Origin of the sequence: Pseudomonas sp. Pseusp3 (genome assembly GCF_047304225.1) — a bacterium.
Classification (GTDB): domain Bacteria; phylum Pseudomonadota; class Gammaproteobacteria; order Pseudomonadales; family Pseudomonadaceae; genus Aquipseudomonas; species Aquipseudomonas fluorescens_CD.
This window is the reverse complement of the sequence record NZ_JBGLYV010000025.1, coordinates 1-57,671: the sequence shown is the minus strand read 5'-3', so window position 1 is coordinate 57,671 and position 57,671 is coordinate 1. Positions and strand designations below refer to the sequence as shown.

The 57,671-nt window shown below is 54.1% G+C and carries 48 protein-coding genes and 7 pseudogenes (1 of these 55 running past the window's edge); 28 read left to right on the top strand and 27 right to left on the bottom strand.

The window, feature by feature from the left end; translation table 11 throughout:
* Both ACCD00_RS11190 and ACCD00_RS11185 read left to right on the top strand, forming a co-directional pair.
* Positions 1-173, top strand: the 3' portion of a protein-coding gene (locus ACCD00_RS11190; RefSeq protein ID WP_413424432.1) for a histone-like nucleoid-structuring protein, MvaT/MvaU family. It extends 193 nt beyond the left edge of the window; only the last 173 of its 366 coding nucleotides appear in the window; its start codon lies beyond the left edge, outside the window; it ends in the stop codon at positions 171-173.
* Positions 174-233: 60 nt separating this feature from the next.
* Positions 234-404: pseudogene (locus ACCD00_RS11185) on the top strand (alpha/beta fold hydrolase); the annotation flags it as partial.
* A 325-nt stretch (positions 405-729) separates the two neighbouring features.
* Here ACCD00_RS11185 and ACCD00_RS11180 read toward each other — a convergent pair.
* From ACCD00_RS11180 to ACCD00_RS11140, 9 genes and pseudogenes are all read right to left on the bottom strand, one after another.
* Entirely contained in the window at positions 730-1,761 is a 1,032-nt protein-coding gene (locus tag ACCD00_RS11180; protein WP_413424430.1) for a patatin-like phospholipase family protein, read from the bottom strand.
* Positions 1,762-1,768: 7 nt separating this feature from the next.
* Positions 1,769-5,218, bottom strand: coding sequence for an adenylate/guanylate cyclase domain-containing protein (locus ACCD00_RS11175; protein ID WP_413424428.1), 3,450 nt, complete (start codon positions 5,216-5,218; stop codon positions 1,769-1,771).
* Positions 5,219-5,599: 381 nt separating this feature from the next.
* Positions 5,600-6,367 carry a methyl-accepting chemotaxis protein gene (locus ACCD00_RS11170; RefSeq protein ID WP_413424458.1) on the bottom strand — a complete coding sequence of 256 codons (768 nt, stop codon included), beginning with the start codon at positions 6,365-6,367 and terminating at the stop codon, positions 5,600-5,602.
* 87 nt (positions 6,368-6,454) lie between these two features.
* A pseudogene (locus ACCD00_RS11165) lies at positions 6,455-7,468 on the bottom strand (cache domain-containing protein); the annotation flags it as partial.
* 387 nt (positions 7,469-7,855) lie between these two features.
* Positions 7,856-9,007 (bottom strand): MFS transporter, encoded by a 1,152-nt coding sequence (locus tag ACCD00_RS11160; protein ID WP_413424426.1) that lies wholly within the window; start codon positions 9,005-9,007, stop codon positions 7,856-7,858.
* 172 nt (positions 9,008-9,179) lie between these two features.
* The gene (gene yddG / locus ACCD00_RS11155) at positions 9,180-10,109 is read right to left on the bottom strand and encodes an aromatic amino acid DMT transporter YddG (protein ID WP_413424424.1); all 930 of its coding nucleotides are present in this window, start codon (positions 10,107-10,109) and stop codon (positions 9,180-9,182) included.
* A gap of 271 nt (positions 10,110-10,380) precedes the next feature.
* Positions 10,381-11,616: an aromatic ring-hydroxylating oxygenase subunit alpha gene (locus ACCD00_RS11150; RefSeq protein ID WP_413424422.1), complete on the bottom strand. Its 1,236-nt coding sequence runs from the start codon at positions 11,614-11,616 to the stop codon at positions 10,381-10,383.
* Positions 11,617-11,856: 240 nt separating this feature from the next.
* Positions 11,857-13,221, bottom strand: coding sequence for an MmgE/PrpD family protein (locus tag ACCD00_RS11145; protein WP_413424420.1), 1,365 nt, complete (start codon positions 13,219-13,221; stop codon positions 11,857-11,859).
* Positions 13,222-13,504: 283 nt separating this feature from the next.
* The gene (locus ACCD00_RS11140) at positions 13,505-14,461 is read right to left on the bottom strand and encodes a LysR substrate-binding domain-containing protein (protein WP_413424418.1); all 957 of its coding nucleotides are present in this window, start codon (positions 14,459-14,461) and stop codon (positions 13,505-13,507) included.
* 365 nt (positions 14,462-14,826) lie between these two features.
* On the opposite strand from ACCD00_RS11140, the gene ACCD00_RS11135 reads away from it, so the two are divergent.
* The 10 genes from ACCD00_RS11135 (at position 14,827) to ACCD00_RS11090 (ending at position 26,380) form a co-directional block, all read left to right on the top strand.
* Positions 14,827-15,861, top strand: coding sequence for a quaternary amine ABC transporter ATP-binding protein (locus ACCD00_RS11135; RefSeq protein ID WP_413424416.1), 1,035 nt, complete (start codon positions 14,827-14,829; stop codon positions 15,859-15,861).
* A gap of 46 nt (positions 15,862-15,907) precedes the next feature.
* Positions 15,908-16,861: a glycine betaine/L-proline ABC transporter permease ProW gene (gene proW, locus ACCD00_RS11130; RefSeq protein WP_413424414.1), complete on the top strand. Its 954-nt coding sequence runs from the start codon at positions 15,908-15,910 to the stop codon at positions 16,859-16,861.
* 41 nt (positions 16,862-16,902) lie between these two features.
* Entirely contained in the window at positions 16,903-17,928 is a 1,026-nt protein-coding gene (gene proX, locus ACCD00_RS11125; RefSeq protein ID WP_413424412.1) for a glycine betaine/L-proline ABC transporter substrate-binding protein ProX, read from the top strand.
* A gap of 93 nt (positions 17,929-18,021) precedes the next feature.
* Positions 18,022-19,092, top strand: a complete 1,071-nt coding sequence (locus tag ACCD00_RS11120) for a GlxA family transcriptional regulator (RefSeq protein ID WP_413424410.1) — start codon at positions 18,022-18,024, stop codon at positions 19,090-19,092.
* A gap of 182 nt (positions 19,093-19,274) precedes the next feature.
* Positions 19,275-20,591, top strand: coding sequence for an NAD(P)/FAD-dependent oxidoreductase (locus ACCD00_RS11115; protein WP_413424408.1), 1,317 nt, complete (start codon positions 19,275-19,277; stop codon positions 20,589-20,591).
* 86 nt (positions 20,592-20,677) lie between these two features.
* Positions 20,678-22,006 (top strand): MFS transporter, encoded by a 1,329-nt coding sequence (locus tag ACCD00_RS11110; protein WP_413424406.1) that lies wholly within the window; start codon positions 20,678-20,680, stop codon positions 22,004-22,006.
* Between the two features lie 36 nt (positions 22,007-22,042).
* Complete coding sequence (locus ACCD00_RS11105; RefSeq protein WP_413424404.1) at positions 22,043-22,945, top strand: dihydrodipicolinate synthase family protein; 903 nt, start codon at positions 22,043-22,045, stop codon at positions 22,943-22,945.
* Position 22,946: 1 nt separating this feature from the next.
* Positions 22,947-24,437, top strand: a complete 1,491-nt coding sequence (locus ACCD00_RS11100) for an aldehyde dehydrogenase (RefSeq protein WP_413424402.1) — start codon at positions 22,947-22,949, stop codon at positions 24,435-24,437.
* Between the two features lie 188 nt (positions 24,438-24,625).
* A complete protein-coding gene (locus ACCD00_RS11095) occupies positions 24,626-25,639 on the top strand; it encodes a GlxA family transcriptional regulator (protein ID WP_413424456.1) in 1,014 nt (337 codons plus the stop codon).
* 102 nt (positions 25,640-25,741) lie between these two features.
* Positions 25,742-26,380, top strand: coding sequence for a GntR family transcriptional regulator (locus ACCD00_RS11090; protein ID WP_413424400.1), 639 nt, complete (start codon positions 25,742-25,744; stop codon positions 26,378-26,380).
* Positions 26,381-26,491: 111 nt separating this feature from the next.
* Here ACCD00_RS11090 and ACCD00_RS11085 read toward each other — a convergent pair whose 3' ends face one another.
* A complete protein-coding gene (locus ACCD00_RS11085) occupies positions 26,492-27,100 on the bottom strand; it encodes a trimeric intracellular cation channel family protein (protein ID WP_413424398.1) in 609 nt (202 codons plus the stop codon).
* 356 nt (positions 27,101-27,456) lie between these two features.
* On the opposite strand from ACCD00_RS11085, the gene ACCD00_RS11080 reads away from it, so the two are divergent.
* A complete protein-coding gene (locus tag ACCD00_RS11080; RefSeq protein WP_413424396.1) occupies positions 27,457-28,383 on the top strand; it encodes a 2-hydroxyacid dehydrogenase in 927 nt (308 codons plus the stop codon).
* Between the two features lie 138 nt (positions 28,384-28,521).
* Here ACCD00_RS11080 and ACCD00_RS11075 read toward each other — a convergent pair whose 3' ends face one another.
* Positions 28,522-28,908, bottom strand: coding sequence for a winged helix-turn-helix transcriptional regulator (locus ACCD00_RS11075; RefSeq protein WP_413424394.1), 387 nt, complete (start codon positions 28,906-28,908; stop codon positions 28,522-28,524).
* A gap of 95 nt (positions 28,909-29,003) precedes the next feature.
* Here ACCD00_RS11075 and ACCD00_RS11070 point away from each other — a divergent pair, with 95 nt between their 5' ends.
* The 3 genes and pseudogenes from ACCD00_RS11070 to ACCD00_RS11060 all read left to right on the top strand — a co-directional run.
* The gene (locus ACCD00_RS11070; protein WP_413424392.1) at positions 29,004-29,411 is read left to right on the top strand and encodes a DoxX family protein; all 408 of its coding nucleotides are present in this window, start codon (positions 29,004-29,006) and stop codon (positions 29,409-29,411) included.
* Positions 29,412-29,423: 12 nt separating this feature from the next.
* Entirely contained in the window at positions 29,424-30,167 is a 744-nt protein-coding gene (locus ACCD00_RS11065; protein WP_413424390.1) for an SDR family NAD(P)-dependent oxidoreductase, read from the top strand.
* Between the two features lie 91 nt (positions 30,168-30,258).
* Positions 30,259-30,435 (top strand): annotated as a pseudogene (locus ACCD00_RS11060) (alpha/beta fold hydrolase); the annotation flags it as partial.
* Between the two features lie 745 nt (positions 30,436-31,180).
* Here the strand turns inward: ACCD00_RS11060 and ACCD00_RS11055 are convergent.
* From ACCD00_RS11055 to ACCD00_RS11045, 3 genes and pseudogenes are all read right to left on the bottom strand, one after another.
* Positions 31,181-32,284 carry a GlxA family transcriptional regulator gene (locus ACCD00_RS11055; RefSeq protein ID WP_204124316.1) on the bottom strand — a complete coding sequence of 368 codons (1,104 nt, stop codon included), beginning with the start codon at positions 32,282-32,284 and terminating at the stop codon, positions 31,181-31,183.
* 95 nt (positions 32,285-32,379) lie between these two features.
* Positions 32,380-32,919 carry an MFS transporter gene (locus ACCD00_RS11050; protein WP_413424388.1) on the bottom strand — a complete coding sequence of 180 codons (540 nt, stop codon included), beginning with the start codon at positions 32,917-32,919 and terminating at the stop codon, positions 32,380-32,382.
* Between the two features lie 55 nt (positions 32,920-32,974).
* Positions 32,975-33,127 (bottom strand): annotated as a pseudogene (locus ACCD00_RS11045) (hypothetical protein); the annotation flags it as partial.
* On the opposite strand from ACCD00_RS11045, the pseudogene ACCD00_RS11040 reads away from it, so the two are divergent.
* The 3 genes and pseudogenes from ACCD00_RS11040 to ACCD00_RS11030 all read left to right on the top strand — a co-directional run.
* Positions 33,091-33,528 (top strand): annotated as a pseudogene (locus tag ACCD00_RS11040) (MFS transporter); the annotation flags it as partial. The pseudogenes ACCD00_RS11045 and ACCD00_RS11040 sit on opposite strands and share 37 nt — an antisense overlap.
* A gap of 1,856 nt (positions 33,529-35,384) precedes the next feature.
* A complete protein-coding gene (locus ACCD00_RS11035; protein ID WP_413424386.1) occupies positions 35,385-35,684 on the top strand; it encodes a hypothetical protein in 300 nt (99 codons plus the stop codon).
* A gap of 209 nt (positions 35,685-35,893) precedes the next feature.
* A pseudogene (locus tag ACCD00_RS11030) lies at positions 35,894-36,037 on the top strand (proline racemase family protein); the annotation flags it as partial.
* A 59-nt stretch (positions 36,038-36,096) separates the two neighbouring features.
* On the opposite strand, the gene ACCD00_RS11025 reads toward ACCD00_RS11030, so the two are convergent.
* Positions 36,097-36,561, bottom strand: coding sequence for an Lrp/AsnC family transcriptional regulator (locus tag ACCD00_RS11025; protein WP_413424384.1), 465 nt, complete (start codon positions 36,559-36,561; stop codon positions 36,097-36,099).
* Positions 36,562-36,821: 260 nt separating this feature from the next.
* Here ACCD00_RS11025 and ACCD00_RS11020 point away from each other — a divergent pair, with 260 nt between their 5' ends.
* The 6 genes from ACCD00_RS11020 to ACCD00_RS10995 all read left to right on the top strand — a co-directional run bounded on the left by ACCD00_RS11020 (position 36,822) and on the right by ACCD00_RS10995 (position 42,549).
* Entirely contained in the window at positions 36,822-37,805 is a 984-nt protein-coding gene (locus tag ACCD00_RS11020; RefSeq protein WP_413424382.1) for a transporter substrate-binding domain-containing protein, read from the top strand.
* Between the two features lie 116 nt (positions 37,806-37,921).
* On the top strand, positions 37,922-38,563 hold the full coding sequence (locus ACCD00_RS11015; RefSeq protein ID WP_007979518.1) for an amino acid ABC transporter permease: 642 nt from the start codon (positions 37,922-37,924) through the stop codon (positions 38,561-38,563).
* Positions 38,564-38,571: 8 nt separating this feature from the next.
* Positions 38,572-39,237 (top strand): amino acid ABC transporter permease, encoded by a 666-nt coding sequence (locus tag ACCD00_RS11010; protein WP_413424380.1) that lies wholly within the window; start codon positions 38,572-38,574, stop codon positions 39,235-39,237.
* Complete coding sequence (locus ACCD00_RS11005) at positions 39,230-40,006, top strand: amino acid ABC transporter ATP-binding protein (protein WP_413424378.1); 777 nt, start codon at positions 39,230-39,232, stop codon at positions 40,004-40,006. Before ACCD00_RS11010 ends, ACCD00_RS11005 begins: the two co-directional genes overlap by 8 nt.
* Before the next feature lie 115 nt (positions 40,007-40,121).
* Complete coding sequence (locus ACCD00_RS11000) at positions 40,122-41,354, top strand: diaminopropionate ammonia-lyase (protein WP_413424376.1); 1,233 nt, start codon at positions 40,122-40,124, stop codon at positions 41,352-41,354.
* A gap of 25 nt (positions 41,355-41,379) precedes the next feature.
* Complete coding sequence (locus ACCD00_RS10995) at positions 41,380-42,549, top strand: M20 aminoacylase family protein (protein WP_413424374.1); 1,170 nt, start codon at positions 41,380-41,382, stop codon at positions 42,547-42,549.
* A 63-nt stretch (positions 42,550-42,612) separates the two neighbouring features.
* Here ACCD00_RS10995 and ACCD00_RS10990 read toward each other — a convergent pair whose 3' ends face one another.
* The gene (locus ACCD00_RS10990; RefSeq protein WP_413424372.1) at positions 42,613-43,395 is read right to left on the bottom strand and encodes an SDR family NAD(P)-dependent oxidoreductase; all 783 of its coding nucleotides are present in this window, start codon (positions 43,393-43,395) and stop codon (positions 42,613-42,615) included.
* Between the two features lie 121 nt (positions 43,396-43,516).
* The gene (locus ACCD00_RS10985) at positions 43,517-44,437 is read right to left on the bottom strand and encodes a LysR family transcriptional regulator (protein ID WP_413424370.1); all 921 of its coding nucleotides are present in this window, start codon (positions 44,435-44,437) and stop codon (positions 43,517-43,519) included.
* A 148-nt stretch (positions 44,438-44,585) separates the two neighbouring features.
* On the opposite strand from ACCD00_RS10985, the gene ACCD00_RS10980 reads away from it, so the two are divergent.
* Complete coding sequence (locus ACCD00_RS10980) at positions 44,586-45,491, top strand: NAD-dependent epimerase/dehydratase family protein (RefSeq protein ID WP_413424368.1); 906 nt, start codon at positions 44,586-44,588, stop codon at positions 45,489-45,491.
* Between the two features lie 219 nt (positions 45,492-45,710).
* Here the strand turns inward: ACCD00_RS10980 and ACCD00_RS10975 are convergent, their stop codons facing one another.
* From ACCD00_RS10975 to ACCD00_RS10940, 8 genes are all read right to left on the bottom strand, one after another.
* Positions 45,711-46,691: a transketolase family protein gene (locus ACCD00_RS10975; protein ID WP_413424366.1), complete on the bottom strand. Its 981-nt coding sequence runs from the start codon at positions 46,689-46,691 to the stop codon at positions 45,711-45,713.
* A 3-nt stretch (positions 46,692-46,694) separates the two neighbouring features.
* The gene (locus ACCD00_RS10970; protein ID WP_413424364.1) at positions 46,695-47,579 is read right to left on the bottom strand and encodes a transketolase; all 885 of its coding nucleotides are present in this window, start codon (positions 47,577-47,579) and stop codon (positions 46,695-46,697) included.
* A gap of 79 nt (positions 47,580-47,658) precedes the next feature.
* A complete protein-coding gene (locus ACCD00_RS10965; protein ID WP_413424362.1) occupies positions 47,659-48,762 on the bottom strand; it encodes an LLM class flavin-dependent oxidoreductase in 1,104 nt (367 codons plus the stop codon).
* 201 nt (positions 48,763-48,963) lie between these two features.
* Entirely contained in the window at positions 48,964-49,761 is a 798-nt protein-coding gene (locus ACCD00_RS10960) for an SDR family NAD(P)-dependent oxidoreductase (RefSeq protein ID WP_413424360.1), read from the bottom strand.
* A gap of 29 nt (positions 49,762-49,790) precedes the next feature.
* Complete coding sequence (locus ACCD00_RS10955; RefSeq protein ID WP_413424358.1) at positions 49,791-51,290, bottom strand: sugar ABC transporter ATP-binding protein; 1,500 nt, start codon at positions 51,288-51,290, stop codon at positions 49,791-49,793.
* A gap of 23 nt (positions 51,291-51,313) precedes the next feature.
* Positions 51,314-52,264 carry a sugar ABC transporter substrate-binding protein gene (locus ACCD00_RS10950; protein ID WP_413424356.1) on the bottom strand — a complete coding sequence of 317 codons (951 nt, stop codon included), beginning with the start codon at positions 52,262-52,264 and terminating at the stop codon, positions 51,314-51,316.
* Positions 52,265-52,321: 57 nt separating this feature from the next.
* Complete coding sequence (locus tag ACCD00_RS10945; protein WP_413424354.1) at positions 52,322-53,308, bottom strand: ABC transporter permease; 987 nt, start codon at positions 53,306-53,308, stop codon at positions 52,322-52,324.
* Positions 53,309-53,367: 59 nt separating this feature from the next.
* Positions 53,368-53,883 (bottom strand): flavin reductase family protein, encoded by a 516-nt coding sequence (locus tag ACCD00_RS10940; RefSeq protein WP_413424352.1) that lies wholly within the window; start codon positions 53,881-53,883, stop codon positions 53,368-53,370.
* A gap of 289 nt (positions 53,884-54,172) precedes the next feature.
* Here ACCD00_RS10940 and ACCD00_RS10935 point away from each other — a divergent pair, with 289 nt between their 5' ends.
* On the top strand, positions 54,173-55,099 hold the full coding sequence (locus tag ACCD00_RS10935) for a LysR family transcriptional regulator (protein WP_413424350.1): 927 nt from the start codon (positions 54,173-54,175) through the stop codon (positions 55,097-55,099).
* An 86-nt stretch (positions 55,100-55,185) separates the two neighbouring features.
* Here the strand turns inward: ACCD00_RS10935 and ACCD00_RS10930 are convergent, their stop codons facing one another.
* On the bottom strand, positions 55,186-55,617 hold the full coding sequence (locus ACCD00_RS10930; protein WP_413424348.1) for a MarR family winged helix-turn-helix transcriptional regulator: 432 nt from the start codon (positions 55,615-55,617) through the stop codon (positions 55,186-55,188).
* Positions 55,618-55,696: 79 nt separating this feature from the next.
* Here ACCD00_RS10930 and ACCD00_RS10925 point away from each other — a divergent pair, with 79 nt between their 5' ends.
* Positions 55,697-56,842, top strand: coding sequence for an FAD-dependent oxidoreductase (locus ACCD00_RS10925; protein ID WP_413424346.1), 1,146 nt, complete (start codon positions 55,697-55,699; stop codon positions 56,840-56,842).
* Positions 56,843-57,332: 490 nt separating this feature from the next.
* Here ACCD00_RS10925 and ACCD00_RS10920 read toward each other — a convergent pair.
* Positions 57,333-57,671 (bottom strand): annotated as a pseudogene (locus ACCD00_RS10920) (Bcr/CflA family drug resistance efflux transporter); the annotation flags it as partial.

The window sequence follows — 57,671 nt, the reverse complement described above, 5'->3', positions numbered from 1 at the left end:
GTGCTCCAGCAGCCGAATCTAAAACCGGCAGCCGAAAGCCACGCCAAGTGAAGGTCTACAAGAACCCGCACACCGGCGAACTCGTCGAAACCAAAGGTGGCAATCACCGGACGCTGAAAGAGTGGAAAGCCGAATACGGCTCTGCCACGGTCGAGTCCTGGCTGACCAAGTGATCTCGGTTTGAGTACAAGAAAGGGCCCTTCAAGGGCCCTTTTTATGCGGAGTACTGCTTCATTGCCCCGCCTGATATCAAGGCGAAGATCGGTTACTACCGTGTCCTTGGGAAGTAGGCAGCCAAGTTGATTCCGGGAGCGAGGTTGATCGAGTTTGCAGGCAAAGGCCATGTACCACAGATGGCAGACCCGTCCAGTTTTAACAGGGTGTTGGTCGAAGAGCTGAACTGAAGTTAAGACAATGACGCGGGGAGGGGGGAAGAAAAGCAAAACCCCGGAGGTTGGCCCTGCCGGGAGGCTATGGTCTCCCTGTTTCCCTGATGGGAAGAGAACATCGCCAAAGTATATCAGTGCTCGCCAGTTTTTCGATCAGCAGAAGGCGGGGGATATTGAGGTGCTCAGCGACACATTGAGAGGTGTCTGCAGCTTCCAGGCTGCAGGTGCCTACGCGCAGTTCAGGATTCGTTCGGAAATGTTTACCATTGCCCGGCAAGAGTCGCCAGCGCTATGCGCCAGTCAAAATTGCCAACCAACTTTCCCAGTGTGATGGCGGCATTCAAAGGAATTCTTTTCGGATGTCGATAGTCGACCGTTCGCCAATATTCCGGTAGTTCTCCGTGAGCCACGCCTCGGCCTCGCCGCGTCCGTTGTCGCGCAGTCCGCAAAGGAAGTCCCAGTCCGCGTTGTACTTGCTGGACACGCTGAGCGCGCACATCGCCTCGTCAGACTTAATGGAGTGGATCAGCATCTCCTTCATCTCGTTGCGATCGAGCTTACCTTGCTGAATGAGGTCGGTGACAAAAGCGATGGTACGCAGCTCACGCATCAGCGACGAGTTGAAGCTGATTTCACTGATACGATTGAGGATGTCGGCAGCGGTAATGGGCACGCCTGGGCGGACGAGCGGGTTAATGTGGACGATCACCACATCGCGTGTATTGCAGTTGTAGATCAACGGGAAAATAGCCGGGTTTCCCATATAGCCGCCATCCCAGTAGTTCTGCCCGTCAATCGTGACTGCCTGGAACAATGTCGGCACACAGGCCGAAGCAAGCACCGCCTCAGCGCAGATGTCATCGCCTGTGAAGATGCGTATCTTCCCTGTCTCGACATTGGTCGCGCACACATAGAGGTGGAACGGGCATTGGCTTCGCAAGGCGGCAAAATCTACCTGCCTCTCCAGCACTTCTCGTAGCGGACTCAAATTGCGGCGATTGAACTGGTAAGGAGAGAAGATACGAAGCGTCATGTCCGCGAACGTATACATGGGTGAATAGTCCAACCCGAAGCTGTGCTTCCCTTTCAGCCATGGCATCCAACGCAACGGGTTATAACGCTCGGCGGACTGCGCCACGGCGTACCAGAAATCGTGCAGCGCCTGGCGTGCGCCGACCTCGCCACCTTGCAGCATGCCGGAGGCAAGTACGACGGCATTCATCGCGCCGGCACTGGTTGCGCTCACCCCTTCAATGGCAAGCCTGCCGTCCTCGAGCAACCGATCAAGCACGCCCCAGGTGAACGCACCGTGCATCCCGCCGCCCTGTAAAGCCAGCGTGACCGACTTGCGCTCGTCACTGCCCCGAGTCATCAATCGCTCACCCCTCGCTTGATGCCCATGCATCGAGCAGCGCCTTGGCTTGTAGCAAATCGACGCTGTCGAAGCCTTCGGTGAAAAAGCTGTAAATGTCGGCCAGCATTTGCCTGGCCGCCTCTTTGTCTCGTGTTTCCCATAGCTGAGCAAGGCTGACTGTGGCGCGTAGCTCGAATGACTTTGCCCCTTGTTGTCGAGCGATTGAGATTGCCTTGTGAAAGCACGCTTCCGCTTCCTGCTGCACGGAAGAATCCTGTCGGTTTTCTCCCGGGCATTGCAGGGTAAGAGCGCCCTTGAGGCGGTACAGCTCTGCTTCGTAAAAGTGCTCGCCTGTTCTGTTCACCATAGTTAGAGCGTCGGTCACGGCATCCAATCCTGCCTGCGGTTGCCCGGCGAGCCTGTGTGCTGCGGCTAGCAGGGCCAGAAAATAAGAACATCCAAGCTCTGCTCCGGCTGCGCGATAAGCGGCAATACCGTTGCTTATCTGAGCGATTCCCTTGTCAGTGTTTCCCTGCTCTGCGCGAGCCCAACCTTGAAGAATATTCCCCCTTGCCAAATACAACGGAAATCCTTGCTCTAGAGAAAGCTTGATGGCGGCATCTGCACACTCTTCGGCGAGTTGTACGTCGTACCGAAACTGTCCCAGTATCGACGTAGCGGACAGAGTGAAGGCCAGGCTGAATGGGTGGGCAATCTTCTTGGCCAGAGCAAGGGCATCCTGGCTGCGCATGCTTGCCTGATTGGGAAAACCCAAGTACCAAAGGCTCCAGGCCGAAAATGACAGGGAGTAGCCCGGATCCATGCCGTACGTAATGGAATGTGTGCGATGGCGATCAGGGTCGTAGAGGACACGCGCCCGTTCCTGATGGTCATGGGCGTTTTTGAGATCACCCTGGAAAAGCAATGTCTGCCCAAGTGCCGCATGGGCTTCCACGAGCAAGTCCGGATCCTGCGCGGTTTGCGCAATACTGAGCAATCGTTCAGCCAGTTCGCATGCGGTTGAGTATTGTGTACGCAACGTGTAGTAACTCCACAGCCCCAGCAGCGTAGAGAAAAGCGAGTCGTCGCCTACTTGCGCGCATAGCGCCAGTGCACGGGTGTAGGTGGCCGCCACCTCGGGCGCACCATAGCCGCGCACGGCCATCAAGGCTGGCCCCAGGGCGAGTAGCAACGTCAGTTCCTGATGTGCACGCGTGGGCGTGTCGGGCAAATGTTCGAGCAATTCCAGTGCCGCGCTGAGATGACGCATCGCATCGAGATGGGCGGAATGCTGGAGGGCCTGTTGCCCGGTACGGTGCAGGTATTCCACGGCCTTCGGGACATTGCCGCTCAGCTTGTAGTGATGCGCCAGTTCGCTGCAGTAATCCGTGATGCGAGTGGGGAACAGTGCCTCGATGGCCTGCGCTGTGCGCTCATGCAGCGCGCTACGCCGCTCCGTGAGTAGCGAGTGGCCCGCGACCTCCTGGGTCAGCGCATGCTTGAACGAATACTCCACCTCCGGAAATGCGGGCCGCTGGTAAATGAACTCCGCAGCCTCCAGTCGGGCGAGCAGATTACACAACTTGTCGTCCGTCTGGGCATCCTGCCCATCACAGATGCACCGGATCAGACTGAACGGAAACTCTTTGCCGATAACGGCGAGGGTCTGCAGCAACTCCTTCTCCGCTACGGGGAGCCGGTCGATACGGGCAGCGAGTACACCCTGCACAGTAGTGGGGATATGCAGCGCAGCTGGAGTTTGCTCGATCCGATACTGACCGGCTTCACCCAACAGCAATTTCTCCTCGATCAGAGTTTGCACCACTTCCTCCATGAAGAACGGGTTTCCCTCCGTCTTATCCAGGATGAGCTGTTTGAGGGGGATGAGGGTAGGATCGTCCCCAAGCTGGGTCGCGAGCATTGCCTGTGCTTCGACCGGGCCCAGCGGTTCGAGCCGCAGTTGGCTGCAATGACCCGCACGTATCCACACAGGCTGATACTCGGGCCGGTAGTTCACGAGGAGCAGGATTGGGGAGCTCGCCAAGTGGTCGGTCAAGTACACGAGGAATGCTTCGGTCTCGCAGTCCAGCCATTGCAAATCCTCGAACAGCAGCTCGATCGGTTGATTGCGGCTCTCACGTGCCAGTAGTTGAGTGATCGCGTCGAAGGTGCGAACGCGCCGGATCTGAGGATCCATTTCCGCGAGTGCTGAACTGCGTTCGCCGATACCCAACAGGTAGAGCAGGTAGGGCACGAGATCCTCGAAGCCTCGCTCGAGCGTAAGGGTCTTGCCCATGACCTTTTCCCGGCATCGCCGCTCGTCATCCTGGACAGTGATCTGAAAATAATTGTTCAGAAGCTCGATGAGTGGGAAATAGGCAAAGGCCTTGCCGTGCGACACCGAGAATGTCTCCAGCACCAGGCAGCCGCACCGCGAGCGTTCCTTGAACTCATGAAACAGCCGTGACTTCCCGACTCCGGCCTCGCCTACCACCGCGACGACCTTACTGTGGCCCGCTTTGGACTGCTCGAGCGCCTGATGCAGGTGGTCGAGCTCGACCTGGCGGCCGACGAACCTGGCCAGCCCGCGATGTGCCGACAGTTGCAGACGCGTGCGCAACGCGCCGAGCCCCTGCACCTCGTACACAACAAGGGGATCGGGAATGCCTTTGACTTGGGCGGCCCCCAGAGCCTTGAATTCGAAATAACCCTCCGCCAGCTTGTAGGTGGGCTCGCTTACCAGGATCGACGAGGGTGCAGCGATGCTCTCCATCCGGGAGGCAATGTGGATCGTGTTCCCGACCGGATCGTAATCGGTGTGCAAATTGTCCGTGCGGATCGAACGCACGACGACCTCTCCGGTATGGATACCGACGCGGATTTGCAGCGGTATGCCTTTCTCCAGGCGAATGCGGTCGCCATGTCGGTGTATCGCCTGCTGCATGCGCAGGGCCGCATACAACGCCCGCTGCGGATGATCCTCATGGGCGATAGGGGCGCCGAACAGCGCGAGTATGCCATCGCCCAGTGTTTTGGCCACGTAGCCTTCGTAGTGGTGGACGGCTTCCATCATCAGCGCGACGACGGGCTCGATCAGGCGGTGGGCCTCTTCCGGATCGAGATCGTGGATCAACGCCGTGGAACCGGCCATGTCGGCAAACAGTGCCGTGACGGTCTTACGCTCACCGGCGGTGTCGCCTCGGGCTTCCATGGCCGCCTGCTCGGCGCGGATGCGCTCGGCAAGGTGGTGGGGCGTGTAATGAATGGGCGCGGGAGAGGGCTCTGAAACAGGCTCGGGGCGTGGTGATGGTGCAGTGGGCGCATCGGTCAGCGGCGCGCCGCATTCACTGCAAAATTTGGCGGAAAGGCTCGCCTCGTGGCCGCAGCGCGGGCAGCTGCGGGACAACTTGACGCCGCACGCTTCACAGAAGCTGGCCTCGGAGGGACTCTCGAATCCGCAGTTTGCGCAGCGCATACGATCTCTTCCCTTTTGCAGTCGTTCAAGAAGACCAGTCAAAAGACGGGAAGCGTGACATCAAACCGGCGAAGGACAAGCTGAAGTCATTGGGCCGGTACGTTTGGGCAGCCTTTTAACCCTCTGTATCAAAGATAGTTTGTATCGTGGTATCGAGAAGTAAAATTCGCTTACTGATGAAGGACAATCTGTGCCGACTCGGGGGGGGCAGTTTGCGTCGGTACGTGGGTCAATTCGGCGTCGGCGTCTACACGCCCTATCCTTGACGCCATGCAAATCGTTCACCCATGAGGTTACCTCATCCCGACGTATTACCTCCAATCGGTAGGTGTTTAGCTGCGATAACCTGCAAGAGGTTATCGCGATTGAAATCAGCAAAACCTAAGTTCTGAAGCGTCCCACCAGGCCGTTTAGCTCGCCGGACAATTGCGCCAAGGTGCCTGAGTCACTGCGAGCGGATTGCGCGAGTTTCTCTACCAGTTGCGCATCGGAGTGGATCTGAATGATATGTCGATTTATATCCTCAGCCACTTGATGTTGTTCTTCTGCCGCAGTTGCAATCTGGGTGGTCTGGTCGCGGATGTCGTCTACGGAACTGCGGATGTACTCGAAACTTTCACGAGCCTGATGAATGCGGTCGACGCTGGTCTTCGACATCGCCAAGCTATTTTGCATCTGCGCAGTTACCTCGTGGGTACGTCTAGCTAAGCCACCCAGCAGATCATCGATTTCGCCGGTCGAGTCAGCGGTGCGCTTCGCCAGAGCACGCACTTCGTCAGCCACTACCGCGAATCCTCGTCCTTGCTCACCTGCACGCGCCGCTTCGATTGCCGCATTGAGTGCAAGCAAATTGGTTTGGTCGGCTATTGATCGAATTGTGTCCAGGATCGTGTTGATATTTTTACTGTCCTGCTCCAGTAATTCCATGGAGTGTGTCGATAGCAGTAGGTTCTCACTGAGCTGGCCAACGCTGCCGGTTGCCTCGTCGATGCGCAGCTGGCCATTGTGCACTTGGCTACGACCTGCGCTTGCCGAAGAGGCGGCTGCGCTGCATGAGCGTGCGACCTCATTGGCTGTGGCGACCATTTCATTGAACGCAGTCGAAACCAATTCCACTGCTTCTCGTTGGCGACCAGCTGCATTATTCATGTCACGGGCAACCTCAGTGGTTTTATCTGATGCTTTTTGCAAGTCACCAGAAGCCGAGCTGATGCTTTGAACCAACTGCCGAATCGCTCCAAGAAACTGATTGAACCAACGAGCCAACGTAGCAGTTTCATCTCGGCCGCGTACCTCCAGATTCCGAGTCAGATCGCCTTCACCTTGGGCAATGCTTTCTAGACCACCCGCGACACTGCGAATCGGTCGCACGATCAACCCAGCGAAGCTCGCGCCGAGCACGGCAAAAATAAGCGCTAACACCGTCGCGATGCTCGCAATGAGCCAGGTCAGATGTGTGACTTGGGCCATCACTTCCGCTCGTGGAATTAAACCGATAAAACGCCACCCAAGTTTTTCTGAAGACCAGACGTTGGCCATGAATGGCACGCCATTAATCTCAACCTGTACTAAACCTTCTTTGGTTTGGGCCAGTGTGGCGTAGCTATCGCCGATATCTCTCATCGATTTAAAGTTATGAGCTGCGTCGCTCGGGTCAACCAGCACATTCCCGTTTTCTTCCACAAGCATGACGTAACCGCTCTGGCCCAACTTGATGCGTTTGATCATATCGGTAAGGCCGTTAAGCGAAACATCGAGGCTTAAGACCCCGATAGGCTGGCCTTGGGCATTGCTCACCGTGCGTGTGGTAGCCATCAGGGTTACGTTGGTGCCAGCCCAGTAATAGGCAGCACTGCGTACCGTTTTGCCTGGTGATGCCATGGCAGTTTTATACCAAGGGCGTACTCGTGGATCGTAATTGGCGAGATCGGGAGTATCAGGCCATGTCGCGTACCCGCCATCTTCCTGGCCTTTGGAAAGGAATGCGGTAGTAGGGTGACTGTTCGCGAAATCGGTAAATAGCTTCAGCACCATTTGGTTACTAACCGGTAGAGGTTGCTTCGTCGCGTCAGCACTGGTGAAGTTTTTCAGATCGGTGATGTTGGTAACCTGCGGTTGATTTGCCAGGTATTCCACGTTCTGAGCGATGCCGTCGAAAAACAGATTCATCGCGTTATCGATCTGACGAATCTCACGGGAACTGTTGTCGATGAAGTCTTCCTGCGCTTGGCCACGCAAGTTCACGATCATTACCGCAGTGGAGATGACAACAGGTAAGCAAGCAATACAAACGAACGCCCAGGTCAATTTTTGTTTTATGTTCATATATGATCCCACAACGGTTGGTTAGCATCGGAAGTCCGGGAGTAGCAAAGGTTTGTTCAAGTTGTATTCGTCTAAGCTGTCCATTGATATGAGCTAAGTTTGGAATGCGCATCAAACTCGGGAAACAACGTTGGAAAGTTGTTTAATCAAGGTTGATCAGGTGATTTCAGTTTGAGCGGAAATGGCCGCTGCACGTCCTTTGTTTGCTTTTTAGTAGTTAGTGCGCGTGCTTTCAGCGCACTTCTGAGCCTTAGAGCACTGCCTTGGAAGGCAGTTTCGATTCGGCAATATGGATCGTGGTTCAGATTGTGGTCATGATCGAATAAAGCGGGCTGCTGCACTTACGAAAAGTAGAAGAAATACCAGGCCGCCCAAGGCAATAGAAAGTGTACTCACATGGGCGACTAATCCGATGGCCGCCGGCCCTATCAGGATGCCCGCGTAGCCCATGGAAATAACTGCCGGGATGGCTACCCTTTGAGGCATACGTTTTTGGCGCCCTACTGCGGTAAAAAGAACCGGGACGATGTTCGAACATCCAATTCCCAGTAAGGCGTAGCCAATCAACGATGCTGGCCATCCATCGAAACCGAGCGACACCATCATGCCGGCGGAAGCGATAATCCCTCCGAAAGCCACTACGCGCACACCGCCAAGCCTGCGGACAATTGCATCGCCTGTAAGGCGCCCCACCGTCATCGTTGCAGCGAAACTGGCATAACCTAAGCCTGCCAAATTGGGCTCCATTTCTCGGCTCGACACCAGGAAGACCGCGCTCCAGTCCAGCATTGCCCCTTCGGTTAAAAATACAATGAAGCACAAAGTCCCTAGCAGGAAGACGATACCTTTAGGCAACGCAAAAATTTGCCCGTCCTGCTCTGTTCCGTATGCCAATAACGTGGGTGTCGCTTTGTAGAGAGCACCTATGACGGTGGCGACTACGCATAGCACGGAAAAAAATGGATCGAGACCGATACTCAGCAGCACGGTTAATGCTCCGGCGCCTAAGATGCCTCCCACGCTGTACATGCCATGGAAGCCAGATTGAAGGGCCTCGCCACTGTTCTTTTCGACGATGATGGATTGGATGTTTATCGCGCAATCAAGCATGCCCATGCTGGCTCCGAAAAGGAGTACCGCGAGCACAAGACCTGGTAACCAAGCGATGCTGCTCAAGAGGGTGAGCACAGCGCATAGCGCGATGGTCGACCAGACAATCACTGGTCGACAGCCATAGCGTGCTGTGAGATGTCCAGCGAATGGCATAACAGCAATAGATCCGAGACCCAATCCGAGAAGCAGTAAACCCAAGCCACCATCATCCAGGCCGGTTCGTTCCTTCGCGAGTGGTACCAAAGGCGCCCAGGCGGACATGACGAGTCCGGTGATGAGGAAGACGATGCGAGTGGAAACCCGCTCACCATAATTGTTGCTAACGGCTAATGATGGGGCGGAAGCACTCATTTCTTGGTCATCCTTATCTGCGTAATGCTAGCCATGCGGAGGGCGGCCGGATCACGCATCATCGGCTGGAGCCCAATGAGTACGACCTCCGGATATTCTGAGTTTCAGCACCCAGGATGCGGTTCTCTAGGAGGTAACTGGATGCTGATCCCAACCTCAAAGAATTAATGCGTCATATCCGAGTTTTCGGCACAAAGCAGGTCTCTGTTTGAGGAGTACGCTGTCGAGTCGCTTGCCAACAGATAAGCGAGCCGACAGTAACCATCACTGCCCCCTGCCAGAACTGGGTAGTCAACTGCGCGCTCAGCCATGCTGCAGCGAATGCTGATGAGAGCACTGGGGAAAAGTAGGAAGCGGTGGCCAGTAAAGTGAGATTTCCACGCAAAATACCGACGTTCCACAGGGCATAACCACCCGCCATTGATGCACTGGCCGCGACGAGCACCAGGCTGTTGCTCAAGGTGAACGCGGGGATGACCTCATGGCTGAAAAAGTATTTCACCCACAGAGCACTGGCCGCGAGAGCGAAGAAAAGCACAATTAGGTTTTGTCCGCCGGCATAGCGTCGCGTGACGTTACAGTACAACGCGAAGATGACCGCGCCGCCCAATGCCAAGCTGTAACTTAATGGGTTGGATTCAGCATTGGCCACAACGCTTGAAAAGGATAATCCCTCGGTGCTCACCACCCACAGAATTCCGAAAACCGCCAAGGCCGTGCCTGGTGCAATAATCCAGCGTGCCTTTTGTCCGTTCATCAGGATGGCAAATAAAATGGTCATGCAAGGCCAGAGGCTATTTACCACGCCGAGTTGAATGGCCTGGTTGCGGTTAGTTGCGAATCCCAAGAAAAGCGTAAGGCAGACCTCATAAGCTACGAATAGCGTGCTTCCTACGATCAGATAGAAGCGCGGTGAAGAGCGCAGTTTCGGTCGCCCGAGTAAAACGATGAGGAAGATTGCACCCAATGAATAAATCATTGCGCCGCCTGCCAGCGGGCCAAAATGTTCGCTAACGCTCCTAATCAAACCAAGAGCTGTACTCCACAGCAAAATTGCCATCAACCCACACACCGTTGCCGCGCGCTCGCCTTTAATTTTCATTGATACCTCTCTCCTAATAGCGGCGATTAAGTTGTGGACGTAATTCCTGCTCCAGTCGATGGAGGCATGGACTGTCAGGATTGAAAAAACGTGCTGGAGGGCTTCCAAAAAACCGGTCGACAGTAATGAAATTAAATCGTACTTGGAGGCTGCGCGTTTGAGTGCTGACGGCGAGTAAAAGCATCGGTATCGAAGTTTTGCGGTAAGGGGAAGTCAAAAAAGCCTTCCAGGCATGAATGCGCTGGAAGGCTAATTTGCGAACGTGTGACTGTCAGCCAACGGACTTCAACGGAATAGGCCCTTTAAGCCGATCCATCATAGTGGCGCAGTACCAATCATCGAACTGGCATACACCTGTTTCGGCTGTTTCAGAGTAAGGGCCTGGCTCATACGAGGGGGAGGTAACTCCTCGTTGAGTTCCCTCGACCAGCGTCCTGTCTTGATCGTTCGTCGCGATCCACACCTTGGTGAGCCGATCCAAGTCGTAATCAACGCCTTCTACCGCATCTTTGTGTACGAGCCATTTGGTGGTCACCATGGTCTCAGTCGCACTGATCGGCAATACTCGGAAGCTCAGGGCGTGGTCACCTAGGAAATGGTTCCAGGTGGAAGGGTAATTGAAGTAGAGCAGTGCCCCAATATCGGCTTCAGATGTCTTATCCAGACGGCTGGTTACCGCTGGTTTGCCGTCCATGGTGTAGCTCACCGCACCCTTTGACAGAGGAATGCGTGTCATTCGGAACTGGCCGTTGATGTCCATGACCAATCGGCTCGGTAAGCCTGCTCTTTCGCACTTATTCCAGTATGCAGAGAGCTCTGGATCATCGTCCCCACTTGTGCCACCTACTGAAAGGTTGTCCACAAATGATTGCAATAGCTCTGGGTGCGACCCATCGCAGTGGTAGCATTCCCGGTTGTTCTCGAATACGAGCTTCCAGTTTCCGCGCTCGATGATAGTTGATTCGAAAGCTACCTTGCAGTCATCGAGATTGTGCGGTGCGATGAAAGGTGCGACTGCCTCACGGAATGGTTCGAAGTCAGGCGCTTTGGTCGCCACGCAAATGTAAATAAAGGTGTGTACGACTTCGCAATGCACGGTTTTAAGGTTGTATTGCGACTTATCGAAATCTTGGCCCATGTTCCCTGCGAACAGAAGGTTGCCATCAAGTTCGTACGTCCACTTGTGATACGGGCAAACCATCTTGGCTACTTTTCCGTGCTCTCCCTCGCATACTTTCGCACCACGGTGGCGACAAGCATTATGGAAGGCACGTACCTGACCATCTTTGCCGCGTACTACCGCGACAGGATAATCGCCCACCTGAAGGGTGAAGTACTGACCAGGCTTTTCGAGTTCGAAGGTATGTCCGGCGAAGATCCAGTCTTTGTGCCAAATTTGTTCAAGATCTTGGCGATATACGTCTTCGCTGCGATAAAGTTCCCCTGGGAGTGAATGCCAAGGTTTACGTTGGGAAATCAGGTCAAAAACGGTTTCTTTGTTATCCATCTTATCCTCCCAGGATATATATCTTGAGCGGTCACCTTTTGCTGTGACTTATATTGTTATTAACAAGGCGCCTCATCTTGGCTTGAGCTTTCTATAGTTAAGCCTTATGCGCCAATGGGTTCTGTCAAAAATTAACGCCAGCCTATATCGATCATCTTGGCCACCACAAACGACATTTCATGTGGGTAATCAATAATTTCAGGTTATCGATTTCTAGGTGCCGGAACCTGAACCCCTCAATTAAGAGTTGTCACGCTCTGTTGCAGAATGATCAGGGCCTAGAAATATTGGCGTCAGAGTGGCAATGGCAGATTTTGACTGATCAAGATGCTTAATCGCCTGCTTCACTGCGAGGCTTCTGTCATGGCCAAGCCCGGCAGAGAAAAGGTCAAATTTTTGATCCAATTCTTCAGCCGTCAGTGGGGTCTCCGGATCTCCCTTAGCGGCGGTAACCGGACTAACTATCACGGCTCCATTTTTCAGCGTAATGGTCAGTCGTGAAAGGATTTCGTTGGGGAATCGTGCTGAGATATCTGGGGCTTCAACGATTTCGATACGTGCGCTCAACGATAAAATGTCAGGTGACGAAATAGATGCGCCGGTGACTTCATTAGGCCCCAGCTTCCCTCTGACGATGAGTGCAGCCAGCGGAAATGCCAGTGCGTATTGGGCTTCGTCTGCATTTTGTGGTGTATGGCCCTGCAAGCACATCGACTCGTAGAACGTTTCAACACGGATTGCTTCAATTGAGTCAGCGTTGAGCTCGGGGTTCTCACGCTGTATATCAAGCATGGCGGTCAGAGCAGGTTGCGCCCATCTGCAAACCGGCCATGGTTTGAAATATTGGCTATCTATTTCCCACCTTTTGCCGATATCGGCCCAGTGTGCGGCGACGGAGATATCTTCCACTGTCTCGGCAGGTGCACCGGTCATTCCTTCCTTTGCCATCAAAAGAGAATTCAAGCCAACGAATGCACCTGCTCCGTGCGCGTCACGAAGCATCGTAGGCGTTTGCACCACACGCATCATTGGGCAACGTGCGCTGAAATATTCCGCAATTCCCAGAGCGTGCCGAAAGGTTTGTTCATCGAAGCCCAGCATCCTGGAGCCGGCGCAGACGACCCCAATGGCGGAAAAACCGCCGGAGGCGTGGTAGGTAGGGGAAGTCACCATAAGTGCAGTACCAGCTCGAAGAGCTGTCTCATACCCAATGCACAGAGCGGTCAAAAACTCATGGCCGCTTATCTCCCTGCCGTGATGCTGCAGCGCATCCGCTAGCGCAAGCAGAGCAGGAACGACGGTCGCTCCGGCATGCCCCTTGGACAGAAAGTGCCCTTCGTGTGCATCCAGGCTATCTGCGGAAAAGCCACCGGCCCAAGCTGCACCGAGAATGTTTACTCGCTGGCCATCGAAGATGAGCCGACTGGTGTATGTTCCGGCAGGGTAGTGAGTTCGGGCATACCGTCGAAGCGCCCGGCTTGTATCATTCGACACAGCTCCTGCCATGACTCCCACTATATCAAGCAGGCTATTTTTTAGAATTTCCCGAGTTTTGATAGGGGCCTGCAGGAAATCAAAGGTGCGGCAGAATTCGAAAAGCGACATTCCCAAAAACCCTTCCTATGAATTGATCCGGTCTGGCTTGGCCAGCGCAGCTCAACAATGAGCCAGGAGAGGCTTGTCGCTCTAGCAACATTTTCGTAGGGCAATGGATAACAAAACTAGCGGTCAGCATTGCTAGGTTGGCCTGATTCGAGAAGATTGCGTCCAACCCATAGGCGATTTACCAGCCCCCTTTAGAGTGTGGGCGCACACCAAGCGGTACCGGAAGTATAGGAGGAGGGGCGCGCTTTAAAGGCCCGGGTGGTGGTGAAAGAGGAGGCCGATATCAGCGCGGAAACTTCGATAAGATCCACTCGCGAAAACGACGGAGGGCGTCTTCGTTCTCGGTGTTCTCTTTGCAGCTCAGATAATGCGAGCTATTGCGTAGCTGAACCTTTTGCTTGATCGGTCGCACCAGCAAGCCTTGTTCGACCAGCCTCGTGACCAGGTGATTCCAGCCTAGGGCGATTCCTTGATGTGTCAGCACCATGCTGATGAGCAAATTATAATCATTGGCATTGAAGATCTGAGGACTGCTCGCCGGACGATCGTCGATGTCAACGGACTGAAAAGCAAGCCATACGCCCCAATCGACATGTTCAGCGACCTGTGATCGTCCGTAAGGACTCAGATTCAATAACGTCGAGTCCCTCACACCTTCGATTGTCGTAATCTCTGGGTGCTGCTTCAGAAACTGTGGGGAGCACACTGGGTAAATGACGTCGTGACACAGCGGATAGCTTTTATAGTCCTCCCTGATGCGTGACATCTTCGTGATGAAGATGTCGGGCTGAACACCTGGTTCCATGGTCAGAAAGTTCTGTGTCGTGACCAGATTCAGCTCGATTCCCGGATTCTGCTCAATGAACTCAGGTAGATGACTCGACAACCACAGAGCCGAAAACGCAGGGGAGCAGCAGATAGTCAGCATTTTCTTTTGAGCCTGACAATTGCGAATTCGCTCGGCAGCTTGGGCAATATTCACGAACGACAATTGGGCAGCGTCGAAGAATACAGCCCCAGCGGATGTCAGCTCCACGGCACGCCCTGCACGCGTGAAAAGCTGAGCACCGAGGTAATCTTCTAGCTCCCGGATTTGCCGGCTAATAGCTGCTTGTGAAACGCACAGAGCCTCAGCCCCCAAGGTGAAGCTTTCGTACTTGGCTGCAGCTACAAACGCCTTCACAGCCCTCAAGGACGGCATTTTTAGCAGGACGCTGTCAGGGTCGACATGCTTGGACATTCGTACGTTCTCCTAACGATACAGCTCCCCAGCGAAGCGGTGCGAGGTTAACGGAAGAGAGAAGGGAGGGCTACGCTTTCGTCGCTGCCGAGATACGGGTAGTCGCTCATGCACAGCGGTGTCAGTGCCCTGAGGGGGCTTCCTCAATCTATAACCCATCGTTATCCAATTGTCCCAATAAATGTAGTTGGATTTAGAGGGGAGATGCTAATAAATTTGAAACATCCCCTTTTCCTAGGGCCCCAAAAATAATAAAGGAAGCCCGTCGTGACGACACATAATAATTACCGCTGCCGTTTAAAACTATTTCCGATCCTTTGCATGTCGCTTAAAGCGAATAGTGCTCAGTACGAAGGAGGCAAGGTATGAATGGCGCCGACGAGATAATTTCCGTTAAGAGCGTTTACAAGGTATTTGGCTCACAACCTGACCTCGCTATGAAGATGCTCGCCGATGGTGCATCAAAGGCTGAAGTTTTCCAGAAAACAGGCCAGGCAATTGGAGTGTTTGATGCGAACTTCGCTGTCCGCAGAGGCGAGATATTTGTCATCATGGGATTGTCAGGTTCTGGCAAGTCTACGATGGTGAGGTTGTTTAATCGTTTGATTGAGCCAACTTCTGGATCCATATTTCTTAATGGCAGAGAAATTACTGGGTTGGGTGACAAGGATCTTCTGCAAGTTCGAAGGAAAGACATGGGAATGGTCTTTCAATCGTTCGCCCTCATGCCCCATATGAGCGTAATTGACAACGTCAGTTTTGGCTTGGAAATCAGTGGCGTAGGTGAGAAGGAGCGGTATTGCCGTGCAATGGGCGCCTTAGAGCAAGTCGGGCTTTCAGGGCAGGAGTACAGCTATCCACACCAATTGTCCGGCGGCATGCAGCAGCGCGTAGGCTTGGCCAGGGCGTTGGCTAACGATCCCGCAATTTTGCTCATGGATGAAGCGTTCTCCGCTCTAGACCCGATGATTCGCAGCGAAATGCAGGGCGAATTGATCAAGCTTCAGGCCGAGCAGGACAGGACAATCATCTTTATCTCCCACGATATTGAAGAGGCTGTTCGGATCGGGCACCGAATCGCGATCATGGAAGGAGGACGTGTTGTGCAAATAGGCACACCTCGTGAGCTTCTCTGTAATCCGGTTAACAAATACGTCCGTGATTTTTTCAATGGATTTGATTCCAGTCGAATCCTTCGGGCGGGAGATATTGCCCAGCAAGACTCAAGCATCTCTTATGAACCAGGGCGTCAAACTCCCATAAAAGCAGAAGCTTCTCTAAGAGAAATTCTTCATTTGGTCGCTGCCTCGGCAACTCCTATTCCGGTCGTGGACGAGATTGGGCTGTACAAAGGCTCCATTTCGCAAGGCCATCTTCTGAGCTGCCTGCATAACAGTTAATTTAAATAATCAGAATGATAAAAAGTTCTGATGGCGAGGAAGAATCATGTCGGACTTTAATTTTTTAGACCCCTTCCAAAGTTTAAATATTCCGTTGGGGTCATGGGTTGAAACAGCCCTGAAGTATTTGGTGCACAACTTCAGAGAGGTGTTTAGAACAATCCGGTGGCCGGTGGATCAGGTGTTGGATGGCGTACAGTGGGGATTGCTCTCTGTGCCACCTACCGTATTCATCATCATCGCTGGATTGATTAGCTGGCAGATCGGCGGCAAGCGAATTGCTATTTTCAGCGTGGCAACTTTGACAGGGCTTGGATTAATAGGTGTGTGGAACGATGCCATGGTAACTCTGGCATTGGTACTTACATCGCTCCTGTTCTGCGCCGTTATTGGTATACCCCTTGGAATCCTGTGCGCTCGCAGTGATCGAACGGAAATGATCGTCCGTCCAGTGCTGGATGCCATGCAAACGCTACCCGCCTTTGTTTATTTGGTGCCAGTGGTGATGTTGTTCGGCATCGGCAACGTTCCTGGTGTGATTGTCACGATCATCTTCTCTGTTGCCCCGTTGGTGCGGTTGACCAATTTGGGGATACGGCAGGTACCTGCGGACAAGGTTGAGGCTGCTCGGGCCTTTGGGTGCACGGCCACTCAGATGCTCATGAAGGTTCAATTGCCCCTTGCGGCTCCTACGATGATGGCTGGATTGAACCAGACACTGATGCTTTCCCTATCGATGGTGGTTGTAGCGTCGATGATCTCGGTAGGCGGTCTGGGATTGATGGTGTTAAGCGGTATCGGCCGTTTGGATATGGGACTCGCGAGTGTCGGTGGGGCCGGCTTGGTACTCCTGGCAGTGTTCCTTGATCGCTTGACCCAAGCCATGGGCGAACGCAGTAGTGATCTAGCATCTGGCCAGCATTGGTATGAGACCGGGCCTGTGGGTCTTGTTATGAAGTTGAAGAAAAAAAAGAACGTTACACGTCCAGTGACTAATTAAGCTTGCCTGCTCACCTATTAAAAATCTAAGCGTGGTGAAACATGAACCTTGCAAATCTTAAAAAAACCGTGGTCGCGAGTGTGGTTGCTTCATTGTTTGGTGTTGTCCTTTCTTCGGCGGCTTATGCGGCTGATGCAAACAAACCAGGAGCCGGTACCTCTATAACTCCTATTTTTCCAACGATTGCGGAAGAACGCTTTCGGGGTGAGGTCGCAGTAGCCGGTCTGAAGGAACTTGGTTACGACGTTAAGCAGCCAAAGGAAACGGATTATCCAGCGATGTTCCTCGCATTGTCATACGGTGATGCGGATTTCACGGTTCATGAATGGGAGCAACTGCATGCTGCCTTCTATGATAAGGCCGGTGGCGATGATTCGATGGTGAAGGTCGGCCAGGTCATGAAGGGCGTTTTGCAAGGCTACATGATCGATAAGAAAACAGCAGACGCTTACAACATCAAAGATCTTTCTGATTTGAAGAAGCCTGAGATTGCAAAACTTTTCGACAGTAATGGCGATGGCAAGGCGGATTTGACCGGGTGCAACCCCGGTTGGGGCTGTGAAATTATGGTCGAGCATCACATGAAGGCTTACGGTTTGGGGCCGACAGTGGTCGACAACCGCGGCTCTTACTTTGCCTTGATGGCGGATACGATCACCAGGTATCAACAAGGAAAACCTGTACTTTATTTCACTTGGGTTCCTCAGTGGATCGCAAGCGTACTTGTTGAAGGGAAAGACGTAGTTTGGTTGCCAGTCCCGTTTACCTCGTTGCCTGATGGCAAGGAAAGTAAAGACACTTTCTATCAAGGGAAAAATCTTGGTTTCCCAGTGGATACTGTCAACGCGGTCATGAATAAAGAGTTTGCAGAGAAAAACCCTGTTGCTCGCAAATTCTTGTCCGAAATCAGCATCGGTACTGCTGATGAAAGCGCTCAGAACCTGCGTATGCAAAATGGCGAAAAATCACTTGCTGATATCAAACGCCATGCAGCTGAGTGGATCAAAGCTCACCAAACGGAATATGATGGCTGGTTGGCGGATGCAAGAGCTGCAGCTAAGAAGTAATAGCTGAAACAAAGAATGCGGCTGGAGTTTTGGCCAGCCGCTCTCTAGCAAGAATGTGGTTGTTTCACGCAAAAAGTTACCAGGTGGCAAATGATGGATACATTCCAAAGCACGTTGAAGTTCCAAAATATTGGGTTTCGACAAACTACAGATTCAATTGGTCACGAAAAAGTAGTGCGGGTAGCATTTATCGTGCTGGATCACTTTTCGCTGACCACGCTTTCAACCGCGATGGATGCTCTGGCGACTGGTAATTTAATAAGCTGCAATACGATATATAAGGTTTCTACTTATTCACTTCAGGGTGGGTTGGTCGAAAGTGACATCGGGGTGCCGCTCTCGTCGGAGAAGTTGGTGGTTGAAAAAATCAACCACCATGCGGTGATTGTTGTCGGTGGCCAAAGAGTAAGGTTGTCCTCTAATCCATTGCTTCGGCGAGCATTGAAAAAAGCGGCTTCAGGCAAAGGAATTGTTGGTGGTGTCTGGAATGCTGCGTTTTATTTGGCAGATGCAGGTCTGCTTGATGACCAGAATTCTGCTTGTCACACTGATAGTTGCGCCTTGATGAATGAGTATTTCCCACGGGTAAAAATATCTGATGCGGATTTCATATGTGAACGTCGTCGCGCAACCTGCTCCGGGGCTTCATCCGCCCTAGATATGACCCTGTCAATCATGCAGGAACTGGGCTGTAGTAGTGACGCTGATCTGGCTAATGAAATAAAACGCGTGCATCAGTCAAAGCAAGTTCAGCTTAGCGAAGCAGACCCGTGCACGAGCATTTTACCAAGAAGCATTCCTAGGCCGCTTGATATGGCGCTAACTCTTATGGAAAGCCATATTGAAGAGCCCATGGAGATTGAGGAAATTGCGAGTCATGTTGGTGTTTCGCGTCGACAGCTTGAAAGAAGGTTTGCTCGCTACCTGAATGCCGCACCAAATAGATATTATCTTGAACTGAGATTGACCCGCGCCAGGCAACTGATTGTCCAAAGTAATCGATCATTGACAGATGTAGCGCTTGCAACAGGTTTCGTAAGCTATCCGCATTTCTACAAACGCTTCAAAGATTTGTTTGGCCTGCCTCCAATGACGTTTCGGGATAATTACTATTCCAATGACTATGGAAGCACAGAGCGTTACGCCATTGCAGCTAATTTTTAACTGACATCTATAGCGCTCGAAGTAGCCGCTATTGTTGTCGATATTAAACGTCATGATGCCGATTTGGGTGTTATGTGAGCGGCACAGTATTGTCGTCGTTTAGGTTTTTTACTTGGCGCCATTCCACGCGTTTTCTTCGTGTTGGGTACGGCAGGCAATCCAACAATAAACGGTTCAACACTATGAAAGTTACCTCGTTACCCGCTGATGATAAGAGCTGTGGTTGGTTCCATTTGAGCCAACCTCGTCAGCCGAAACCTGCGCACCAGGGGCATCGCTCAGCTCGGTGGGTAATTATCGGTGCCGGGTTTACTGGACTGGCAGCCGCGCGCCAACTTGCACTGAATTTTCCAAATGACGAAGTGGTGCTTGTCGAGGCGCAAGAGGTGGGCCTTGGGCCGTCGGGTCGAAACGCTGGTTTTGCAATTGATCTGCCCCATGACATTGGAGCTGATGACTATATTGGCGATATCGCGCTCGCCCGAACTGCCCTAAAGCTCAATTTGGCTGGTCAGTCGATTTTGCGAGACCTAGTAGACGAATACAGTATTGATTGCCAGATGAAGGCATGTGGTAAGTATCAAGCAGCTGTGGAAGACCGTGGTATTGCAGTGCTCGAAGCATACAGACGAGGACTCGATAAGCTTGATCAACCCTATGAAATGATTGATGAAAAAGAGTTGCCAAATCATCTCGGAACTCATTTTTATCGCAAGGCGCTGTACACCCCAGGAGCAATTTTGCTCCAACCATCAGCGTTGGTGAAGGGGCTGGCAGACAGTTTGCCTTCCAACGTTACGCTGTATGAGCGCACTCCAATTCTGGAGGTGGAATACGGCGCCAAAACAATATTGATACATGCAAACGGAAGTATCACCGCCGATAAGCTGATTTTGGCCAATAACTCTTTCGGGATGCGTTTTGGCTTTCTACAAGGGCGTATGTTGCCAATTTACACCTATGGCAGCATCACTCGACAGCTGACGGAAGAGGAGCAGGCTCGTCTAGGTGGAAAACCTTTTTGGGGCGCAATTCCAGCAGATCCATTCGGAACTACGGTTCGGCGTACTCCTGATAATCGGATACTGATTCGAAATAGTTTCAGTTTTAACCCGGATGGGCGTAGTAACGAAAAGTATAACGAACGATTTGTACGCCGCCATAAAGCCTCGTTCGATAAACGCTTTCCTATGCTGCCGAATGTAAATTTCGAGTACACGTGGGGCGGGGCATTAGCTATGTCAAGAAACCATAATGGCTTCTTTGGCGAGTTGGCACCCAATGTTTATGGTGCTTTGGGTTGTAATGGACTTGGTGTTACCCGTGGGACGGTAACCGGGAAACTACTGGCAGATTGGCTGGCAGGCGATCGTGGTGGTCTTATCGATTTTCTTCTACAAGCGCCAGGGCCGAACAGCAATCCGCCTGAACCTTTTCTTTCGTTGGGCGTAAATATGAACCTTAAATGGGGACAATATCGCGCCGGCAGAGAAAGCTAAATCAGAAAGCTCTGAATCGATGATTCAGATGGATACTACTTGTTAATGCAATATGCAGTCCGATGTTTCAAGTATAAGGATAAGAAATGAAGAACGTTGGTGTTTCAATTGAGGACGTACCACTTAATGGCTTTCATCGTCTGCTGACGATTCGTTCAGCGGGTGGATCTTTTGTAGACGGATATGTCCTCAGTATCATCGGCGTCGCGCTGATACATATGTCAAAGTCCTTGGCCCTCGATGATTTTTGGGAAGGCATGATTGCCGCTTCTGCATTGATCGGAATATTTTTCGGCGGTTTCTTGGGTGGGTGGCTCACTGATGTTATGGGCCGGAAGCGGCTTTTGTTCGTAGGGCCAACTATATTCATCGTAGCGTCGTTAGCTCAATATTGGGTCGAGTCGGCCATCGTGCTCTTCTTCTTGAGATTGTTGCTTGGCGTGGCGGTGGGCATTGAATACCCTGTTGCGACCTCGCTACTCGTAGAGTTTCTACCAAAAAAGTATCGCGGCCCGAGATTGGCGATGCTAACAATTCTTTGGTTTGCCGGCGCAGCGATGGCCTATATCGTCGGCGAAATTATGTTTAAGTTTTGGGGCTCGGATGCTTGGCGTCTAGTATTGGCCAGTGCGTCAATCATTGGGGCCATGTTGTTTCTAGTACGTATTGGCACACCAGAATCGCCACGTTGGTTGTTGAACAAAGGCCGTGCTGCAGAAGCTGAAGCAATTATCAAAAAGGTTTACGGCGACGATTTTTCCTTGGCTAACCTCCCGGAGCAACCCACCGGTGACAAAATTACGATCTTCAACCTTGTCCATTCCGGATACGGTAAACGAATGCTATTTGTTGTGATTTTTTGGACTTGCTCTGTAGTTCCATTGTTTGCCGTTTACGCTTTCGCACCCAAGGTGTTGGCAGCTTTGAATCTTCAAGGAGACTGGGCATCTTTAGGCTCTGTCGCGATTACTTTGTTTTTTGTGGTTGGGTGCATCATCTCAACCAGGATAATAAATGTGGTAGGTCGCCGTAATCTCCTGATTTATAGCTTCCTTTGTTCTGGGCTTGCCTTGCTTGGATTGGCTATCGGTCATGCAGGGCCAAGCACTCTGGTTTTGTTCTTTTTCATTGTTTATGCCCTATTCATTGGAGGAGCTCAAGTTCTCACCTTGGTTTATCCCAACGAGCTGTTTCCAACGGAAATTCGAGCATTTGCTGTCGGTGTAGGGACTTCACTTTCCCGAATCGGTGCAGCAGCGGGGACTTATCTGGTTCCGATTTCATTAAGCAAGCTGGGTATTGCCGAGACTATGTATGTGGCTGCGGCAGTTACCTTGGTCGGCCTGGTGTTGTCCTGGATTCTTGCTCCTGAAACTCGATCGTTGAACCTGCAACAAGCTGCATCGCTGAATTAACAGTTTTGAAATTCGGAAACCACTGGAGGAAACATTATGAACTTTGACGGCATTTATACCCCTGCCATTACTCCGTTATCTTCGGATGGCCAAATTGACTTTTCGGCCTTTGGTGAGGTTATTGAGTATCTGGTCGAATCCAAGGTTCACGGTATTATTATCGGCGGATCGACTGGTGAGTATTATGCTCACACTGCAGCCGAGCGTGTGGAGATTGCTCAGCGTGCAAAAGATGTCCTCAAAGGTCGCCTGCCTCTGGTTGTGGGCACCGGTGGTATTCGAACCGAGGACTCCGTTTACTTTGCTGAGAAGGCGAAGGAGCTTGAGGCTGATGCCCTCCTGGTTGGTTCTCCACCATATGCTTTGCCCACTCAAAAAGAGATCGCTACCCATGTCTTGGCTGTAGATAAAGCTGCTGGTCTGCCGATCATGCTTTACAACTACCCAGCCCGGATGGGAGTTGCCATGGGCGACGAGTTCTTCGAAGCTGTTGCGCACTGCAAAAATATCGTCGCTATCAAGGAAAGCTCAGGTGAGATGAATCGTCTGCATCGCCTGGCTCATTCACATCCGTCCATCCAGATCTCGTGTGGCTGGGATGATCAAGCTTTGGAATTCTTTGCTTGGGGTGCTCGCAGCTGGGTTTGCGCCGGTTCGAATTTCATTCCTCGCGAACACGTCGCTCTCTACGAAGCTTGTGTCATTGAAAAAGACTTCGCCAAAGGCCGCCGCATCATGTCGGCCATGCTTCCTCTGATGGACTTCCTTGAAGGCGGGAAATTTGTTCAATCCATCAAGCATGGCAGTGAACTGAGTGGATTGCGTGCCGGTGGCGTACGGGCTCCTTTGCAGCCTTTGGAGGAGTCCGAGAAGCAAGAGCTGAAAGAAGTTATTCGAACCCTCAAACACAACGTCGCCCAAATCGTTGGGGAGGCTTGAGATGGCAGACCTTCTTAGTAAAGAGGCATATCGCGAACTTGCAGGTAAGCTTGAGTTTCGCAATCAAGCCTTTATCAACGGAAAGTTTCGTGATGCTCAATCGGGCAAAACGTTCACCACGATTAATCCGGCCACTGGTGACGTTCTAGCTGAGATTGCCGCTTGTGATTCTCGGGATGTAGACGATGCCGTTGCGGCGGCCAAAGAGGCGTTTGAAGACGCACGTTGGCATTCGCTCTCTCCTTCGGCACGCAAATCTGTGTTGCTGCGTTTTGCTCAACTGCTCGAAGACAACTCGCACGAATTGGCGCTGCTCGAAAGCCTGGATAGCGGCAAGCCTATTCGTGAATGTCAGAACATCGATATTCCCGAGACGATTCATACGCTGCGTTGGCATGCCGAGCTGATCGACAAAATCTACGATGCGACCGCGCCAGTAGGTTCGGGAGCGGTCACGATGGTGGTGCGTGAGCCTATTGGAGTCGTCGGTCTCGTTTTGCCGTGGAACTTCCCGCTTCTGATGCTTGCCTGGAAAATTGGCCCGTCCCTGGCCGCAGGTTGTTCGATCGTTGTTAAGCCAGCGAAGGAAACTACGTTGAGCACGTTGCGCGTTGCTGAATTGGCTTATCTGGCAGGTATTCCTGCGGGCGTATTCAGCGTAGTGCCTGGTAGTGGCAAAGATGCGGGTGAGCCCTTAGGCCGCCACACGGATGTCGCAATGGTCAGCTTCACAGGCTCTACTGACACTGGTCGGCTGTTTCTCAAATACTCCAGTGAGTCAAACCTGAAGCGCATCGTTCTGGAGTGCGGAGGCAAAAATCCTGCAGTTGTGATGGACGATGTCGAAGACATTGATCTCGTCGCGCAGCACGTGGTGAATGGCGCTTTCTGGAACATGGGCGAAAACTGCTCTGCCTCCTCTCGTTTGATCGTTCATACCGACATCAAAGACGATCTTTTGAAACGTATTCAGGTGCATCTGCGTGATTGGCAAATGGGTGATCCGCTTGACCCTGAAAATCGTCTCGGGTCGATGGTCAGCACAGCTCACTTTGAAAAAGTGCGCTCCTTCATCGAGCATGCCAAAGACGAAAAGCTTGATGTGTTGGTGGGAGGGAATACTGCACAAAATATCTTTGTCGAGCCTACCATCGTTGATGGAGTAGGCCGTGATAGCCGGTTGTTCCAAGAAGAAATTTTCGGCCCCGTCCTGAGCGTAACGACGTTCAAAACAGTAGACGAAGCGATCGAGCTGGCTAACGACACTGCTTATGGATTAGCGGCGTCCGCGTACACTGGAAACCTGCGCAATGCATTGAAGCTCTCGCGTGGTATTCGCGCCGGTATCGTCACCGTGAACTGCTTCGGTGAAGGCGATGCTTCTACTCCTTTCGGCGGTTACAAGGAGTCTGGCTTCGGTGGTCGGGACAAGTCCATTTGGGCCCATGACCAGTACACCGAGTTGAAAACCATCTGGATCGATGCGTCCTGATTCAGATTACTCGACCGATTTGAAGATCGCCTCAACCGCTTTGGTTGGGGCGATCTTCGTGTTTGGTTGATCTGAGTGGCCGTTCAGGCCCATGACCAGGTTCGTACAGGTTGTGGTGCTAGCGGTGGCGGCCGATTTTTTTGCGGCTCGATTTTATCGTTTTAGCTTCTAAGAAAAGGTGGCTTGAAGTGATAGAGCAGCGAAGTTTTTGTGGAACAATCAAAGGGAAAAATCTCCGCTATCTCAAAGACGAGAAGCCTACGACGGTTTCCCGTTCAGGGGTGGGCTTTATCCTGCTTGATCACTTTTCTCTCCCATCGTTTACCAATGCATTGGACGCGCTCGTAACCGCGAATTTGTTGCGGCCTGAGCTTTACAGTACCTGCACGTTTACGCTTGATGGCCAGGAAGTTAAGAGCGACTTGGGCATCATCATCCGTCCGGATCAAGATCTTTCATCCTATCCACTGAGCGAACTGAAGTTGTTGATTGTTTGTGGCGGTCTACGGACACCACTACGCGCTGATGCTCAGTTACGCGTCCTGCTCAAGAAAGCCGCCGAGAAGGGAGTAGCATTAGCTGGCCTATGGAATGGAGCTTGGTTCTTGGGACAGGCTGGTTTGCTGGATGCTTACCGATGCGCCATTCACCCGGAACATCGGCCAGCACTGGCAGAGACTGCCCAGCACAGTCAGGTAACGAGCGAGAGCTTTATGGTTGATCGCGATCGCTATACAGCTGCAAGCCCGAGTGGTGCGTTCCATATGGTCTTGGATTGGATTGGTCAGTCGCATGGCGCAAGCCTTGTGGATGGCATTTCGGACATCCTGGCATTTGATGCCTCACGATACCGACGCCTGAATCCAACACTCCACATCAAGATGGCGGCGCCTTTGAGAGAGATCGTCAAACTGATGGAAGCGAATCTCGAAGAACCATTGGATCTGGAGCAGATGTCAGGTTGGGTCAAACTGTCCAGGCGTCAGATCGAACGGTTGTTCAGAGCTCAGTTGGGTACCACACCGTTACGCTATTACCTGGAGCTTCGGGTAACTGAAGCACGCCGATTGCTGCAGCATTCGAGGCTCACCATAGTTCAGGTCGCGGTGGCCTGTGGATTCGTCTCCCCGAGCCATTTCAGCAAATGCTATACGGCTTATTTTGGGTATGCCCCTTCCCGAGAAACACGAATGGAATTTTGAAGGTCGGAGTTCTTGTCATGTTCGTGCGATGACTGCGCTCAGACTGTGACGTGACTGATACGCTGGTAGGCGTTATATGTTCCGAGCTTTCAAGCAGACAGCTTGGACAAACTGATGGGCTCCGGAGGTGAGGTGAAGGACAACAAGGTCAGGCTCTACGAGGAGCTAAAACAACAGATTCTAACGATGGATCTACAGCCTGATCAGATGCTGGATGAAGTTGCGGTCAGCACCCAATACGGGCTGTCTCGCACTCCGGTAAGGGACACGCTTCGCCGCTTGGCAGGGGAAGGGTACGTAGAAAATCGAGCGAATCATGGCGCCAGGGTCAGTCCAATGGGCCATGAAATACGTCGAAGCTTCCTTCTGGTTGCTCCTATGATTTTCACCGCGATTGGAAGACTTGCAGTGCAGGGGTTCAAGTCGTTCCAACTCATCGAACTAAAAGCTGCGCATGAGCGATATAGAGCAGCGAGTGAAGCGCAGCAAGTTCAACAGATGGTTCTGGAGAATCATCGGTTTCATGAAATTCTGGGCGAGATGGCGGCTAGCCCCTATCTAGAAGCCAGCTTCAGTCGATTGCTGCTGGATCAAGCCCGAATGGATTTGCTCGCTGTACGTCTTCGCGATTCGGATGCACAGATGGCTCGCTGTTTGGAATGGCAGTCTGCGTTGGTTGACGCCATTGGTGACCACGACGAAGAACGAGTCGCGGAACTAATTCGTGGTTTTAGGAGCTGAATATTTCCTAAAGTAACGAATCCATGTGCCGGCATTCCTGGCCAGTTGCGATTGGCAAATCGATGTCGGATTCGAGTAACTCATCGGTGAGAGTCGGGACATCGTTGTGACTCATCCTTGTTTGGTTGAGAAAATTGCTGGCATTTGAAGGTGCTTGTAAATGGCGAAAAACCTCAGGCCGAAGGTGAAGATAAAGGCAATCCAACCGGCGATCCAGACCGACGGGAATAGGTCGCGCAACAGCACATAGAGGGTGCATCCCAGCAATAGTGGCGTGGCATATATGTCACGGGACATCAGCAGTGAAACTCTCCCGGCCAGGACATCGCGCGCTATGCCACCGCCAATGCTGGTCAGCACGCCCATCATTACTGCCAACGGCGCGGCGAGGTGTAACGCCAGTACCTTCTCGGTAGCAGCCAGTGCGAACAGGGCAGCCGCCAGGCCGTCGAGGTAGAGCAACAGGCGATAACGTCGTTGCAGTCGTTGGGTCAGGAAAAACGCCAGCAGCGCAGCAAACAATGCGGCCCAGATGTAATTGAAGTCGGCAATCCAGAAGATCGGCAGATCCAGCAGCAGGTCGCGCAGGGTGCCGCCGCCAATAGCGGTGATGATGCCCAGCACCATCGCACCGAAAAAATCGACATCGGCTTTTTTGATAGCAAGCACACCGGTGATGGAAAACACCGCAATGCCAAGCATTTCCTGAAAATAAAGCATGTTGTATTCCTTTCTCAGGTTGCCAGTCAGCTGCACGATGTCTGCGGGCACATATCGGTGTACCGCGATCTGCGGGGGCATTGTTATGGCAAAGCTGAGGTGGTTCTGCTTGTGCCTGTTGGTGCAACCATAACTGAACTCTTAAGGAGCGTCTTTCTTAAATGATCGGCCTTTTTTTCGCCTCAAATGCATAGCGGCCTTGATAGATTGTCGTGTCGTAGCGAGCCAAAAGAAGGGCGTAATCTGTCGGTTCAACTGAGTAGGGCAAGCTTTAACATCGACGTCCGTCATACCCTATCTGACATTGCACTTTCCGAAGGCTGCTGGGGTTTTCTGTTGCGAACAAGGAGCTTTTTATGTGCATCCTATACTTGGCAGACCCAGCCGCTGCGGGAGAGTGGCGAGATTACCTATCAACGCTCGCCCCTGAGCTAGAGTTCCGCCAGTGGCCTGATATCGGCAACCCGGCAGAGGTGCTCTACATCCTGGCTTGGGAGCCTCTAGCTGACCTTGCAGAGCAGTTTCGTAATCTTCGAGTCCTTTACGCTGCCGGGGCTGGAGTAGATCAGTTCGATTTGGCTCAACTACCTGATCAGGTGTCGCTCGTTCGGCTGGTGGATCTCTCAATGGCAGACATCATGGCCGAGTACGTTCTGCTCAGTGTTCTTGCCTTACATCGAGACATCCTCACCTACCAAGAGGATCAACGGAGTGGTCGTTGGCAACCACGGCCGATAGTGCATGCTTCACAGCGGCGAGTTGGTGTAATGGGGGTTGGTAATCTAGGGCGAGCCGCACTGGATCGACTTCAACCATTGGGGTTTAAGCTCAGTGGTTGGAATCGTTCATTGAAGAATGTTCCTGGTGGGCGCTGTTACGTCGGTCTGGAGCAACTGGAACACTTCTTGGGGCAATGCGACATCCTGGTGAACATGCTGCCATTGACCCCCGAAACAAATGGAATCCTCAATGCGGCGAGATTTCGTTGTCTGCCTCATGGCGCTGGATTCATCAACGTAGGGCGTGGCGCCCACGTAATTGAGCAGGATCTGCTTGATGCGTTGAATGCAGGTCAAGTGGGAGGTGCCGTGCTGGATGTGTTGGTACAAGAGCCTCCATCGCCACAAAGCCCGTTCTGGAAACACCCACGAATCCTCTTGACCCCTCATGTCGCTAGTGATGTGCAGATTGAAGGCGGTGTGGCGGTGATAGTTGAGAACCTCCGGAGAGAGCGTGAAGGGCTGCCAATTTTGAACGTGGTTGATCGGTCTAAGGGCTACTAACTCTCGGCTGGCAGGTACGAGGTCAATTTTGGCAGAGCGCTATCTGTCGCCACAAAGCTGCCATTCGTTAAGAGACCACAGGAAAGCAAAACACTTACTTGTTTGGGAGCGTTTTGACGGTTAATTGGGTGACACCATTCAATGCTTAACCGCTTTAGGTTTGCGGCCGCGCGCGTTCGGTTTCACTGGCACGCTTTTCCCGTACTCGCTCCACCATAACGCGAGTGCCTCCATCGTCGGCCCGAGCGCACGGGCCTTTGCCGTCATCTCATATTCCACGCGCGGGGGCACTTCCGCGAACACTGTTCGCGATACCAGGCCATCGTTTTCGAGCTCACGAAGTTGTGCCGTCAGCATGTGTTGGGTGATGCCGTTAATCGCTTTGCGTAGTTCTCCGAAACGATAAACTCGCTGGTTCAACAGCCACATGATTTCCAGCTTCCACTTGCCTGAGAGGAGCGCAAATGCACGGCGCATTTCCTCGTGCATGTTGATTTGATCGTCACCATTAGTCTGGTTTTCCATACTAAGCACCACTTTTTCATCCTACTTGTAGCTTTTCATATTAGGCGACATCTTTGACCTAAGTCGACGCATTAACGCTTGCTTAGGAAAACTCCATGATCGAAATCTATATTTATTGGATCAGTACAACATTGCTGTCGTTGTTGTATCTGGCCTCGGCAACGATGTACCTGGTTAAAAGAGACTGGGTTCGTCAAGCATTCGCCGACCTCGGCTATCCCGCCTATCTCGTGCCGATCCTCATTGCAGTGAAGATCCTGGCGGTGGCCGCCATTCTGTTGCGCATCAACGTGCCGCTTAGCGACCTCGCTTACGCCGGCATGCTTTATCACCTGCTGCTCTCGGCATTAGCACACATCAATGTCCGCAAGCCTCGTGGTGCCCTGCCGGCGGCTATTTGCCTGGTGTTGCTGGTCGCTTCTTTCCTCACCCAAAACGCTGCTCGTGACGTGTCGTCACCCTACGGGCAAGTAATAACGGCACATCAAGTAACCCCTAGATAACTGGAGATGAAAATGTCCCGACTCAATGGGAAAGTAGCCATCGTCACTGGAGCCGGCCGTGGTATCGGCCGCGCTACTGCCAAGCTTTTTGCAAGAGACGGTGCGAAAGTGGCGGTCGTTTCACGGACGGCTGAAAATGTTGCTGGTGTCGTCGCTGAGATCCAGGCAGCGGGCGGCATCGCCCTCGGCATAGTCTGTGATGTCGCCGATCCGGATCAGATCAAAGCTGCCGTGGAAAAGGTCGTGGTTGAATTTGGCCGGATCGACATTCTTGTGAACAATGCCTTCGACCCCTCAGCCGTCTTTTCATCGGTTCTCGATCTGTCGGCTGAGCAATTGCAACGCAATCTAGAGATGGGGCCGATTGCCTATCTACGGACGATGCAAGCCTGCTACCCCCACCTCAAGGCCAGCGGGGAGGGTAGGGTCATCAACTTTGCATCGTTGGCCGGTGTCATCGGCCTGCAGGGTTATGCCCCATACAACATGGCGAAGGAGGCGGTACGTGCCTTGACCCGCTCGGCGGCAAGGGAGTGGGGCGCTGACAAGATCACGGTAAACAATGTCATGCCGGTCGCTGACACTTGGGGGGCAGCAGCCGATGTGCCTGCACCCACTAACGCACTTGGCCGTTATGGATCACCCGAAGAGGACATTGCGCCGGTCGTGCTGTTCCTCGCCAGCAAGGATGCACAATTTCTGACGGGGTACAGCCTGACACCAGACGGTGGCCAAATCATCGACAGCGCACGCTGACCGTCACGTCCTAGCCGGGAGCGCAAAGTCTGTCCTGTTCGCGACAGGTACCCGAACGGTTACGGCCCTTTTTTATGCGGAGTACTGCTTCATTGCCCCGCCTGATATCAAGGCGAAGATCGGTTACTACCGTGTCCTTGGGAAGTAGGCAGCCAAGTTGATTCCGGGAGCGAGGTTGATCGAGTTTGCAGGCAAAGGCCATGTACCACAGATGGCAGACCCGGCCAGTTTTAACAAGGTGTTGATCGAAGAGCTGATCCGCAGTTAAGACAATGACGCGGGGAGGGGGGAAGAAAAGCAAAACCCCGGAGGTTGGCCCTGCCGGGGGTTCTATGGTCTCCCTGTTTCCCTGATGGGGAGAGAACATCATGAAATGGTATCAAAGCGGTGCTTCTAGATCATGTCGATACGCGACACGTTACCGGGCTGTAGGACTGCGTCACGACATTAAAGGTTGAGGATCGTGGTCGGTCGGGAGGGTGGCGGAGGAGGGAGGTAAAGTTAGCCAAGTCAGCCATATCCCGGCGCCGATTGGGGCCGTGTCGATTACTGCCTTTATTGCTCTCCGGGATTTCGTTCAATGCAACTGAGGTTTAGGCCCGCCGAGGGCTTGGCGTTGATGCTCGTGACCAGCCGCGAACAACGCCTCCGCTTCGAGGCGTAGCTTCTCCACTTCCTTCACAGACTGCGTTTCTTGTGCCTTGTGGTAGTGGCGTAACGCCTTCGTCGCAGCTCCATCAATGGCTCGCCTGCCTTGATCTTGTCGAGCAAGCTCCGGTTTTCCCGCCTTCTCTTTCCTTGCTCATCGAATCTCCCGGCTCCAATTCCATTGCCAGCGCAGCATGGAATTCGACTACGAGTCCTGTCTTAAGTCTGCCCTCACGGCACAGTTTTGAAGCCAGCTAGCTGTTGCATTAGGTGCGACCGACTGTAGTGGTTTTATAGATGCATCACCCTTCAACGCTCCGCATTTTGGGAAGAAAATAAGTTTTCGGCTCAGCATGATGCAAAACCTAAAGACGGACGCTGGCAAAGGTTGATTCGTCGCGGGCGTCGTTGAGCGTCGACAACGCCCTGGACAACGGTGACAGCACCAGGGTTTGCGGCAACGGAATCATCGCGACGTGTTTCGCGGTGTTGGAGCTAACGCGCTCGTCGCGTGGCGGAGTACCGAAGTATTCGCGGTAGCACTTGGAAAAGTGTGGTGTAGATACGAAGCCACAGATAGACGCCACTTCGATGATCGACATCGGCGTTTGCTTAAGCAGTTGCCGTGCACGAACCAGGCGTAGTTTCAAGTAGTACCGCGATGGCGAGCAGTGCAGGTACTTCTGGAACAGGCGCTCGAGTTGACGGCGCGACACCGAAACGTAGACGGCCAGCTCATCCAGATCAATCGGTTCTTCCAGGTTGGCTTCCATCAGTGCGACGATTTCCTGCAGCTTCGGCTGGTTGGTGCCGAGCATGTGCTTGAGTGGCACGCGCTGATGATCTTGTTCGTTGCGGATGCGCTCGTAGACGAACATTTCCGAGATCGCCGCCGACAGTTCACGACCGTGATCGCGACTGATCAGGTGCAGCATCATATCCAGCGGCGCGGTGCCGCCGGAGCTGGTGAAGCGGTTGCGATCGAGGGTGAACAGCCGGGTGCTCATGTTCACTCGCGGGAAGGCTTCCTGCATGGCGGCCAGACATTCCCAGTGCACGCTGCAATCGAATCCATCAAGCAAGCCGGCGCTGGCCAATGCCCAACTGCCGGTGCACACCGCGCCGAGGCGCTTGGACTGACGCGCCTGGCTCTGCAGCCAAGTAATGTGCTCACGGGTAACGGTGCGTTGAATAGCGATGCCACCGCAAACGATCACAGTGTCCAGGGTCGGGGCCTTGTGCATGGCGGCGTCGGGGGTGATTTGCAGGCCGTCACTGGCCCACACCTGACCGCCATCTACGGTCAGGGTAGACCAGCGATACAGCTCACGACCCGATAGCTGGTTGGCCATACGCAGCGGTTCGACCGCCGAGGCCAGGGAAATCAATGTGAAATTATCCAGCAGCAGAAAGCCTATGGATTGTGGCGTGCGGTTCTGGGGCTGGGCCCCGGAGTTGAGCGTCGTCATCGCGGTATCTCCTCACACAAAGCGAGTGGCGGCCCTAGGCGCGGGCTCTTTTTATTACCCATCCAGCAAATGGCGGGCTACTGGTATTGACCCAATTAGGCAGTGCTAGTGGCTACTTGGTGATTCTCTGGCTTTAGTCGAGCGGGATCTCCCAGCCACACCATCAAGCATGTCCCAACCAAAAGTATTGCCGCCACCGCGAAGAAAGGCATCGAGTAGCTATGGGTGGCATCTTTGATCAGGCCAATCATGAAGGGGCCCGTAAATCCGCCGAGATTGCCGATTGATACAATCATTGCAAGCCCACCAGCAGCGGCACGACCAGTGAGGAAGGTTGATGGGATTGCCCAGAACGTCGCTTGGAAGGAAAGGATGCTTGCGACAGTTAAACAGAGGCAGGCAATCTTCAAAACTGGATGCTCAATTAATGCCGCAGCGACAAGCCCCGCAGCAGCCATCGACAAAGCGCCCACAACATAAGGTAAGCGTAGTCGGCTTTGATTGGCCAAGCGAGCCCATAGAGTCATGGCAATCGCACCTAGCAGATAGGGGAGGGCCACGACCAGTCCTACCATGCCGCTGGCGATACCGAGGCTTTTGATGATTTGCGGGAGCCAAATGCCGATACCGACCATCCTCGCCACCGAACGCCAGGTTGGTATTGCTGATGCCGGCACAGGAGACGATGCGCTGCAGAGGCTCTGCGACTTTTGATAGTTTCCAGATTGAGCCGAAACCGGTATGGGCAATGTAGAGATTGCTATCTGCATCGATGGCAAGACCATCTGGGCCACCGAGGCCGCCGTGTATGGGGTGCCGCCGGTGCTGGTGCTTTCGTGGCAACCCTGATTTTAGCCTTCAGTGGATCGCTGTCTCGTTTGCGATATTTCACCGATGGTGGAGCGCTTGTCTGCGGCTTCGCGCTGCTGGGAGTGTTCCTCGCCGGAAGCTTGCCGATGGCATTATTTGGATTGGTGCTGCTTGGCTTCGGCATCACGATGAGCAACGTGAGCACAAATATGCAGTTGCAAAGCGGCGCACCAAGCTCGCTACGTGGTCGCCTAGTCGCATTCTATATCGCCATGCGATTCGGATTTGAGGCTATAGGCGGGATGCTGGCGGGGTTGGTCGCGGCACGATTTGGAGCGCCGGCGACTCTTGGTATCGCAGGAGGTATGTTGCTTCTGTACCTAATCGTAAGTATCGGTGGGCGCTATCTGGAACATCGATCACTCAATAGGTAGCCATCGTCAATAACCTTGGTTCAGCGTGATTGCGCCAAGCGTTTTTGCCAATCGCCGCGCAATTCGCCTTTCTTGTTTCCCTTGCCAGGACTGCTCATCTTTCAGGTTGAAGTCAGAGTAGTAAGAGTTGGCGACATAAATGGCGCTACCACCGTCGCCATAGTCATAGGCATAAAAGGCTCTGAATTTCCGTCAATTCCCAAAGGTGAAAATTCGGTTGAAGGAGGAGGGCAGACACCCATCATCATGAGACCGCCGTCGGCGATAGGTGACGTTTGAGATGGTCGACAGCGCGAGGCGCTACAGGGGTAGTTTTGTCTCGTTAAAAATGCGAGAAAGTGTCGCTGGCGATGCTGCTAACGGGCTCATGTTTTCACCTTTGCTTAGGCTGAGCGACAGGAGTCGGTACTCGATACTAATAGCGAAACCAGCCAGACGAGGCGCTTCGGCCTCATGCCGAGCAGCTAGCAATGGTTTTGGCGTGTGCTTAGCATTTCCGTTCTCTGTCAGCGCAAATGCGGAGTGTCCGCAGCCTGCTCGAACGAGGTGGCACCAGTCCTGCGATTGATAAGCTCGAAGAGCTTTGCGGCACTCCAGGCATCCATCCGGTCAGCCTATTCGCGGCTTGCTATATGCGGAAAGAAAACACCGGCGATAAATCTGACCCTTGGTCATAGAACACTTGGGATTAACTCAACTAAATAGCCGTTTAGTTGAGTTAGCTAATGACTCCACGTAGAGGTCATCACGTTCCCATTGGCGGTAGACCATCTTCAAGAGCTCATATCTCTCGCCAGACACGCGGCGTCAGGCCGCTCTGACGTGGTCCAATCTAATCTAGCAGGGTGTTGAAAAATTGGAAGTTGCGGCTGACAGAGCGGTGCAAGTGATAGTAAAGGTAAGCATTCCAACCGGCAAACTCCATAGCTCGAACAGCATTACGCAGCTTTGAAATCCCAGGCGTGCTAGGCAAATCAAGGTTAACACGTAGATTCATTATTACGCTGTAAACTTGTTTTTTGACTTGTTAACTACGGTGGTTAACAAGTAAAAATTGTGGTTAACAACGGTACCGGACGAGCATTTCACTGAGCTTTTCATCGACCCAGGTTTTGGTGAGCGCAACGTGTGCATCGCCAAACCGTCAGCGTCTGCATGCGAATCAATGGATGTTTGTGTTTTCCACGTGTGGCATACCTTGAAATCTAGGCACCAACTCCACGCTGAACGCTGCAGATTTCGCATAGCGACGTGTTTGCAGCTGGATCTGTGACGTAAGTAATGCCGTAAACGAACAAACGCACCCCAAAAAGACGCCTTAAATCAAACGGAAAGGCGAACTCGCATACGGTGCGCGCACACGCGAATCTAGGGCAATTTCACGCGATTTCTCCGAGAACTGCGGGCTCCGACGACAGGCATACACCTGTGCAGGCGCGAAAAGCTAAAATGTCAGATGGAACTCATGGGTGTAGCCCTAGGTTAAGTCCAATGCTTGGAGTCGAGGCGCTTAACATTGGGTTGCAACGCAGTTGGTTGGACGCATATTTAAGCGAGTAGACGTCGATGCTGACTTGATCTCCAGCACAAGTGTTTTTGCGTAACTGCCTGATTTTTTGACTTTTCTCATATTTAACTGTTTTTTCGCATATTTCAGAAATCTCGACATCACCAGAGCCCCTCAGGCCCGTATATGGCGGTTCGCATAATGTATATTATGTTAAACGGCGGGCTATGTTAGAAATGTTCATGAGCGTCGTAAGACCTTGATTCGACAAACCTGCTTCTGACGTCCACTCTGTCAACGGGCCATGTCCTTCGTGTTCATGGCGAGTCATAGATTGAGGTGGCTGCCGATGAAGCTGATTCAGTGCCGGTTCTCTTCAGGTCAAATTGGCACGGCTGCAACGGCACCTTTTCTGCAGATCGACCCGCGTAGCCGTGACCAATATCTGCAGTTGCTGAAGCAGTACCTGTCCTGGTGTGTCAGCCGGTACATCCCGCGCGCCCGTCAGAACTCAGCCACCCTGGCTAACATTGAGGTGGTATGTGCAGATGTCGCCGATGTCATTGAGCGGCGTTTTGAGAGCCATATCATCAATGTTCGACCGGACCGCACTCGTTACCGCAGCCTGACAGAATCATTCGCACATTAATTCGCCCCAGCGCTGTGGAAAATCCGTTCCCGGAACGACTGCAGTTGCGTAATTGGCTAATGATTGAATTGCTGCTGGAGACTGGCATCCCCCGCGGAGAGCTTATCAAGCTCTACACCACGGATATCAATCAGGGTTCACAGCATGCCTATGTCAACATCAATGACCGCGAACATAACCCAGGCGACTCACGCGCTGAAGAGCCAGCTCTGATCTCCGGACAAGCCTGGATTACCGGAACGCATCAACATACCCTCGATCCGTCGGACCCCTTCCCCGCGGGCTATCGCCTGTCCGACACCTGGCCTGTGGAAGGAGGTGACGGGACCTCAGTTGCAGGTTCACCTCTATAGGGGCGCTGAACCGGTGGCGCGGGACAAGTCCGCGCTGCCGGCCTGCACGGATCTGCATTTCACTCGGCATCCATGGGAATCGCGAAAGTTCTCTTATTGTTCTGCATCGCCACGAATGTCTTGAACTGCTTGATATTCCCAAAAAAGAAAAGCTCACGAGTGAGTTGCTCATACTCAGTCATATCCTTGACATTCAACACCAACAAAAAATCAAAGTCGCCCGTCACGTAATAAACCTGTTGCACTTGTGGGCAACTAACAAAGCGCTTTTTTATCTCATCCAGCAAGTCAAGTCGCTCATTCTCGAGCTTGACTTCGACAATAACGGTGATGGGGCGCCCGACAGCAGCAGGGTCCACAATACTGACGTTGTGTTTTATTACACCTGCAGCTTCCAATGCTGCGATTCTTCTATTGACTGCAGAGGGAGACAGGTTCACGCCTTCTGCCAATTCGCGCTGGGAAATCCGGTTGTTCTCTTGAAGGAAGCTGAGGATTTTTCGGTCATAGGCATCAAGTTGCATCTTGAGTCTCCTTCGCTTGGGCGAACCCATTACAGCAGAAAAGCGCACTGAACGCTCATTCGTTGCGTAAAGCCCCTCCACTCTTGCACCTTCTCCCCCAACCTGCGCAACAAAATACTGAAAACGCAACGATGATGCATTTGACGACTCGATTTTCGAGCAATCGTGCGCACCCGACGCATTAGCATCCTTCTATCCCACCTGCCTGTCAGGCAAGGGCTGCGCCTTCAACTGCAAAAAACAATAAGAGCGGAGAAAGCATGATCAAAGCTATCCCAACAGCAATCGCAGCTTTTAGTTTGGTACTGCCCCGCCACTTATCCAATGGGAGTTTCACGATGCATATCGTTCAAGAAAAGCGCACAGACCGAAGTCTCATGTTCAAAGCGAGTCGTCTTCTCGCAATTAGCGCGGCGAGTATTATCCTCAGCACTACCCTTGGTATTACCAGCATGGCTAATGCGGCCAGCCTGGCAGAGATCAAAAGTCGCGGCACACTCAATGTTGCAACTGAAGACAGCTATTATCCCTTTGAGTTTATCAAGGATGGTGAGTCGGACGGCTTTCACAAGGACGTTATCGCGGAGCTGCGCAAGTACGCACAATTCAAGGTAAACCAAGACATTATGCCTTGGACCGGCCTGCTGGCCGGTGTCACATCCGGTAAATACGACGCAGCAATCACGGGTGCTGGCGTTACTGAGGAGCGGTTGGGAGCGTTTGACTTCGTTGCACCGGTTGCCCCCGAGGTCTCGTATTACATAAAACGGGCAGACGACGACCGCATCAAGAATATTTCAAGTCTTTCGGGGATGACCGTTGGTGTACAGGCCGGTGGAGCCCAACTGGCACGATTGACGCAACTGGATGCAAAACTGAAAGCCTCCGGCGGAGCGATAGGCAAGATAGTTCAATATCAATCTTACCCGGAGGCGTATGCCGACTTGGCCAATCATCGGCTGGACTACGTCGTCAATTCGATCGTCCCTGCCAACATGCTGGTAAAAGAGCGACCAAAGGTATTTGCCGTTGGCGAGGCTACTTCAAGTATGGGCTATATCGCTTGGCCAGTGGCCAAGGGCAACAAGGAACTACTCGATTATCTGAGTGGTTTTGTCAACCACTTGCGCGAAACTGGCAAGCTCGCTGAGCTGCAGAAGAAATGGCTCGGGCAATCATTCGACAATTTGCCGCACGATCCCATTACATCCGGGGAACAATTCACACAGCTGACAGCGAAATAACCTGAGCGCCTCCATCGTTGGCAAAAAGTGTTGTCAACGATGGTCAGGTCGGCAACTTATTCTTTTGACTCGGTAGATAGCAAAGAGTCAAAGGACTTGTTCGAAGGACGTATTCAATGGATAGCAGTGACTGGATCACTCTACTTTATGCTGGCTGGACGACCATTTGGGTTTCCGGCGTATCAATAGTATTCGGCATCATTCTGGGGCTGGTTGTTGCGATGTTGCGTGCAGCAAAAATCCCCGTAGTCAGTCAGGCTCTCGCTGTGTATGTCAGCTTGATCAGGGCTACACCGATGGTCACCCTGGTTCTATTTCTGTTTGTAATAGCACCTTCGGTTGGCTGGGAAGTCGATGCGCGAGTTGTTGCCATTGCGGCGATGACTATCAATACCACCGCATTTAACGCCGAGATCTGGCGTAGCGCCCTGACCAGCTTTTCGCGCGAACAACTGGAGGCGGCAAAAGCAGCGGGCATGACCACGGGATTGACCCTGCGACGCATCATGCTTCCGCAGATGTTGACGACAAGTCTTCCCGGGCTGGTGAATGAAATGTCTCTCCTGGTCAAAAGCAGTCCGGCGATAGCAATGATTGGCATTGTGGATTTAACCCGTGTCACCAACCGAATTGCTGCTGTTACCTACGATCCGCTTCCGCCCATCCTTGCGGCAGGCCTTCTTTATATTTTGATCATTGGTGGCCTTGTTCGCTTCCAGCGGATCGCAGATTCGCGCGCCAAGCGCCTGGCCATGTAGGGGATCCCATGAACGGAATTAAAATGCTGTGGGACAACCTGTATGTGTTCTCGATTGGCCTCCAGAACACCCTCATACTTTTTTGCGTATCGGCGGTGTTTTCATTTTTGTTGGCCTGTTTTATCGCCTTCCTGTTAGAGGGGCGGGACAATATTCCCAGACGGCTTGTACGTGGGGGATTGGATCTCATGCGGATGCTGCCGTTCCTGATTTTTCTATATCTGCTTTATTACGGTCTTCCTAACGTTGGCATTCGCATGGATGTTTGGTCGGCCGGGTTCATTGCGTTGATTACTTATCACGGTGCTTATTTCGCCGAGATTCTCCGTGCTGCGAGAACTTCGTTGCCCTCCGGGCAGGCAGAAGCTGCCTATGCTCATGGCTTCATCAACTCCAAGATGTATTGGCGAATCTTGCTACCGCAAATGGTGATGCGTTCAGGACCGCTGTTTGGCAACCAATTAGTCTGCCTGCTGAAGGACACCGCCTTTTTATCGATCATTACCCTGATGGATCTCACGGCTGCGGCATCTGCTGTTCAAGCTAAATATTTCGTTCCGCTACCACCTTTCATATTTGTGATTGTTCTCTATTGGTCCATCACATTGTGTGTAGAGGCGTTATTACGTCGCCTTGGCCGGCGGGCGCAGAAAAGAGGATTGGTACATGAATAAGTCAGCTCCAGTCGTTGAAATACGTGACCTCCATAAGCACTTCGCCGGTATCGAGGTTCTTCGCGGAATCAACCTCAAGGTTGAACGAGGACAGACCGTCAGCGTTTTGGGCTCATCAGGCTCAGGTAAATCCACGATGCTGCGCTGCATCAACTGGCTGGAAGTGCCTGACGACGGTGAGATCTACATCGGCGGGGATCGCATGGGTGTCAAGAGCGGTGGGGTTAAACCCATGTCAAACCGCGAGCTTTCTGCCATGCGCGCTCGAACCGCCATGGTGTTCCAGAGTTTCAATCTCTGGCCGCATCTCACGGTGCTCCAGAACGTGACCGAAGCCCCTATTCATGTCATGGGCGTAAGCCGAAAGGATGCCAACGATCACGCCGTTGCACTGCTGGAAAAGGTAGGCCTTTCTCATAAACACGATGCTTACCCCTGGTCTTTGTCGGGAGGGCAACGACAACGCGTAGCCATTGCCAGAGCCCTGGCGATGAACCCTGAAGTCATTCTGTTCGATGAGCCGACCTCTGCTCTCGATCCGGAGCTAGTCGGTGAAGTCCTTGCAGTGATGCGCTCGCTGGCCGAGGACGGTTTCACCATGGTCATCGTCACTCATGAAATGGAGTTCGCTCGCGCCGTATCAAATGAAGTCGTCTTCATTGAAAAAGGACAGATCATTGAACGAGCTGCACCGGAAAAGTTCTTCACGAATTCAGAGAGTGAGCGAGTTCGCCAGTTTTTAGGGCGCTACAGAACGACTACCGCATGACTGACCCTGTCACGCGCTGACATTGCATCCAACGCAACGCCATTCATGCCATAGGGATGGTGGCCTGTCTGCGCCCGTCCACACACCACTTCTCAATGAGTTACAAGGAACCGGTATGTTATTCGTAAATCCTCGCGCCTCTCGTTGCCCTTATCCTGCCGACCTCAAGGAAGTCATGAGCGTCGGCTCAGCACATGAATCACGAGACTGGCTATCGAGCTGGGAGCATCTGAGCCAGGACGCAACACCGCTGTGGGAGCTTCCCGGCATTGCAGCAGAGCTTGGTGTCGCCCGATTTTGGGTGAAAGATGAGTCGACACGCTCCCCCTTGGCCAGCTTCAAGGCGCTCGGCGCGCCCATCGCGTTGATCAGGCTGATTCTGCGCCTCATGCCCCTGGAATCCTTTGACCCCAAAGGGCTTATTACAGGCATGTATCGAGAACGTCTGGGTGACTTCACCGTTATCAGTGCCACCGACGGGAATCATGGCCGGGCCCTGGCTGCCGCCGCTCAAAGCGTCGGCTGCAAATGTGTCATTGTCTTGCACGCCAACGTGAGTGCCGAGCGCGAGGCTGCGATTGCAGCTTACGGTGCCCGCATCGTCCGCATTGAAGGCAACTACGATGAGTCTGTCGAGCACACGGCCAAGGTTGCGCAGCAGAACGGATGGCCCGTCGTTTCCGATACTTCATACGAAGGTTATGAGGTTGTCCCTCGGGATGTGATGCAGGGCTACGGCACCATCGCCGCCGAACTGATAGAGCAAACCACGGGTGATACGAAGGCACCCTGCCCCTTTACCCACGTCTTCCTGCAAGGGGGAGTCGGCGGAATGGCAGCCGGGATCAGCAGCTACCTCTGGGAAATTTATCAAGGTCAACGACCTGCCTTCGTGATGGTTGAACCCCGACAGGCTGACTGCCTTTATCAAAGCGCGGTTCAGGGACGTCCTGCGAAAGCGACAGGCTCGGTAGATTCCGTCATGGCGGGTTTGGCCTGTGGTGAAACCTCTCCCCTCGCGTGGCGATTCCTCGAGCCGAGCATCGATTTCTTTTTGACCATCGCTGACCACGCAGCTGTAACCGCGATGCGCAAGCTTGCTCAAGGGAGCGCAAACGATATTCCCATCGTTGCCGGTGAGTCGGGGGTGGCCGGTCTGGCGGCTGTTCAAATACTGGTGCGCGATTCAGAGGCCGCCAGAAAAATCGGCATCAACAGTGACTCTCGAATCCTGATCATCAGCACCGAAGGTGCCACTGCACCAACGGTATACGAAAGTCTGGTGGGTGAATCCGGGGAAGCGGTGATCGAGCGCCAGCGCCAATGGCAGAAACAAAAACACCTGTGACTAGAAGAGAGAAGGAGCAGCTCCAGTGATCAACCAAGACGATTTCCACGCACAGCTTGTGAGCTGGCGTCATCACCTGCACCAACATCCCGAGGTCGGCTTCGAAGAACTGCAGACCTCTGACTACGTTGCCAATGCGCTCGCCTCGATGGGCCTGGAAGTTCACCGGGGCATTGGTGGCACGGGGTTGGTCGCGAGTCTGAAGATCGGTGATGGTCCGGCGGTCGTAGGCCTGCGTGCCGATATGGATGCGCTGCATATCCATGAAGATGCACCTGGACGCGATTACGCCTCCGTATCGGCCGGCAAGATGCATGCCTGCGGTCACGACGGTCACATGACGATGATCCTCGGAGCCGCCAAGCTGCTGACCGAAAGTCGCGATTTCAATGGCACCGTGCGTTTCATTTTCCAGCCGGCCGAAGAACACGGCTGTGGTGCAAAAGCGATGATCGCCGATGGCCTGTTTGAGCGCTTTCCTGTTGATGCGATCTACGGTGCTCATAACATGCCCGGGCTACCCGCAGGATCGATCGCGACTCGCTCAGGGGGGATCATGGCCAGTGAAGATAACTTCGTTATCCGAATCAAGGGTCAGGGGACGCATGCGGCACGCCCGCACATGGGGGTTGACCCAATCGTCATCGCGGCTGAAGTCGTGCTGGCATTGCAGACCATCATTTCCCGAAACCTCGACCCCAGCGTTCCGGCGGTGATTTCATGCACAGAGTTCATCACTGATGGAATCCGCAATGCGATTCCAACCAATGTCGTGATCAAGGGGGACACTCGCAGCTATGCGCCCGACGTCCAGGCCATGCTGGAAATGCGGATGCGAGAAATCGCCGAAGGCATTTGCAAGCTCCATGGTGCCTCCTGCGAGTTCGAATACTCCCACGAGTTCGCACCTACGGTGAACTGGGCGCAGTGCACCCCCATCGCTGTTGCTGCCGCGATAAAAATCGTTGGCGCAGACAACGTGAATGCTGAAATCCAGCCGATGATGATCTCGGAGGATTTTGGTGCCTTTCTTCAAGGCGTCCCCGGCAATTTTGTGTTCATCGGCAATGGCGAAAAGGCGGGTGAAGGGGGTATTCCCCTCCACAACGCCAAGTACGATTTCAACGACAATGTCCTGACCACCGGTGCGCATTATTTCGCTGAGGTGGCCCGGACTGCCCTGTCCGCGGGATAGGCAAGAAGAGGACAGCACGGTGAAGTGCTGTCCTTTCGCAAGGGTGAGAGAGCCGGTCCCCGTTCAAAGTATCGACCGTATGGTTCCACCTTCAATGCGCATGGCCATGCCGTTGAGCGCCGGCGAAGCTGCCAGGTGCAGGACACTGCAGGCCACCTCTTCGGGCTCGATCATGCGTCTGATCAAGGATGTCGGTTCGGTTTCGTCAAAATAATCGTGTACCACCTGTTGCGCCGAGATGCCTTTCTCTTGCGCGATTTCCCGGTGATAGCGCTTGACTGCATCGGTGCAGGTTGGCCCCGGCAGTATCGAGTTGACCCGTACGGCGGTACCTTTGGTCAATTCCGCCAACGCCCGGGAAATGCCCAACAGGCACGTTTTCATCGCTCCGTAGTGAACCATCCACGGCTGCGGCTTGACTGCGGATTCACTGCTGATGAACACAATTGAACCTTGTCCGCGATCAAGCATTGCCTTCATCACCAGGCGAGTCATGCGTACACCGCTCATGACATTGACGTTGAAGTAATGAAACCACTGGGCATCGTCTGTTTCGAAGAAATCCCTGACTTCGAATATCCCGACATTATTGATCAGGAAGTCGATCGGGCCGGACTCCAGAGCCATGTTGACCAGGCGCTCCGCCGCCCCGTCCTGCGTCAGATCGGCAACCAGGCCACTGCTGGAGTCGCCCAGTTCTTCAACCGCCGCATTCACTTCGTCTGCCAAAAGCCCGCTAATGACAACCTTTGCACCTTCGAGGATGAAGCGTTGGGCGATGGCCTTGCCAATGCCTGTCGCCCCGCCTGTGATGAGTGCGGTTTTGCCAGTCAGTTGATAATCCATGAAAGCTGCCTTGTTTGTTGTTATGCGCAAAATCTTGCCCCAGGCTCGGGCTGAAGTCTTTCAAGGGTTGCAGAAGACTGCTTTAACAAAACTCTGAAAATGGGTGCTTGACCTGCCGTCATTAAGGTTTGAGATGCGGGCCAATCCTTTCCAACAGAAAATCAATAAAGACCCTGACGCGATGGGGTAGTTGCTGTCCAGGGCCGATAAACACCGCATGAATGGCCTCGGTTTCACCGCTGTTGAACTGCTCCAGCAGCGGCATCAAACGCCCCGACTCGATATCGGCATTGATATGGAAGCTCGCGAGTCGAGCGATACCCAAACCAGCCAACGCAGACTGACGCATGCTCTCGCCATCACTGAGCAACGCATTGCCTTTGGGTTCAATCTCGATGCGCTGGCCTTCGGCGTCGCGATAAACCCAGGCCTGCGAATGACGATGAAAACCAAAGCTCAGCCGATTATGTCGTTGCAGGTCATCCAGGGTTTTCGGCTGACCGTATCGTGCGATGTACGCGGGTGAAGCCACCGTGATCATTCGGCTTTCACCCAGCCGACGCTGAACCAGGCTCGACTCCTTCATCGGTCCGGTACGTATCGCGACATCCGCGCGTCGCTCCAGTAGATCCACAACGGTATCGGTCAGCTCTACGTTCAGGGTGATGTCAGGGTAAGCCGCCAGAAAATCAGGCAATTGCGGTAGCAGGCAATGCAGGCCAAAAGGAAGGTTGGCATTGACCTGAATCAACCCGCTAGGTTTGGCCACATTGGCAATATCACGCTCGGCGGAGTCAATCAGCTCAAGAATACGCAGGCATTCATTGTTGAATCGCTCGCCTTCGGCCGTGAGCTCAAGGCGTCGGGTCGAGCGATGAAGTAAACGCGCACCCAGCCGCGTTTCCAATCGGGCGATCAACTTGCTCACCGCCGAGGGCGACATGTCCAAACGCCGGGCGGCCTCGGAGAACGTGCCTGCATTGACGACTCGGGTGAACACTTCCATTTCGCCAGAGCGGTTGATGTCTTTGAGATTTAGCATGAACTGTATTCACAGATACTTGTAGTTAGAGCAGTCTAGCTCACAAACGGACCTCGTCGTATCGTGAAGAGATTCCTTAACCAGGAATGACCGCGCCTTTGTTTCAAGTAAAGGCCGGGCAAACTCAAGATGCGAAGGAGACAGAACATTGAAAATTTTCGTTACCGGTGTGACCGGTTACATCGGCGGTTCGATTGCCAAATATCTGGTAGATGCGGGTCATGAAGTCAGTGGCCTGCTGCGTAACCCGGAACAGCGCAGTGCGCTGCTGGCGCTGGGCATCACCCCTGTGCTCGGCACCCTGGATGACGCTTTCATTCTCAGCGAACAGGCGCGTGCAGCAGACGCTGTCGTGAATGCGGCCAACTCGGATCATCTGGCCTCGGTTCAAACCTTTATCAGCGCTCTGAGCGGCAGCGGAAAAGTACTGCTGCACACCTCAGGCTCAAGTGTTGTGGGTGACGATGCTCGCGGTGCTTATGAGCGTGCCGAGATCTTCACCGACGAGACGCCATTCACCCCCATGGACATCCGCAAGGATCGGGTCCACATCAACCAGGTCGTGCGGCGCGCAGGTGTCGAGCAAGGCATTCGCAGCATCGTGTTCTGCCCGACCATGATCTACGGCGAATCATTGGGGTTGCCGGCAAAAAGCGATCAGCTGCCCAAGCTGTTCGCGCAATCGCGCAAATATGGCGCCGGGGCCTACATGGGCGCCGGGGTGCATCGCTGGTCCAACGTGCACATCGAGGATCTGGCAGAGCTTTATCGTCTGGCCATCGAGAAGGCCCCGTCGGCCTCGTTGTTCTTCGCCGAGAACGGCGAAGCATCGTTCCTCGAAATCGCTGCGTCCATCAGTAAATCCCTTGGCTTTGGCGGCGAGATTCAAAGTTGGCCGGCCGATGATGCAATTGCCAAGCTTGGGGATTGGGCGCGCTTTGCCATCGGCTCCAACAGCCGCGTGCGGGCGGTCAATGCGCGCACCCTGCTCGGCTGGAAGCCAAAGCGCGAATCGATTTTGCAGTGGATCGAGAACAGCGGGGTTCAATGGTAATAACCGCGAACTGCCGAGACTTTGAAAGCTCACTTCGGTGAGCTTTTTTATGCGCTGACGAATGTTCTATCCCGGACAAATCACACCCATAAAAAAACGTGCAACCAGGGTGATCGTCAATGAAGACCCTCGTTGCACGTCAGGCCCATTAGGCCTAAAGGGGAAAACCGGTATGGCGTTACTGCCGGTCAGTCAAACGCCTGCGCCCGATATCAAGGCTTAGGCCAACACCTCCAGCGCCACGCTTTCGATACCCGCCGCATCCAGCCGGTAATGCCGATAGAGGTGAGTCGGCGGCGCAATGAGGCTGTACTCGTCGTAAATTCCATGACGTCGCACTTTCACCCCAATGCCCTCCTCCGCGATCACTTCACACACGGCGCCACCCAGACCGCCAATGATGTTGTGTTCTTCAACGGTAAGAATGGACCGGCTGTTGCGCGCGGCGGTCAGTACCGCCTCACGGTCCAATGGCTTGATGGTGGTCATATCGATCACGCCTACCGAGCGCCCGGCGGCATTCAAGGCTCGCGCCGCTTCTAGGGCGGGGTGAACCGTGGAACCGGTCGCGATGATGGTCAGTTCATCGCCAGTCAGGTGCACGGTTGCCTTGCCGAAGACAAAATCGGGAACGGTTTCGTACACCACCGGATCACGCCCGCGCTGGATGCGAAAGTAGATCGGTTGCGGATAGTTGGCCGAAGCGAGAATCGCAGCCTTGAGTTGATTGCCATCGGCGGGAGCAACTACCGTGATATCGGCAATCGAACGCATGATCGCCAGGTCTTCGGTGGCGTGGTGCGAGGTGCCGTAAAAGCCCAGGGAAATCCCCGCGTGGTGGCCGATTAGGCGCACCGGCAAGGCGGAGTACGCCACGTCCATGCGGATCTGCTCGCAGCACAGCAATGGCAGGAAGGATGCAAAGGTCGCCACGAACGGCTTCATGCCTACTGCCGCCATCCCGGCGGCGGCAGACACCATGTTCTGTTCGGAAATACCAAACTGCACGAATTTCTCTGGATGCAGTTCGGCGAATTTTGACAGACCGTTGGAGTATTGAAGGTCAGCGGTACCGGCAACGACCGGCTCGCCCCGTTCGACCAGTTCGATCAAGGCATCCGACAAGGCATTCAAGCTCGGTGTCTGGCTGTTCAGTTCCCGGTATTGCCAGGAGTTGTTCGACAGAGGTGCGGTATTCATGAGTCAGATCACCTTGCTTTTGATTTCGTCGATAGCACGTTGCGCATCTTCGGGATCGAGATACCCCAGGTGCCAACCCGGCTCGGTTTCCATGTAGGAAACCCCTTTGCCCTTGACCGTATTGGCGATGATGCACACCGGTTGTGTGCGGGTCGTGTCGGCCTTGAGGCGACGCAACAGGCTCGTGACTGCGGCCAGATCATGACCATCCACCACATGGGTTTCCCAACCGAATGCAATCCACTTGTCCGCCAGCGGCTCGATACCGATGACGTCATCGACATTACCGTCAAGCTGATAGCCATTGCGGTCGATGATCGCCACCAGGTTTGCAGTTTTATGGTGGGCCGCCGACAGCGCCGCTTCCCACACTTGGCCTTCCTGCATTTCGCCGTCGCCGAGCATCACGTAAGTGGTGAACGTCTTGCCCAGCATCCGCCCGGCCAGGGCCATGCCCAGCCCGCCGGACAGAGCATGACCGATGGAACCGGAGGAGAAATCCACACCTGGGACTTTGCGCATATCAGGATGGTCGCCCAGCGGATTGCCCAGGCGCGTGTAGTTGTCGAGGATTTCTTTGGCGAAGAAGCCCCACTCCACCAACACCGGAAACAACCCGACGGCCGCATGCCCCTTGCCCATCATGAAACGATCGCGGTCGGGCCATTTGGGCTCGGCGAATCGCAGGTCCATCACGTCGTAATACAACGCGGCGAACAACTCGGCGGCGGAGAACACCGAAGTGTAGTGGCCGACCTTGGCGATCTCGATCAACCGGATGGTTTCCAGGCGAATGAACTGGGCTTTTTCCCGCAGTCGAGCCAACTCCTTCTCGGTCAGTTCAAAAGCGTGCTCCGCGCTATCGCGGAAATCTGTCAAATCAGTCATATGTCGTATCCAGGCGCATTACCAGAGTTTCGGCCGCATCCGTGATGCGGCCGCACATAAGCCCAGCGCAATCGGGCGATTACTGCGCTTTCAAGCGTGGCGTCATGTAGTCGTTGAGGCACGGCATGACCTGCTGCGCGGTCAGTTGCATCGAGCGCCGCCACAGCGCTTCGTCGTCCCACTCGTGGAAAGTGGTCATCAGCGTACCGAACGGCCCGGTCTGCTCACTGAACGCCACCAGTTGCTCGGTGACGGAATTCACGTCGCCGTAAATCACCATTTCCTTGATGCAGTGGTCGACCGTCACTTCCTCGTCGGTCATGTCGGGGCGGGTCTTGAAGATCTTGGTGTAATGGTTGGTGGCCAGGTTGTCGATCATGTAGTCGAAGTAGCGCCTTAGCGTGCAGCTCTCTTGCGCCAGATAGTCTTCGGCCTGGGCCTGGGAGTCCGCGACGAACACCGAACGGGCCACGCGCCAATTATTGGCATCGGCCTTGATCCCGGCACTTTGCGCGCCCTGACAGTAAGCCTGCCAATGGGAAGCCACTGTTGCCGTCGGGTTGAAGTTGGCAGACATCAGGTCCCAATCCTTGGCGCCCGCGAGTTTTGCGGTGCCGGAAAACGGACTCATGGCCGTGGTTGCCACCCGTGGAAACGGCTTCTGGAATGGCGTCGGCATGTAGCCGATTTCCAGTTCGTGGTGCACCGCATCCTTGAGGTTGACCTGGTAGTGTTGCGAGGAAAAATCATAGGGCGCGCCCGAGTTCCAGATCGCACGGATCATCTCGTAGCACTCCACCATCATCTGCCCACGATCCTTGCCGTTGCTGCCGTACACCTCGAAGTCGGAAGCCAGCCCACCCGGGCCGATACCCATGATGAAACGCCCCTTGGACATGTGGTCGAACATCGCGGCATCGGCGGCGATTCGCGCCGGGAAATGGTGCGGAAGATTCAGCACGCCGGTGCACAGTTTCATGCGTTGGGTCAGCGGAATCAGGGTGGACAGAAATTGCAGCGCGTTGGTGATCGGTTCGGTGCGCTGTGACGTATGTTCACCGACCCAAAGCTCATCAAAACCGACGCTGTCGGCATGGACAGCACACGCGATGTCCTGATCGTACATCTCGTGATAGTCCCAGCCCTTGTGATGAAGTGGCTGCATGAACATGGCGAGTTTCATGTCGTTCTCCTGCTGTTTTCAGTGACCGGTGCACTGCGAAACTGTTTCGCTGCACACCGTTTTCATGACGAGCGCTCGTTTTGCAGGCGTGCCAGTGCCGGCGCTGCAAGTCGCAACGTTCAAGGAATGGGTTAAATATCCGGGGCAAGTGACGCGTTACATCAGCGCGTGCAACTCACCCTCAAATGCTTTGTTTGCGATTCAACTTCCGTGCAGCAACCAGCCGCCGTCCACCAGCAAATCGATGCCTGTCACATAGGACGACAGCGGCGAAACCAGGAACAGCACAGCATCGGCGATCTCCCAGGGTTCGGCCGCCCGGCCCAGGCCGATGCTGCCCAACACGTTGTTCTGCCGGTGCTGCTCAAGCAGTTCCGGCTCCAGGTTGCCCGGTGTCGCGGTCAAGCCTGGCGAGATCGAATTGACCCGGATGTTGAAGGCACTCAAGTCCTTCGCCAAGCTTCGGGTCATGGCCAGTACCGCACCCTTGGAGGCGTCATAGGTGCAGTGATTGGCCATGGGACGGTGACCGCAGATCGACGACAGATTGACGATCGCCCCGGCGCTTTTCTGCCGGCGCATCTGCCGTTGTGCGGCCTGAGCACCCAGAAACACCGCGCGCGTGTTGATAGCGTGCAGTCCGTCCCAGAACCCCGCATCGATGTCATCAATCGCCTTGAGCGGGTAGACGCCAGCGTTATTGATCCAGATATCCAGGCCACCGAAACGCTCGATCGCGGTGTCCGCCAGCCCTTGAATATCATCCGGGCGACTGACATCGGTGGCGTGAAAGGCCACGGAAAAACCGGCCTCGATCAACTCACTGCTGCGTTCCGGCGCCAGACTGCCGATCAGTACATTGGCCCCTGCTTCGGCCAGACGCCGACTGATGGCGAAGCCGATCCCGCTGCTGCCGCCGGTAACGACCGCGGTTTTTCCGGACAAATCCAGCAACTCGGCAAAGGGTCGATACGCCAGCGCCTGGTACGGGTCCGACATGTTTGATCCTCCTCGATTAATGCCCGTCATCACGCGGTGGCCAGGGTCATGATGCTGTCGGGGGCAATCTGCGGCCGATGCAGGATGCCTTGGGAACAGCCGCGCGCCATGACCATCACACGATGGGACAGACCGATGACCTCCTCCAGGTCGGAACTCACGACAATCACCGACACCCCGGTTTTAGCCAGATTGATGATCAGCTCGTAAATCGCCGCGCGTGCTCCCATGTCGATGCCTCGGGTCGGCTCATCGAGGATGATGACTTTCGGATTGCGCGCGATCCATTTGGCGATCACCACTTTCTGTTGGTTGCCGCCGGACAACTTGTCGAGCATCTGCCCCGCCACGCCCTTGATCCCCAGCGTCGCAATGCGTTCACGGGCGAATGCCGCTACCCGGTGGTTGGCCATGACACCGCAGGAGCTGAGGCTATCCAGATTGCAGTAGGCCAGGTTTTCGGCAATCGTCTGACTCAGCACCACGCCTTCGGATTTGCGGTCCTCCGGGATCAGCACGACGCCGGCATGGATCGCCGCCAGCACGTTATTGGCCGGCAGTGATCGATCCCCCAGCATCACCCTGCCCTGGCTCAATGCACTCAACCCGGCTATCGCCTGAACCAGTTCCGTTCGACCGGCGCCGACGATGCCGGCAATGCCAAAAATCTCCCCGGCCTTCACTGAAAAAGACACATCCTGAAAGCGCCCCGCCTTGTCCGACAGCTGCTCGACGCTCAATACCACCGCATCCCCGGGGACCGGCAACTCCGGAAACAAACGGTCGATCGGGCGCCCCACCATCTGCGACACCAGGACACCGACATCGGCCGTGCCGCTGTCGTGACGCGCGATCAGGTGACCATCGCGCATGACCACGACCTTGTCGGCGATCCGGGCAATTTCATCCATGCGATGACTGATGTAGATGAAGGACACACCCTCCTTCTTCAGTTCCTCGATTTGCTTGAACAACAGGTCGGTTTCGTCCTTGCCCAGGGCTGCGGTCGGCTCGTCGAGAATCAACAGACGCGAGTTGAGCGTCAGGGCCCGGGCGATTTCCACCAGTTGCTGGGCGGCGATTTTCAGTTGCCGCACCGGTGTATCCGGCGAAATATCCAGACCCAGGCGGCGTAGTTGCTTCTCTGTTTCACGGAACATTGTCTTACGGTCGATGATGCCGTCGCGGGTGGGCAGATGACCGAGGAAAACGTTCTCCGCCACGCTCAAGTCAGGCAGCAGGTGGATTTCCTGATGGATCATGTTGATCCCCAGCGCCATGGCGGCTCCCGGCCCGGTTGGCGCATAAGGTTCACCAGCCAGGAACATCGAGCCTTTGGACGGTGTCAGTGCGCCGGCGACGATGGAGGAAAAGGTCGATTTTCCCGCGCCGTTTTCCCCCAGCAACGCCACCACTTCTCCATAGCCGATATCGAGGCTGATATCTTCCAGCACCCTGACCGAGTTGAATGACTTGCCGATGTTGCTCGCGCGGAATAACGGCTCCCGGGCGGTATTGATCGCACTCATGACTTGCCCTCCCTTCACCGTTCTCAAGGATGCTGCTCGAGGAAGGCGGCTGCGTTTTCCCGGGTGGTGACGAAGGCCGGCAATAGCTGCGTCTTGGTCACCTGTTTGCCTTGCTGCAGATCGACGGCGGTACGCAATGCGGAGCGCCCCATTTCCACAGCTTGTTGCGTGATGGTCATGTCCAGTTTTCCATCGCGAATCGCTTCCAGAGCAGATGGCAAACCGTCATAACCGAACACCCAGACCTTGTGATCGATATTGGCTACCTTTACCGCCTGAGCCGCACCGAGCGCCGGCGCATCGGAGCGACCGATGAACACGTTGATCTTCGGGTTCTTTTGCAGCATGTCCTGGGCGACCTTGAAGCCGTTGTCCTGTAGCCAGTCAGTCGGTTTGCGGTCAATGATTTTCATCTCCGGAGCCTCGGACAACACCGCATCCAGGCCTTTGGCCCGGGCCACTTCAGTGGAATCGCCAAGAGTCCCTTGCAGCAGGCCGATTTCAGCCTTGCCCCCCGTCAACTTGATCATTTGCCGGGCCAGCTCTCCCGCAGCGGCCAGGTTGTCGGTGGAGATGTAGGCGTCGCACTCGACGTTTTTCGGGAAGTTGTCAATGCAGATCACCGGCACACCCTGCTGTCGCGCCAGGCGTACCGGCACGGCCGAAGCGGCGCTACCGGTCGCGGTGTAGAGCAGCACATCGATTCCTTTGCTCAACATGTCCTGAATCTGACTGACCTGGCGCGCGGGATCGGCCTGAGCATCAGCCACCAGCACATTCTTGATGCCGAGGGTCTTGGCCTGTTCCATGACGCCGTCACGGACCATCAGGTAGAACACCCATTGCAGGCTCGGGATCGACATCCCGACGGTGATTTCGTCCGTAGGTTTGCTTTGTGCGTAAACACCGGCCGACATCAGGCAGCCCAGCAGTGGCAACCACAGAAAACGAAGCGAAAAAGCAGACAGGTTCATGTTTTTTTCCTTTTTATTGTGCGTGGAACGATGCCGGTTCTAGTCAATGGCCCGAGATCAGTCAGCCTTGCGCTTGAGCAAATCGAGCATCACCGCGAAGGCGATCACCGCGCCGATGACCACTTGCTGTACGAAGGGTGAAATGCCGGCCAGGTTCAGGCCGTTGCGCAAAACGCCGATGATCAACACGCCGATGATCGTGCCGACCACGCTCCCCGCGCCGCCCTTGAGGCTGCCACCGCCAATCACCACGGCAGCGATCACATCCAGTTCATAGCCGACACCCGCGCCGGCACCGGCAGTGTCCAGGCGAGACGTCATGATGATGCCGCCCAAGGCCGCACAAATGCCGGAGATGATGTACACCGCACTGGTGTAACCCTTGACCCGGATACCCGCGAGCTTGGCCACTTTGCTACTACCGCCGATCGCATACAGACTGCGGCCGGCCACCGTGAACTTGAGAACGAACCAGAACACCAGCGCCAGCACCACGAAGCAACTTACGGTCAGCGACAGCACGCCGCCGTAACGGATAACCGAGAGGTTGCTGAACCATTCCGGGAATCCGCTGACTTGCGCGCCGTCCGTGACCATATAGGCCAGGCCACGGGCGATGGACATCATCGCCAGCGTCGCAATGAATGATGGAAGGCCTGCCCGAACCACCAGCAAGGCCGTGGTCGAACCGCACGCTGCACCAACGGCGATCGCCCCGAGCATGGCCACCCACATCGACAGGCCGAGAACCTGTTCGAGCCAGCTCATGACCATGATCGCCACTGCCAGCACTGCACCCACGGATAAGTCGATGCCACCGATGAGAATCACCAGCGTCATGCCCAGCGCCATGATGCCCAGCACCGTCACTTGATCTAGCACATTGAGCAGGTTGCTCAAGGTCAGAAAACTATCGGTGAAGAAGGTTAATACTGCACATAACAATAAAAGCCCGACCATCGGCCCCGCCACACTGTTATCCAAGCCGACCCACTTTGGAATCGCCCCGGGTAGTCTTGTTTTTGCCAACAACTGATTATTCATACCCACATCCACTTCTTATGTAATTGTTATAAGATCGAGCAGCACGTGATAACTACGAATTAACGACCCAGTTCCCTATAGCGCCCTCCCATGTATAGAAGTGGCTCCTCCAGAGGTTGAGTGATGACATAAATGACGTTGCCGATAATCACCGTGTGCGTACCGTGTTCAATCTCCTGCACCACTTCGCAAAAGATCGCCGCCTGGGCGTCGGCCAGGTAACGAATACCGTGAACACCCGTGCGCCAATCACCCTCGACAAAACGTCGTTCGCGCAGATCGGGCTGGCTGAATATTTTGCAGATCGGTTCGTGCTGACTTTGCAGCATGTTCACGCAGAACAGACCGGAACGCTTGATGATCGGTGAGGCGCTGGCGCTGCGATTAACACAGATCAGGGCCGACGCAGGATCCATCGACACCGAGGAAAACGCAGTCGCAGCCAAGCCATGGGGCTGACCATCGTCATCAAGTGTGGTGATCAGGGTTATAGAAGAGGCAAAGCGGCCCATTGCCAATTTGAACTGACCGGCCAGGTCTATCGAAGGGGCGGCCTCTTGATATTGAACACGCATAGCATAAACCCTCTTTTTATTGTGACTCACAGGCACTGGCTTGCATTATTAACAATCAACCGAACTTTTCTATTCGATTTTAGGAAATTGACTCTTCACTAAAACTGAAGGATGAACCAGACAACAAACATATTTGAATTCACTTCACAGGTGTCCTCAAACCCCTATTCCAAAGCGCTTGCGTACTTGCTCAACTTATCTGTTGTCTCTTTGATTAGATGGTTTTTACTGAATAATTGGCTGATACTTTGCTAACAGTAAAAAGTAACTTTCACGAGGTGAAATCCCCATGGTCGATCGATTGCAGGACATGCGGCTGTTTCGCCTCGTCGTTCAGACAGGGTCGCTTTCAACGGCGGGTCGGCAAATGGGCCTGTCGCCAGCGGCCATGAGTGGTCGACTCAAGGCAATGGAGGACTTCTATGGATTGCGCTTGCTCAAGCGCAATACCCGAAGCTTGAGCCCTACCGCCGAAGGACAGTTGCTGTTTGAAAACTCCCAGAAAATTCTCGAAGAGGTCGACACCCTCGACAGCATCATCAAAAACGGCCACAGCGATCTGCTGGGCACTATCGGCCTGACGTGCCCTACCGATCTGGGTCGGCAGTGGATCAGCCAACTGGTCGATAGTTTCATCAGCGAAAATCCCCATATCCGAATTCGCCTGTTTCTCACCGACCGCGTACTGGACTTTGTCGAGTCCGGCTCGGACATTGCGATCAGGTTTGGCGACCTACCGGACAGCTCACTTATCGCCCGCTCTCTTGGAGTGGACCGCCACATAGTTTGCTGTTCTCCACAGTATCTTGAGCAGCACGGCGCACCGCTCAGCCCTGAAGACCTGCAGCATCACAACTGCCTGGTACACCTGAGTGCGGATTTCACACTTGATCGGTGGAAATTCATGGACAAGGGCGTGCCGACCACAATTCAGGTCAAGGGCAATCGGCTGGCCAATGACGGTTTCACTTTGCGCCAATGGGGCGTTCAAGGCTTGGGGATCATCTGGAAATCGGTCTGGGAGGTGGCGGACGACATACAGGCCAAACGGCTGGTCCCGCTGCTTGAAGACTATCAATGCCCCAGCACCGGGTTTCACCTGTTGACCGAGGGCGGCAAAAAGCTGCCGTTACGCGTCAAGACCTTCGTCGATTTTGCCGTGCAGTACTTCAAAAATCGCGACACGCCGTCGCGATACATCCTGCCCCTACCCTAGGCAACACTGGGACTTCCACTGGCATCCGGTCCTGCGAACGCCTGCGCCCTGTCACTTGCCACAAAAGCCTTTGAAGGCAAGCCCCCCTATTTACTCCCTTTCTGCATTTGTTCCAGGGCCCGGTTTAGATTGGCATCTACCTTCAGCAACAGTTCGTGCAACAGCGCTTGTTCGTCAGCACTCAAACCGTCCAGCGCCTGGCTGCATGTTTGATCCATCACGCGTTTGGCTTTGGGCAACTGACGGGTTGCCTGTGCCGACAGCGAGATCAGCCGGCTGCGCCCGTCTGCCGGATCAAGCACACGTTGCACCAACTCATCACGCTCCATACGGCTGAGCAGTTGCGCCATGCTGGGCTGCTCGACACGAGCGATGCGGGCCAACTCTCCCTGTGATATGGCGCCGACGTTCTTGAGCGTGACCAATACAGGTAACTGGCCGACAGAAAGGCCAAGTTCGCGTAGCGGTGTATCGACCAGGCGCGAAAAAGTCCTGGACACCTGACCGATCAGCTTCATGGGATTCGAATCGGGCACAGTTGACATGCATAGGCACCTATATTAATTGTATAGGTACCTATGTTAATGGCTATCCTTCATGCATTCAAATCCACGTATTGCGATCATCGGCGCTGGCCCCGGCGGACTCACGCTGGCGCGCATCCTTTACCTGCATGGTATTGCCGCTACTGTTTACGAGCAGGAGGTGCACCCGCTTTCACGCCCCCAAGGTGGCTCGCTGGATCTGCACGAGGACTCGGGTTTGCTGGCTCTTGAGCGCGCTGAATTGAGCGATGCATTTCAAGCCATCGCTCGCTACGATGATCAAGGCACACGACTCCTGGCCAGGAACGGGCAGGTGCTTTTCGATGATCAGAACGCTAGCGGCGGCAATCGACCCGAAGTGGATCGCACGGCACTGCGATCCCTGCTCCTGGACTCCTTGCCACCGTCGATGGTTCGCTGGAACTGTGCGTTGCTGGGCCTGGAGGACGCCGGAGAAGGTTGCTGGAACCTGTCGTTCGGCCACGGGAACGAGGGCCCTTTTGATTGGGTGGTCGGTGCGGATGGCACTTGGTCGCGCGTGCGCCCTTTCGTCTCGACGTACGAGCCGCAATATAGTGGACTGTGCTTTGTAGAGTTTGGCATCAATGATATCGACCGCTCGCATCCAGAGTTGGCCTTGTTGGTGGGCCGCGGCATGTTGAATGTAGAAGGTGATGGCAAAGCCCTCATAGTCCAGCGAAATGGCAACTCACATGTCCGTGGGTATGCAATCTTTCGCGTTCCGATGGGGTGGGTGGAGAAACGGTTTGACTTCACCTCGGTGTCCGCAGTGCGCGAAGGCCTGGTTCAAGAGTTCGCCGGGTATTCCGAAGAGATTCTGAATCTGTTCCGGGCCAGCAGCGATGAGTTTGCCGTTCGCCCGATCTTCGCCTTGCCGGTGGGCCACTCTTGGGTACGCCGCCCTGGATTGACCTTGATCGGCGATGCAGCTCATGTGATGTCACCTTTTGGCGGCGACGGAGTGAACAACGCCATGCTCGATGCCGCTGAGCTTGCCCACTTGCTGATCGAACGTCGCCAATGCAACAACGCCGTAGCAGAGTACGAGCGAAGAATGTTCGAGCGCCTGGTTCCCTCTGCAAAAAGTGCGGCCGAGGGTGCGGCCACCTTTCTATCCCATGATGGACAGGCACTGACGCTGGCTATGTATCTGAGCCATCAAGGTACCCGTCCATGAGCAGTTCCCCTCTCCCAGCCCAGCCTTTGCTGATTTCGCGGCTATGCGCCAGAAAGTCGGCAGCCATGAACAGGAATCGATGAACAGCCGCATTCATTTCAAAAGCATCTGGTCAGCAGCAGTAGTCCTGCGAGCGGCTTATGAACATCTGACATGACCTACTTGTTAAATACTGCATCAGGATTGAACTGCTCCCATATGTGTCACTTGGTACCCGGAAGTATTTTCCCGAAATTTGAGGGATGTAATCATGCGGATCCGGGAATCTTCTCCGGCTTCGGACATTCAGTATCGAGTAGCTCTCCCACCTGATACGCAGAGGTAAATCATTGTCTGGATCCAGAAGCAAATCCTGGAAGCGTGCTTCTAAGCGCTATTCACCGATTACTTCCTCCTTCACGACGCCCGAAAGTGTTCTGCCGCCGTCTCAGGTCATTACTTCTCAGATGCCTTGCCATCCAGTATTTGCCGTTGCCCCAGCATGTTGAAGTCAAGGTTGAAGCGGAGTACTCACTTCATCCCGCGCAGCGACCGGATTGACAGGCGCGCGGATCGAGATGCCATACGCAACCAGACAGCCAAGCCCGCAGCTTCCCACCACCAGGCACATGGGCCATGAGGTGCCATCGGCCAGGCGACTGACCCACAGACTGGCCAGCGCCCCGGTAGCGAATTGCACGGAAATACCCAGGGCGACACTCGCCCCTGCCTGCCTCGGGAACATGCTCATCAGACTCGCCGTGCAATTGGCCCCAAGCAACCCGGTGACGCCCATGTACAGCACCATGCAAAGTACGATGCTCCACAGCCCGCCCCACTGCGTATACCC

Bases quoted from the DNA above. Each gene is read 5' to 3' on its own strand.
- ACCD00_RS11180 (WP_413424430.1), bottom strand. From the start codon at position 1,761: ATGACTCGGGGCAGTGACGAGCGCAAGTCGGTCACGCTGGCTTTACAG.
- ACCD00_RS11175 (WP_413424428.1), bottom strand. From the start codon at position 5,218: ATGCGCTGCGCAAACTGCGGATTCGAGAGTCCCTCCGAGGCCAGCTTC.
- ACCD00_RS11170 (WP_413424458.1), bottom strand. From the start codon at position 6,367: ATGAATAATGCAGCTGGTCGCCAACGAGAAGCAGTGGAATTGGTTTCG.
- ACCD00_RS11160 (WP_413424426.1), bottom strand. From the start codon at position 9,007: ATGAGTGCTTCCGCCCCATCATTAGCCGTTAGCAACAATTATGGTGAG.
- yddG (WP_413424424.1), bottom strand. From the start codon at position 10,109: ATGAAAATTAAAGGCGAGCGCGCGGCAACGGTGTGTGGGTTGATGGCA.
- ACCD00_RS11150 (WP_413424422.1), bottom strand. From the start codon at position 11,616: ATGGATAACAAAGAAACCGTTTTTGACCTGATTTCCCAACGTAAACCT.
- ACCD00_RS11145 (WP_413424420.1), bottom strand. From the start codon at position 13,221: ATGTCGCTTTTCGAATTCTGCCGCACCTTTGATTTCCTGCAGGCCCCT.
- ACCD00_RS11140 (WP_413424418.1), bottom strand. From the start codon at position 14,461: ATGTCCAAGCATGTCGACCCTGACAGCGTCCTGCTAAAAATGCCGTCC.
- ACCD00_RS11135 (WP_413424416.1), top strand. From the start codon at position 14,827: ATGAATGGCGCCGACGAGATAATTTCCGTTAAGAGCGTTTACAAGGTA.
- proW (WP_413424414.1), top strand. From the start codon at position 15,908: ATGTCGGACTTTAATTTTTTAGACCCCTTCCAAAGTTTAAATATTCCG.
- proX (WP_413424412.1), top strand. From the start codon at position 16,903: ATGAACCTTGCAAATCTTAAAAAAACCGTGGTCGCGAGTGTGGTTGCT.
- ACCD00_RS11120 (WP_413424410.1), top strand. From the start codon at position 18,022: ATGGATACATTCCAAAGCACGTTGAAGTTCCAAAATATTGGGTTTCGA.
- ACCD00_RS11115 (WP_413424408.1), top strand. From the start codon at position 19,275: ATGAAAGTTACCTCGTTACCCGCTGATGATAAGAGCTGTGGTTGGTTC.
- ACCD00_RS11110 (WP_413424406.1), top strand. From the start codon at position 20,678: ATGAAGAACGTTGGTGTTTCAATTGAGGACGTACCACTTAATGGCTTT.
- ACCD00_RS11105 (WP_413424404.1), top strand. From the start codon at position 22,043: ATGAACTTTGACGGCATTTATACCCCTGCCATTACTCCGTTATCTTCG.
- ACCD00_RS11100 (WP_413424402.1), top strand. From the start codon at position 22,947: ATGGCAGACCTTCTTAGTAAAGAGGCATATCGCGAACTTGCAGGTAAG.
- ACCD00_RS11085 (WP_413424398.1), bottom strand. From the start codon at position 27,100: ATGCTTTATTTTCAGGAAATGCTTGGCATTGCGGTGTTTTCCATCACC.
- ACCD00_RS11080 (WP_413424396.1), top strand. From the start codon at position 27,457: ATGTGCATCCTATACTTGGCAGACCCAGCCGCTGCGGGAGAGTGGCGA.
- ACCD00_RS11075 (WP_413424394.1), bottom strand. From the start codon at position 28,908: ATGGAAAACCAGACTAATGGTGACGATCAAATCAACATGCACGAGGAA.
- ACCD00_RS11070 (WP_413424392.1), top strand. From the start codon at position 29,004: ATGATCGAAATCTATATTTATTGGATCAGTACAACATTGCTGTCGTTG.
- ACCD00_RS11065 (WP_413424390.1), top strand. From the start codon at position 29,424: ATGTCCCGACTCAATGGGAAAGTAGCCATCGTCACTGGAGCCGGCCGT.
- ACCD00_RS11055 (WP_204124316.1), bottom strand. From the start codon at position 32,284: ATGACGACGCTCAACTCCGGGGCCCAGCCCCAGAACCGCACGCCACAA.
- ACCD00_RS11050 (WP_413424388.1), bottom strand. From the start codon at position 32,919: ATGGTCGGTATCGGCATTTGGCTCCCGCAAATCATCAAAAGCCTCGGT.
- ACCD00_RS11035 (WP_413424386.1), top strand. From the start codon at position 35,385: ATGAAGCTGATTCAGTGCCGGTTCTCTTCAGGTCAAATTGGCACGGCT.
- ACCD00_RS11025 (WP_413424384.1), bottom strand. From the start codon at position 36,561: ATGCAACTTGATGCCTATGACCGAAAAATCCTCAGCTTCCTTCAAGAG.
- ACCD00_RS11020 (WP_413424382.1), top strand. From the start codon at position 36,822: ATGATCAAAGCTATCCCAACAGCAATCGCAGCTTTTAGTTTGGTACTG.
- ACCD00_RS11015 (WP_007979518.1), top strand. From the start codon at position 37,922: ATGGATAGCAGTGACTGGATCACTCTACTTTATGCTGGCTGGACGACC.
- ACCD00_RS11010 (WP_413424380.1), top strand. From the start codon at position 38,572: ATGAACGGAATTAAAATGCTGTGGGACAACCTGTATGTGTTCTCGATT.
- ACCD00_RS11005 (WP_413424378.1), top strand. From the start codon at position 39,230: ATGAATAAGTCAGCTCCAGTCGTTGAAATACGTGACCTCCATAAGCAC.
- ACCD00_RS11000 (WP_413424376.1), top strand. From the start codon at position 40,122: ATGTTATTCGTAAATCCTCGCGCCTCTCGTTGCCCTTATCCTGCCGAC.
- ACCD00_RS10990 (WP_413424372.1), bottom strand. From the start codon at position 43,395: ATGGATTATCAACTGACTGGCAAAACCGCACTCATCACAGGCGGGGCG.
- ACCD00_RS10985 (WP_413424370.1), bottom strand. From the start codon at position 44,437: ATGCTAAATCTCAAAGACATCAACCGCTCTGGCGAAATGGAAGTGTTC.
- ACCD00_RS10975 (WP_413424366.1), bottom strand. From the start codon at position 46,691: ATGAATACCGCACCTCTGTCGAACAACTCCTGGCAATACCGGGAACTG.
- ACCD00_RS10970 (WP_413424364.1), bottom strand. From the start codon at position 47,579: ATGACTGATTTGACAGATTTCCGCGATAGCGCGGAGCACGCTTTTGAA.
- ACCD00_RS10965 (WP_413424362.1), bottom strand. From the start codon at position 48,762: ATGAAACTCGCCATGTTCATGCAGCCACTTCATCACAAGGGCTGGGAC.
- ACCD00_RS10960 (WP_413424360.1), bottom strand. From the start codon at position 49,761: ATGTCGGACCCGTACCAGGCGCTGGCGTATCGACCCTTTGCCGAGTTG.
- ACCD00_RS10955 (WP_413424358.1), bottom strand. From the start codon at position 51,290: ATGAGTGCGATCAATACCGCCCGGGAGCCGTTATTCCGCGCGAGCAAC.
- ACCD00_RS10950 (WP_413424356.1), bottom strand. From the start codon at position 52,264: ATGAACCTGTCTGCTTTTTCGCTTCGTTTTCTGTGGTTGCCACTGCTG.
- ACCD00_RS10945 (WP_413424354.1), bottom strand. From the start codon at position 53,308: ATGAATAATCAGTTGTTGGCAAAAACAAGACTACCCGGGGCGATTCCA.
- ACCD00_RS10940 (WP_413424352.1), bottom strand. From the start codon at position 53,883: ATGCGTGTTCAATATCAAGAGGCCGCCCCTTCGATAGACCTGGCCGGT.
- ACCD00_RS10935 (WP_413424350.1), top strand. From the start codon at position 54,173: ATGGTCGATCGATTGCAGGACATGCGGCTGTTTCGCCTCGTCGTTCAG.
- ACCD00_RS10930 (WP_413424348.1), bottom strand. From the start codon at position 55,617: ATGAAGCTGATCGGTCAGGTGTCCAGGACTTTTTCGCGCCTGGTCGAT.
- ACCD00_RS10925 (WP_413424346.1), top strand. From the start codon at position 55,697: ATGCATTCAAATCCACGTATTGCGATCATCGGCGCTGGCCCCGGCGGA.